The following is a 57,019-nucleotide window of genomic DNA, read 5'->3' as shown; positions in this document are numbered from 1 at the left end:
AAGAAGCGCTTGATCTCGCCGATGATGGTCGGCATCGCGAACGTCGGGAACTCGACGCCCCGGCTGAGTTCGAAGCGGTCGATCGCCTTGATCAGGCCGATGGTGCCGACCTGGATGATGTCCTCCATCGGCTCGCTGCGCGTGCGGAACCGGGAGGCGGCGAACTTGACCAGGGCGAGGTTCAGCTCGACGAGGGTGTTGCGTACGTAGGAGTACTCGGAGGTGCCCTCGTCAAGGGACTCCAGCCGGGCGAAGAGCGTCTTCGACAGGGCCCTGGCATCCAGCGGCCCCACCTCGCGGTAGGGCGGGATCTCGGGAAGCCCTTCGAGTCCGGTCACCTCTTCGAGGCCGCGGTGGTCTTCGGTACTGCGGGTGTCACTGCCACTGCTGGTGATGCTGGTGCGCGGGCCGTCCAGGACGGCCGCAGCAGGGGAGTCTGATTCGGTCAGTCCCTGAGGACATGCCGACGTCGCGTTGTGGGTACGCGATGCGTCGAGCCGGGGTGACATGGTCTCCTCCATCGTTCTCGGCATATGGCTGCCGATGCCCATACGTGTTCCTGCGGTGAAGCGGCGCCTCCAAAGCCGGTCGTGTTTTCGGGTGTCCCCCTACCCTTACCCGGTCCTCGTGGGTCGTTACAAGCTTCAATTGCCCGTATATGTCCGGTTTGTTGAGGTCTTCGGCTACCGCGTGGCGCACGAAACGCGTACTGTTCGAGGAACGTCAGTGGCGGCTGCAACGCATGTGCGGGCGCGCTGATACAGACTGTGACGAGGCGAAGAGGGACGGGCATGGACCGCGGGACGGTCGGCAGTGCGAACCGGGGTCGGCTTCAGGTCGAGACCCGGACCGAGGGGGCCAGCGAGATCGTGACGCCGGTGGGTGAGCTCGACCACCACACGGCGGATCTGCTGCGTGAGCCCTTGGAGCGCGCGGTCGAGCAAGGGCGTGCGCGCCTGGTGGTCGACTGCTCACGACTCGAATTCTGTGATTCCACCGGGCTCAATGTGCTGCTCGGTGCACGCCTCAAGGCGGAGGCGGCCGGGGGAGGGGTCCATTTGGCCGGCATGCTGCCGGTGGTGGCACGGGTCTTCGAGATCACCGGGGCCGAGGCGGTATTCACCGTCCACGGCTCCCTCGAAGAGGCCCTGGAAGCCTGATCGTGAGGCGTTCCGGCGCCCCGGGTGACCCTTGTGTCGCCCGCGTTACGCGATCAGCGTAGGCGGCGTGGGTGTTGTCACGATTTGGCCGGGCAGGAGACTCCCCGGCGAGTCATGGAAGACCTGCACGTCTCGCGTACGGATACCTGGATCGGTGTCCGTATCAGTATGCGTTTCTGTATCTGTTCGATGGCGACATGGTGAATCGGTGAGGTGAAGCGCTGATGAGCACCACCCGGCAGCATCCGCCGGGCGACCTCGGCCGCGAGCCGGAGGGCGCGGGCGTGGGTGCACGCGCTGACGCGGATTGCGCTGACGCGCAATCCGGCGTTCCCTCCGCCGCACACGGGGAGCCCACGGATCGGCGGTGGCGCACGCTGCCGCTGCGACACGTCAGCGGCATCGTGCCGACCGCCCGCGATTTCGCCCGTCAGGCGCTCCATGACTGGGGCTGGCTCCCCGCGGCGACCGCCGACCGCCGGGCCGCCGCGGAGGACGTCCTGCTGGTCGTCTCCGAGCTGGTCACCAACGCGTGCCTGCACGCGGGCGGTCCCGAAGAGCTGCGCATCGCCTGCACGGCGAAGGCGCTGCGGGTGGAGGTCGCCGACGGCGGCGCGGGGCAGCCCGCGCCCCGTACACCGCACCGGGCGGGACGGCCCGGCGGCCACGGTATTTTCATCGTGCAGCGGCTCTGCCTGGACTGGGGAGTCGTACGGGTGCCGGGCGAACCCGGCAAGACCGTCTGGGCGGAGCTGGCCGCCCCGGCCTAGCCCGCCGCGGGTTTCCCCCGCCCTGACCCGGCCCGTGACCCATGGGCCGCACCCCCTCGAAGAGCGCGCCGGATCGGCGCGCTCTTTGTCTTCCCTCCGCAGGGCCCCGGGCGTACCTTGAGCGCCCAATCTGATGTGTCGTCAGTTAATGGTGCCGCGGCGAAGCGGTGCGTCGGCGACTCCCGGCATGAGGGGAACTCGAGGTGTCGTACCAGAAGCGAACAGCTCTCGCGCTGGCGTCAGGGCTGGCGGGCGCGGCGGTGCTGCTGGCCGCGCCCGCCGCCCACGCGACGGTCGTCGACGTCAACTACCAGTGCAAGACCCCGATCGGGGACAAGGCCGCCGTCTCGCCGATCGACATCAAGAGCGTCAGGAGCGGCAGCGGATACAAGCTCACCATGTCCTTCCAGAAGGGCGTCTCCTCCAGCCCGGTGGAACTGGGCAAGGGGGCGATGAACCCCAGCGCGGTGATCAAGGTGGGCGGCGCCGACCCGGGACAGGTCAAGGTCTCCGGCCCGGCCAACGCCGCGGCCATTCCCGCCAACAGCCCCATCAAGATCAGCGACCTGTCGGGGACGTACACCCCGCAGAAGAGCGGCAAGGTCGACTTCACCGCCGGGGTCCTCACGATCAAGGCGCTCGGTACGACGACGACCTGCACCCCGGCGAACCACCCGGGCCCCTCCCTGTCCCTGGACGTCACCGCGGCGGGCGGTGGGGCGGGCACGCCGGACAGCGACGCATCGCTGCCCAAGACCGGCCCGATGGACTCCGCGGTGGCGCTCGGCACCCTCGGCGGCACGGTCCTGCTGACCGGCGCGGCCGGTGTGCTGTGGCTGACCAGGCGCGGGCAGCGGGCCACGGGCTGACCCGCCGCGCGACACGCCGCCGCCGTCACGCACCAGGGAGCCGCCCATGCCGCCGTTGACCGGTCACGCCACCCGCCCCGCGCCGGCGCCCGTCGCCCGAACGCCGTCCGCCGCACGGCGTCCGGCCCGTGCCCTGCCGCTGCTCGCCGCCATGTGGTGCATTCTCGCCCTGGCGTTGCCGGCCGGTGCCACCGAGCACCCGACCGGGCCCGCCTGGACGGTGCGGCCGGCGGCGAACGGCCCCGCACGGGGTGAGGGAAGACCGTCCTTCTACCTGGAGGGCCTGCCCGGCAGCGTCCTTCAGGACCGGCTCTCGGTCACCAACCCGGGGCCGGAGCCGGTCACCGTACGGCTGCGCGGTGCCGACGCGTACCGAGCCGGCGACGGCGGCTTCGCGGTACGCGGCGCGCACGGCTCGACCGGGACCGGAGCCTGGGTGCGGACGGCGAGCAGTGAGGTGACGGTGCCCGGCCGGACCAGGGCCGACGTGCCCGTCTCCTTCACCGTGCCCCAGGACGCGCTCCCCGGTGACCACCCCGGCGCGATCGTCGCCGAGAGCGGGGGCCGCTCGGTGGGCGTACGGGTCCAGCTGCGGGTCGGCGGCCCGACGCTGGCCGCCCTCACCGTGGAGGACGTGACGGTGTCCGGCGGAGCCCTCCACTACACGCTGGTCAACCGGGGCAACGCGGCCCTCGTGCCCCGCCTGTCCGTCAGCGCGGACGGGGTGTTCGGGCCCCTGCTGCGGCGCGATGCCCGCACCCTGCCGGTGGAACTGCCGCCCGGGCAGCGGACGCGGCTCACCGAGCCGTGGCGCGACGCACCCGCCCTCGACTCCGTCACCGTACGGCTGCGTGTCACGGCGGCGGGCGGCGCGCACGCGGAGGCGACCGCCTCGGCGGTCTTCGTGCCCCGGGCGCCGGTGACCGGCGGCGCGCTGCTGCTCCTCGGCGCCGTCGCCGCGGGTGTGTACGGACTCCGGCGACGGCGGCGCGCCCGGCCCGGCCCACGCGACGAGGGGGCCGCACCGGCCCCGGACCCTCAACAGCGAACCGATGAGAGGCACTTGGTGAAGACGGGGGCGGAATCGTGACTGGACGGACCGGACCGGCGGCACTCCGGAGCGGCGGCCGCGGGCGGGCGGCCGTGCTGCTCGCCGTCCTGCTGACCGCGCTCCTGCCCGCCCTGCTGCTGACCGCGCCCGGGGCAGAGGCCGGGGGCCGCAGCGCGGCAGCCCCGGAACCGGTGGTCACGCTCTCGAAGAAGCAGGCGGGCAAGGGCGGCGAGATCACCGTCATGGGCAAGGGCTGGCGGCCCGACACCCTGCTCATGATGCTGATCTGCGGACAGTCCACCCCCGCGCGCGGGGTGATCGGCGGAACCAACTCCTGTGCCAACGCGGACGGCCGCGCCGTCACCACCGACAAGAAGGGCGCCTTCGCCAAGAAGCTGCCGGTCGCCGAGCCGCCCGTGCCGTGCCCCTGCGTGGTCCACGTCGCCACGGTCACCGGAGAACAGGCCGTCGCCGACGCCGTGTTCGTGGTCGCCGGCCACCCGGTGGCCGCACTGCCGAAGCAGACGGGCGACGGGAGGCTCGCCGTCCTCGCGGCCACCCGGCTGGAAGGCGACAGCGGGCTCCTGACCTGGTTCGGCGCCCCGCCCTCCCGCCGGCTCGTGTTCACCGTCGGCAACCTGGGCTCCGCGCCGGTCAAGGATCCGGTCTTCCAGGTCGGCACCGCGCACGGCGTATTCGCCGCCCAGTGGGAGGAACGGCAGTGGCGCGGGACCGTCGAGCCCGGCCGCAAGGCGCGTGTCGAACTGCCCGTCGAGCTGACGGCGGGCGCCCACGGCGACTACCAGATCTCACTGAAGTACGGCACGAAGGTGCTGGCCGAGCAGCCGTGGGGGGTCGGCCGTCCCTGGGGCGTCACGCTCTTCTGGATCCTGCTCTGCCTCGTCGTGCCCGCCGCCGTGTTCCGCATCGGCATGGCGGTCGTCGACAAGGCACGGCCGCGCCCCGGCCACGCGGCGGGCCGGCGGACGCAGCGCCCCTCCCCGCGCGCCGGCGTGACCGTGCGGCTCCCGAAGCTGCGGCGCGCACCGGCGCAAGCCGCCGGCCCCGCACCGCCGGCGAGCACCACCACGGCCGCGCTGCCGTGGTTCACCCCTGATTCCGCACCGTCAGAGCACAGACCGACGACGAAGGGACATTCGTGAGTACGCAACGCAGGACGGTCGCGGCGGGAGTCGCGATGATGATCGGCGGGGCGGGCATGCTGCTGGCCGCGACTCCGGCCCAGGCCGCCGAGATCTCGTACAAGACGGAGTGCATACCCCCGGCCATCTCCGGACTGCCGCCCGTCCAGGGCACCACCAAGGTCCAGCTGACCGCGCCCGCCGAGGCGAAGGTCGGGGACACCGTCGAGGTCGTGTGGAAGACGATCCAGGGCGCGTCCGACAACCCCGATGTCCTCGACCTCGAGAAGGACACCATCAAGCCGACCGGCGTCATCAAGCTGGGCGGAGCCGCCGGCGGTGACCTGAAGATGGAGGGGCCGCGGCAGAACCCGGCGATCCCCAAGAAGAGCCCGATGGTCGTGTCGGACATGAAGGGCTCGCTGAAGCTGGAGAAGGCGGGTGATCTGACGCTGACGCCGGACTCGTACAACCTCAACGTCTCCAAGCCGATCTCCACGGACACCAAGTGCACCCCGAAGGAGACGGTCCGGCCGGGCGCGACGATCAAGGTCACGGACGGCGGCGGAGGAACCGCCGGCGGCACGACGGCGGGCGGCACGACAGCCGGCGGGACGACCGCGGGCGGCACCACCAGCGGCGGCACGACGGCCGGCGGCACGACGGCCGGCGGTACGACCTCCGGCGGTGGCACGAGCGCCGGTGGCACGAGCGCCGGCGGTACCACCGGGGGCTCCGGCGGTGCCACGGACTTCCCGGGCAAGGAAGTCGCGGTGAACTTCGCCTGCAAGTCGCCCGGCCCCTCCTCCATCGCCTCCAAGGTGACGATCAACGCCAAGAAGAACGGCGGTGGTTACGCGCTGACGGTCAAGACCGCCAAGGGCGTGATGAACAGCCCGGCCGACCTGCCCGCGGGGGCGCTCAAGCCGTCCATGCAGGTCGTCGTCGGCGGCGCCGACAAGGGCTCCGTCAGCGTCACCGGGCCGGGGAACCCCGAGCCCCTGAAGACGGGCAAGCCGGTCGACCTGCCCGACATGACCGGCACCTACAAGCCGGGCGCCTCCGGCAAGTCCACCCTCACCCCCGGCACCCTGACGATCGACGTCACCCTGGGCGGGGCGAAGATCAACATCCCGTGCGCAGTGAAGGGGGCCACGAAGGCGTCGCTCGAACTCGACACCACCGCTCAGGAGGGCGGGGCGTCCGGCGGCGACGGCACGGCCTCCGCGGGAGCGACGGCCGGCGGCACGGCGTCCGGCGGCGGGCTCGCGGCCACCGGGGCCGAGGACGACGGCGCCCTGCGGGCCCTCGGCCTGGTCGCCGGCACGGCGATCCTGCTGGGCGGAGCCGTGTTCACGTTCACCCCGTGGCGCCGGCTGCGCTCGGGCCGGTGAGCTGAGCTCCGTACGGCTTACGGAAGGGGCTGCCGCGCCGGTGGGCCGAAGCCCGTGCGGCTTACGGAAGAGGCTGCCGCGCCGGTGGCCCGGGGGCCGGTGGGCCGATGCCCGTACGGCACACGAAAGGGGCCGCCGCACCGTTCCCACGGTGCGGCGGCCCCTTCCTCGTAGGGCGCGGGATCAGTTCACGTCGCCCATGTGCTGCGTGACCTTCTTGCGGTACATCCAGATGCCGACACCGGCTATGACCGCGAGGACCGCCTCGAAGGCGACGGCCCCCGTGGTGTTCAGGTCGACCCCGAGCTGCGGGGACGTGAGGAGACCCGTCACGGAGTCGCCCGCGGTGACCGCCAGGAACCAGACACCCATCATCTGGGAGCTGTACTTCGCCGGGGCCATCTTCGTGGTGACCGACAGCCCGACCGGGGAGAGGCAGAGTTCGGCGACGGTCTGGATGAAGTAGATCGCCACCAGCCACATCGGGCTGACCCTGCCGCCGTTGGCGGCGGTGTCGATCAGCGGGATCAGGAAGACGACGAACGAGATGCCGATCAGCACGAGGCTGGAGGCGAACTTGACGGCGGTGCTCGGCTCCTTGCCGCGCTTGTTCAGCCACAGCCAGCCCGAGGCGACCACGGGCGCGATCGCCATGATGAAGACCGGGTTCAGCGACTGGTACCAGGACGTCGGGAAGTCGAACCCGAGCAGGCTGTTCGTCGTCGAGTTCTCACCGAAGATCGACAGGGTCGAGCCGTTCTGGTCGTAGATCATCCAGAAGACGGCGGCGACCACGAAGAACCAGATGTAGCCCGAGAGCTTGGACTGCTCGGTGTGCGTCAGCTCCTTGTCGCGCTTCATGCGGACCAGGACGGCGACCGGGATGACCAGTCCGGCGATGGTGATCGGCAGCAGCGCCCAGTCGGCGAAGTTCCCGGTGATCGCGAGCAGGCTGTAGAACACGGCCGCGATGATCAGCCAGACCAGGCCCTTGCGCAGGACCGAGCGCTTCTCCTGCTCCGTCGCCGGGGTGGAGACGATGTCGCTCTCCTGGCTCAGGTGGCGCGAGCCGAGCATGAACTGGGCGAGGCCCAGGGCCATGCCGATCGCGGCGAGCGCGAAGCCGAAGTGCCAGTTGACGTTCTCGCCGACGGTGCCGATGGTCAGCGGGGCGAGGAAGGCGCCGAGGTTGATGCCGATGTAGAAGAGCGTGAAGCCACCGTCGCGGCGCGGATCCTCCGGGCCCTTGTAGAGGTGGCCGACCATCGTGGAGATGTTCGCCTTCAGCAGGCCGGAGCCGAGCGCGACGAGTACGAGACCCGCGAAGAAGGTCGCCGAGTTGGGCACGGCAAGCGTGATGTGGCCGAGGATGACGACGGCGCCGCCGATGGCGACCGTCTTGCGCGGCCCCCAGAAGCGGTCGGCCATCCAGCCACCGGGCATGGCGAGCAGGTAGACCATCGCCATGTAGACGGAGTAGATCGCCGTCGCCGTGGTGGCGCTCATGTGCATGCCGCCGGGCGCGATCAGGTACAGCGGGAGCAGTGCCTTCATGCCGTAGAAGCTGTAGCGCTCCCACATCTCGGTCATGAAGAGCGTGGCCAGGCCGCGGGGGTGGCCGAAGAAGGTCTTCTCGCCACCCGCGGTGCTCGCCGGGTCCTTCGTCAGGCTGGACGCCATGATCGATCCTTGCTTGCTCGGGACGCGTCGCTCGTGAGCGGTACGCGCCCGGTGGGGGGAGGCCGGCACCGACGCGGGTACGCCCACCGCGTCGGGATCCACACCCGGAGCGCCTTCATCGGCGTCCCGGGCCCGGCCCACAGGTCATTCACTGACATATCCGGACTGGCGGGTACCAGCCCTGCACATGAGAAAGGACCTCGGCGCTCATAGCTGCCCAAAGGTCCTTGAGTAGTGCAACAGGCGTTGAAACACCATACGACACGACAGAGGAGGATATGGAAGTACTTGAGAGATGGATCACAGGCTCAGCTGCAACCACACTCCCACATTCGAAGGTCTGGACATAAACGGATCGCGAACCCGCAGGGCTTCCGGATCACCTCACCCTGCGTCGCCCGCGCGGACTACCATCACTGCATGACCCGTGTACTGCTCGCCGAGGACGACGCATCCATCTCGGAGCCGCTGGCCCGCGCCCTGCGTCGGGAGGGTTACGAGGTCGAGGTCCGCGAAGACGGCCCGACCGCTCTCGACGCCGGCCTCCAGGGCGGCATCGACCTGGTCGTGCTCGACCTGGGCCTGCCCGGGATGGACGGTCTCGAGGTCGCCCGCCGGCTGCGCGCCGAGGGCCACACCGTGCCCGTGCTGGTGCTCACCGCCCGCGCCGACGAGGTGGACACGGTCGTCGGCCTCGACGCCGGCGCCGACGACTACGTCACCAAGCCCTTCCGGCTCGCCGAGCTCCTGGCCCGGGTCCGGGCCCTGCTGCGCCGCGGCGCCACCGAGCCCGCCCCGCAGCCCGCCACCCACGGCGTCAGGATCGACGTCGAGTCGCACCGGGCGTGGATGGGAGACGAGGAACTCCAGCTCACGGCCAAGGAATTCGACCTGCTCAGGGTCCTGGTCAGGGACGCGGGCCGGGTCGTCACACGTGACCAGCTGATGCGCGAGGTCTGGGACACCACGTGGTGGTCGTCGACCAAGACCCTCGACATGCACATCTCCTGGCTCCGCAAGAAGCTCGGCGACGACGCCGCCAACCCCCGCTACATCGCCACCGTCCGGGGCGTCGGCTTCCGCTTCGAGAAGAGCTGACGTACAGATCCAGTCATGCGCCGACGCCTGATCAACTCCACCCTCGCCGTGGTGCTCGTGGTGATCGCCGTCTTCGGCGTCTCCCTCGTCATCGTCGAGACCCGCACCATCAGCAGCAGCGCCCAGGAGAGCGTCGACTCCGAGGCGCTGCGACTGATCAGCGTCATCGAGAGCAGGCTGCTGGGCGCCGAGCGGATCAACCCCGGCGTGCTCGCCGAACAGATCGACGACTCCCGCTACGCCCTGGTCAAGATGCCCGGCCGCGCCCCCATCGAGGTCGGCGACCGCCCCAGCGGCAGCGTGATCAGTGCCACGGAGGAGGGCGAGCACGGCGAGCGGGTCACCGTCGAGGAGTCCCGCTCCTCCGTCACCCGCGAGGTGGGCCGCACCCTGATGATCATCGGCGCGGTGGCGCTGCTGGCCATCGTCTCCGCCGTGCTCCTCGCCGTACGCCAGGCCAACAAGCTCGCCTCACCCCTCACCGACCTCGCCGAGACCGCGGAGCGCCTGGGGTCGGGCGACCCGCGCCCGCGCCACAAGCGGTACGGGGTGCCGGAGCTGGACCGGGTCGCCGACGTCCTGGACGCCTCCGCCGAACGCATCGCCCGGATGCTCACCGCGGAGCGCCGGCTCGCCGCCGACGCCTCCCACCAGCTGCGCACACCGCTCACCGCGCTCTCCATGCGGATCGAGGAGATCTCCGTCACCGACGACCCCGAGACGGTGAAGGAGGAGGCGAACATCGCCCTCACCCAGGTCGAGCGCCTCACGGACGTCGTCCAGCGGCTGCTGACCAACGCCCGGGACCCGCGGACCGGCTCCGCCGTCGTCTTCGACCTCGACGAGATCGTCAAGCAGCAGATCGAGGAATGGCGCCCGGCCTACCGGGGCGAGGGCCGGGCCGTGGTCCGCTCCGGCAAGAAGGGACTGCGGGCCGTCGGCACCCCGGGCGCGGTCGCCCAGGTGCTCGCCGCGCTGATCGAGAACTCACTCATGCACGGCGGCGGCACGGTCGCGCTGCGCACCCGGGTCACGGGGAACCAAGCCGTCATCGAGGTCACGGACGAGGGCCCGGGGGTCCCCGCCGACCTCGGGGCGCGGATCTTCGAGCGGACCATCAGCGGCCGCAACTCCACCGGCATCGGCCTCGCCGTGGCCCGCGACCTCGCGGAAGCCGACGGGGGCCGCCTCGAACTGCTCCAGCAGCAGCCGCCCGTCTTCGCGCTGTTCCTCAGCCAGGTGGCGCTGAACCGGGAAGAGGGAGACGAACCGGAACGCCCGGTGAGGTGACCGGCTAGCGCCGGGCCGGATCCGCCTGGACCCGCACCGCGGGCGCCGGAGCGGGTACGGACACGGCACCCGCCTGCGCGATGTCCTGCGCGCTCACGACGACGTCTTCCTCGGACAGCGCCTCTTTGTCAGGCAGCGCCCGGAAGACCCACGTCCGGTAGGACCAGAAGCGGAACATCGTCGCGATGCCGATGCCGAGGATCTTGAAGACATTGCTCTGGACCGGGCTGTTCCAGCCGAAGCCGTACGTCGCCACGTACAGGACACCGGTCTCGATGACCGCGCCCACCGCGCTGAACAGCAGGAACAGCGTCAGCTCCCGGGTCCGGCCGCTCTTGTCGCGGTCCCGGTACGTCCAGTAGCGGAATCCCACGTAGTTGAAGAGGATCGCGACGAACGTCGCCAGCAGGCCGGCCCGCACCGTCGGGATGTCCGTGTAGCGCCACAGCAGGTTGGATACGGCGATATTGACGACCAGGCCGACCGCGCCGACCACGCCGAACTTGGCGACCTCCCGGGCCAGCAGATCCAGCCGGGTCCGCAGTGCGCCCCGTTCGCTCATGGTGATCGCTCAGCCCGTCTGTCGGTTCGGCTTCAGGTTCCGTCAACCCAGCCATGCTAACCAGGCGGCTCGCCGGATGCCCGTGCGTGCGGGTACGGCTGTGGCGGTGCCGTGACACCCGGAGCCCCCCGGGCAGGGCGTCGTCGGGAGGCCCCGGACGGTGCGGATACCCTGGAGGAGTGACGTTCCCGGTAGTCGGCATGGTCGGTGGCGGTCAGCTCGCCCGTATGACCCACGAGGCGGGCATCCCCCTCGGCATCAAGTTCAAGCTCCTCAGCGACACCGCTCAGGACTCGGCGGCCCAGGTGGTGGGCGAAGTCGTCGTTGGCGACTATCGCGACCTGGACACGCTGCGTGCCTTCGCGCGCGGCTGTGACGTGATCACCTTCGATCACGAACACGTGCCCACCGAGCACCTGCGGGCCCTGGAGGCGGACGGCATCCCCGTGCGCCCCGGCCCCGACGCGCTGGTGCACGCCCAGGACAAGGGGGTGATGCGCGCGAAGCTCACCGAGATCGGCGCGCCCTGCCCCCGCCACCGCATCGTCGAGGACCCGGCCGACGCCGCGGCCTTCGCCGAGGAGGTGGGCGGCTTCCCGGTCATCCTCAAGACCGTGCGCGGCGGCTACGACGGCAAGGGCGTCTGGGTCGTCCGCTCCGAGGCGGACGCGGCCGACCCCTTCCGGGCCGGAGTCCCGGTCCTCGCCGAGGAGAAGGTCGACTTCGTACGGGAGCTCGCGGCCAACATCGTCCGCTCACCCCACGGCCAGGCCGTCGCCTACCCGGTCGTCGAGTCGATCCAGGTCGACGGCGTCTGCGACACGGTGATCGCCCCGGCCCCCGAGCTGAGCGAGCAGCTCGCCGGTCAGGCCCAGCAGCTCGCCCTGCGCATCGCCGCCGAGCTGGGCGTCGTCGGCCACCTCGCCGTCGAACTCTTCGAGACCCGCGACGGGCACATCCTCGTCAACGAACTGGCGATGCGCCCGCACAACTCCGGGCACTGGACCCAGGACGGCGCGATCACCTCGCAGTTCGCCAACCACGTCCGGGCCGTCCTGGACCTCCCGCTCGGCGACCCGCGCCCGCGCGCCACCTGGACGGTCATGTCCAACGTGCTGGGCGGCGACTTCCCGGACATGTACCAGGCCTACCTGCACTGCATGGCCCGCGACCCGCAGCTCAAGATCCACATGTACGGCAAGGACGTGAAGCCCGGCCGCAAGGTCGGACACGTCAACACCTACGGCGACGACCTGGCGGACGTGCGGGAGCGCGCCCGGCACGCGGCCGACTACCTGCGAGGAACGATCACCGAATGACTTCCCCCGCCTCCACCGCGCCGGTCGTCGGCATCGTCATGGGCTCGGACTCCGACTGGCCCGTCATGGAAGCGGCGGCCAAGGCACTCGACGAGTTCGAGATCCCCTACGAGGTCGACGTCGTCTCCGCCCACCGCATGCCGCGCGAAATGATCGCCTACGGCGAGAACGCCGCGGACCGCGGCCTCCAGGCGATCATCGCCGGCGCGGGCGGCGCCGCCCACCTGCCCGGCATGCTCGCCTCGGTCACCCCGCTGCCCGTCATCGGCGTGCCGGTCCCGCTGAAGTACCTGGACGGCATGGACAGCCTCATGTCCATCGTGCAGATGCCGGCCGGCATCCCCGTCGCCACCGTCTCCATCGCGGGCGCGCGCAACGCCGGCCTGCTGGCCGTCCGCATCCTCGCCGCCCACGACGGCGAGCTGCGGACCCGCATGACGGAGTTCCTCTCGGACCTGAACGACCAGGCCACCGAGAAGGGCAAGCGCCTGCGCAGCAAGGTCGGGAACCCCGACTCGTTCGGCTTCGGAAAGTAGGCACCGTGAACGACCGGCTGGACCAGGCCCGGGAACTCCTCGCCGAGTACCCCGTCGTCGACGGTCACAACGACCTGCCGTGGGCGCTGCGCGAACAGGTCGGCTACGACCTGGACGCACGCGACATCGCCACGGACCAGTCGGCCCACCTGCACACCGACATCCCCCGGCTGCGCGCCGGGGGCGTCGGAGCCCAGTTCTGGTCCGTGTACGTACGGTCCGACATGGCGGGCGACGACGCCGTCAGCGCCACGCTGGAACAGATCGACGCGGTCGCCGAACTGCTGGAGCGCCACCCCGCCGACCTGCGCCGCGCGCTGACCGCCGACGACATGGAGGCGGCCCGCTCCGAGGGCCGGATCGCCTCCCTGATGGGGGCCGAGGGCGGCCACTCCATCCACAACTCGCTGGGCACCCTGCGCGCCCTGCACGCCCTCGGCGTCCGTTACATGACGCTGACCCACAACGACAACATCGCCTGGGCGGACTCGGCGACGGACGCCCCGGGCGTCGGCGGCCTCTCCCCGTTCGGCCACGAGGTCGTACGGGAGATGAACCGCACCGGCATGCTGGTGGACCTCTCGCACGTCGCGGCGACGACGATGCGCGACGCGCTCGCCACCTCGACCGCGCCGGTGATGTTCTCGCACTCCTCGGCGCGGGCGATCTGCGACCACCCGCGCAACATCCCCGACGACGTCCTCGCGCAGCTCCCGGCCAACGGCGGCATCGCCATGGCGACCTTCGTACCGAAGTTCGTCCTGCCCGAGGCGGTCGCCTGGACGAAGGCCGCGGACGAGAACATGCGCGCCCAGGGGCTGCACCACCTGGACACCACCGAGCGCGGGATGAAGGTCCACGCCGCGTTCGAGGCGGCGAACCCGCGCCCGATGGCGACCGTGGCCACGATCGCCGACCACCTCGACCACATGCGCGAGGCCGCCGGGATCGACCACATCGGCATCGGCGGCGACTACGACGGCACCGCGTTCCTCCCGCAGGGCCTGGAGGACGTCGCCGGCTACCCGAACCTGATCGCGGAGCTGCTCGGCCGCGGCTGGTCCACCACCGACCTGGCCAAGCTCACCTGGCGGAACGCGGTACGGGTGCTGCGCGCCGCCGAGGACGTGGCCCGGGACCTGCGCACCCGCCGGGGCCCCTCCCACGCCACGATCGAGCAGCTGGACGGCCCGGCCGCCTGAGCGGACCGGGGCGCCCGGCCGCCGTCCGGCTAACCGGCGCAGAGACAGAACGGGTGCCCCGCCGGATCCGCGTAGACCCGGAAGGTCCGCTCCCGGTCCTCCGCGTCGAGCACCGTCGCACCCAGCGCCAGCACCTCGCGCTCCGCCGCGTCCAGATCCTCCACGGTCAGATCCAGGTGGAACTGCTGCGAGCCGTCCGGACGCGGCCACCGCGGCGGTACGAAGCCCGGTGCGGCCTGGAAGGCGAGCGGCGTGCCGTCGCCCCCCGCCAGGTTCACCCAGCCCTCCTGCTCCTCGACCTTTCCGCCGAGGACCGCGGCGTAGAAACCGGCCAGGGCGAGCGGATCCGGGCAGTCCAGGACGACGGAACCCAGTGCGGCTACAGCCATGTTGCTTCCTCCTCGGGCAGGGGCGGACATGCGGTTACCGTTAAAGCTCCCTAACCGGTAACCGTTACTGCATGCTGCCGCACCGGAGGTAACGTCGCAACCATGAATGAGAGGGAATCCGCGCCCGGCGGGCTCGCGTTGGTCGAAGCCCTGGTCAACACCCTGAACGTCGAGACCGGTGCGGACTTCCTCGACACGGCGGACGGACGCGCCGTTTTCGCCCTCGCCGAGCCGGACGTCCCGGCGGCCCGCGTCCTGCGCGAGGCCCTGCGCACCGCCTGCCTCGCCCACGCGGGCCACCGCCCGGCCGAGGGGGAGGCGGCGTCCGTGCTCGACCGGCTGCTCGCCGAGGCGCCCCTGCGCGTCACCGTGGACGGCGCGGGCGCCGCTTCCCTGTGCCCGGTGGAACAGCCGCCCGGGCTGACGGCCCGGATCGCGGCGGCCGTCGCCGCCGCGTCGGCCGAAGGCACCTGGGCCCGGCTCAAGGCGTGCGAGGCTGCGGACTGCCGCTGGGCGTACTACGACCGCAGCCCGGCGGGGCGCCGCCGCTGGTGCTCGATGTCGGTGTGCGGCGCCCGCGCGAAGATGCGCACCTACCGCGCGAAGCGCGGCTGAGGAGCGGCGGGCCTCAGGCCTTCGGCCGTCCCATCGCCCGGTACGTCCACCCGGCCTCGCGCCACACCACCGGGTCCAGGGCGTTGCGCCCGTCCAGGACGATGCGGCGGCCGGCGACCTCGCCCAGCGCCGCCGGGTCCAGCTCGCGGAACTCGCGCCACTCCGTCAGGTGCAGCACCACGTCCGCGCCGCGCACGGCGTCCAGGGCGGTCTCGGCGTAGCCGAGCGTGGGGAACAGACGCCGGGCGTTGTCCATGCCCTTCGGGTCGAAGACCGTGACCTGGCCGCCCTGGAGGTGGATCTGCCCGGCGACGTTCAGCGCCGGCGAGTCGCGTACGTCGTCCGAGTCCGGCTTGAACGTCGCGCCCAGCACGGCGACCCGCTTGCCGAGGAACGAGTCGCCGCCCACGGCCTCCCGGGCCAGCTCCACCATGTGGCCGCGACGGCGCATGTTGATGGAGTCGACCTCGCGGAGGAAGGTCAGCGCCTGGTCGGCGCCCAGCTCACCGGCGCGTGCCATGAAGGCGCGGATGTCCTTGGGGAGGCAGCCGCCGCCGAAGCCGATGCCCGCCCGCAGGAACTTCTTCCCGATGCGCTCGTCGTGGCCGATCGCCTCGGCCAGCTTCACCACGTCGCCGTCGGCGGCCTCGCAGACCTCCGCCATGGCGTTGATGAACGAGATCTTGGTGGCGAGGAAGGAGTTGGCGGAGGTCTTCACCAGCTCGGCGGTCGGGAAGTCCGTCACCACGAACGGGGACCCCTCCGCGACCGGCCCGGCGTACACCTCGCGCAGCAGCTTCTCGGCGCGCTCGCTCTCGACGCCGACGACGATCCGGTCGGGGTGCAGCGTGTCGGCGACGGCGAAGCCCTCGCGCAGGAACTCCGGGTTCCAGGCCAGCTCGGCCGCCTCGCCGACGGGTGCGAGCTCCACGAGCCGGGCCGCGAGCCGGGCCGCCGAGCCGACCGGCACGGTGGACTTGCCCACGACCAGGGCGGGCCGGGTCAGCAGCGGGGCCAGCGAGTCGAAGGCGCTGTCGACGTAGCTCATGTCACAGGCGTACTCGCCGTGCTTCTGCGGTGTGTTCGTGCAGATGAAGTGCACGTCGCCGAATTCCGCCACCTCTTCCCACGAGGTGGTGAAGCGCAGCCGGCCGGTGGACCCCTCGATGCCCGCGACGTGCTTCTTCAGGATCTCCTCGAGCCCCGGCTCGTACATCGGGACCCGGCCGGCGGACAGCATCTCGATCTTCTCGGGCACGATGTCGAGCCCCAGGACCTCGAAGCCCAGTTCCGCCATGGCCGCGGCGTGGGTGGCGCCGAGATAGCCGGTGCCGATCACAGTGATCCTGAGGGCCATGTAGTGCTCCTGTGAGGTGCGGACAGACGTGCGGTGAACGAGCATAGTCCTGCGCTTGAAACGTCCCATTCCGGCTGTCGTGAAGCTCACGGCCCCCACACGTATGCCTGCGCCGGGGAAGACGCCTAAAATTGGGTTACTTAACGGTAGTTAGCATCTTGGGGAGTGAGCGTCTTGGCGGGTTCGACCGATTTCGACCTGTACCGTCCGGCCGAGGAGCACGAGATGCTCCGTGAGACGGTGCGCGCGCTCGCCGAGGCGAAGATCGCCCCGTTCGCGGCGGCGGTCGACGAGGAGGCCCGCTTCCCGCAGGAGGCGCTGGACGCCCTCACCGCCGCCGACCTGCACGCGGTCCACGTACCGGAGGGGTACGGCGGCGCCGGCGCCGACGCGCTCGCCACGGTCATCGTGATCGAGGAGGTGGCCCGCGCCTGCGTCTCCTCCTCCCTCATCCCCGCCGTGAACAAGCTCGGCTCGCTCCCGGTGATCCTCTCCGGATCCGAGGACCTGAAGAAGAAGTACCTGGGCCCGCTCGCCAAGGGCGACGCGATGTTCTCGTACGCCCTCTCCGAGCCGGACGCGGGCTCGGACGCGGCCGGCATGAAGACGCGGGCCGTGCGCGACGGCGACTTCTGGGTGCTCAACGGCGTGAAGCGCTGGATCACCAACGCGGGCGTCTCCGAGTACTACACGGTCATGGCCGTCACGGACCCGACCAAGCGCTCCAAGGGCATCTCGGCCTTCGTCGTCGAGAAGTCGGACGAGGGCGTCTCCTTCGGCGCCCCGGAGAAGAAGCTCGGCATCAAGGGGTCCCCGACCCGCGAGGTCTACTTCGACAACGTCCGCATCCCCGCCGACCGCATGATCGGCGAGGAGGGCACGGGCTTCGCCACCGCGATGAAGACCCTGGACCACACCCGCATCACGATCGCGGCCCAGGCGCTCGGCGTCGCCCAGGGCGCGCTGGACTACGCCAAGGGCTACGTCCAGGAGCGCAAGCAGTTCGGCAAGCCGATCGGCGACTTCCAGGGCGTCCAGTTCATGCTCGCCGACATGGCCATGAAGCTGGAGGCGGCCCGCCAGCTCACCTACTCGGCCGCCGCCAAGTCCGAGCGCCTCGACGGCGACCTCACGTTCTTCGGCGCCGCGGCGAAGTGCTTCGCCTCCGACGTGGCCATGGAGATCACCACGGACGCGGTCCAGCTCCTCGGCGGCTACGGCTACACCCGCGACTACCCCGTCGAGCGCATGATGCGGGACGCGAAGATCACCCAGATCTACGAGGGCACGAACCAGGTCCAGCGGATCGTCATGGCCCGCAACCTGCCGTAACGGCCGGCAGCACCCGCGCCCCGCGCCCGGACCGCCCCGGGCGCGGGGCGCTGTGCTGCGGCCCGCGCCCCGCGGCCCCTGCTCAGCCCTCCTGCCGGCGCACGATCTCGCTGATCCACACGGGCGCGAAGGGCGACGTGCAGCCCGGCGCCGTCGGGTAGTCCTTCAGGACCTCCAGGCGCTCACCGATGGCGATCGCGCGGGCGCGGTGCGCGGGATGGGTGATCCCGATCTGGGCCAGGCAGTGGTTCATCGCCCACTGCAGGCGATCCGGAGCGTCCTTCATCTCCGCCTCGATGACGTCGAGCAGGCCCGCGAGGTCGAGGCCCTCGGGTTTCTTCGCCACCCGCTCGGTGGTCAGCGCCCAGCCGGCGCTCGCCACCACCGGGTCCGGATCGGCGGACCAGGCCAGGCGCAGGTCTTCGGCGTGCGGGCTCTTCTTCACCACGTAGCTCACGAGCCAGTCGTGCACCTTGGGCGCGCGTGCCTGGCGCAGCATGGCGTCCAGCTCGTCCCGCCCGAACGCCTTCGGGCGGCAGATCAGGATCGCCAGCAGCCTCGCCGCGGTGTCGTTCGTCTCCCAGAGCCGGTACGCGAGTTCCTGCTGCGTCTTCAGCCGCTTCGCGAGGGCGCGCAGCTTGCCGAGGTTCACCCCGTGATCGTCACCGTGCCTCTCGTTCACCGCGCGTGCCTTGGGGTCCTCCAGCGCCGCCAGCTCGGCCATCACCTCGGCCACGGTCGTCCCTGTCACCGGCTCCTCCTGTCCGTCACGTACGTGTGAGCTCCCGTCCCGTCGGCATGGTTCCGGCGGTCCGCCACTGGGCGCCCGCCTGGAATGTAGGCTCCCTCGTCGCGAACCCGAACTAAGGACGAGTCATGGGGAAAGACACCGCCGCACGCCACACGAAGAGGTATTACCTCGCTTTCTGCACGGTGGCCGAAGTAGCCCTGGCCGCCGCCTTGTTCGCCTGGGTCACCTCTCCCGGTGCGCGGCGTCCGGAAGACTTCGGGACCGAGATGCCCGGCGTGTCGTGGGGGCTTCTGCTGGTGACAGCGATCGTGATCACGGCGACAGCGGGAGGACTCACCGTGCTCGCCTCCGCCGTCCCCCCGGCCCTGCGCTGGACGGTCGGACTCGCCGGAGCGGCGTCCGCGGGCGCGCTGGCCCCCGTCGCGCTGCAGCTCATGGTGCGGCCGTCGTCGGCCGCCCTCCTGGTGGCGGTGGGCATGGCCGGCATGGGCGTCTCCATGACGGGAATGGTGCGCGCACGCTTCCTCCGGGAGCCTGCTAACCCAGCCGGCCACTCCGCCTGACGGACTACTCCTGCGCGAGGCCTTCGCCGGCGAAGACTTCGTCGGCGGAGGCGGCGGTGGCGGCGCGGTGGAGCCAGTGGTGCAGGAGCTGGGGGTCCTTGCACGTGCGGATCTGCTCGCGGGTTGCGCCGGTGACGGCGATTCCGCGTGCGTCCAGGAGGAGAAGCAGGCCCTCGGCGCGTCCCTCGGCGCGTCCCTCGGCTCGGCCTTCGTCGCGGATTTCTTCGGACATGAAGGACTTGTAGAAAGAGGTGTCCACGGCCACCAGGTTCCTCCACTGTTGTGCGGCCGGGCGGTTGCCCAGTCCCTGTGCGGTGAGTTCCACGATCGGGTCGGTAATGGTTTCCGAACGTCCCGTCGGGAATCCAGCCCAGTTGCCCTATGTCACCCGCGCGAGTGACGCAGGTCAGGACGGGGCCGGGTCGGGTTGGGCGGGGTTATTTCCCTCAGTTCTTCAGGATCCTTTGAATGGCCCGCTGGCCCTGCGTGTCGAGCACATCGGCTCCACCGCCGTCCCCGGCATCGGGCCAAGCCGGTCTTCGGATCTCCAGGGGAGCGTCGAGGACCTCGGCGTGGCGACCCTGGCCTTCGAACTTCCGCTGACGCGGCTGGGATGTGACGAGAAACTCATGGGCAGTCAGTTTGCGTTCGCCCATGGGGTGTTGTGGCGGGCCTACAGTCCTGCGTGATCACGTCGGTCGGCGTGGCATGAAAGGACGGGCGAGTTGTTCACGTACATACCGGGGCACAGACCCCGGTCGAGCCACAGAAGCGCGCACGTGCCCGAGGGTGCCCGGACACGGCACGCGTGGCGCACCCGCACACGTCCCCGCGCAGCGAACCGATAGGCGGCCCGATGTCAGCGAGCGACGACCGACGGCCGGCGGCGACGGTACGGGATCTCCCGGGACCGCTCGCGAAGCTGCTGTGGCGGCAGCACACCGTCTACCGCGAACGCGGCGGCACCGTGGTGATCCGCGGTGAGGACGCCGGCAGATGGATCAGCCTCACGGCCCACGGGGCCGGGCGGGTGCGCGTCCGGGCCGGCCGGATCCTGGACGGCGGCACCACCGCCCCGGCCCGCGCCGAGACCACCGTTCCCCTCGACGGCGACATCACCCGTCTCGCCGCGTGCTGTCGCGGCCTGCTGGCCGAAACGGCCGACGTCAGGGCGGGGCGGCCGGCAGCGCCCCGGTCGTCGGCGGCCCGGCCGGGGCGTCGTCCTCGGAGGGGCAGACGCCTGCGGGTCGCGACAGCGCTGGTATGCGTCGCCCTCGTCGGTGGGGCCCTCGTCGCCGCGGGGCTGGTCTGAACGGTCCCGGCAACCGCATGCACGGTCTGCAGGGACGGCCCCCGGGTACCGCAGCCCCGCGGCCCGCAGCCCCGTACCGGCGCCCCGGGGCGCTCCGCGCCGGAGCGGTCCCGCCGGATCCGGCCCGGTGGCGTACCTTCCCTGTCCATGACGGACATCGACGAGCTGACCGGGCTGTTCGAGGCGCTGGGGGCGGAGGACGCCTCGGGCTGGGCCGAGTCGGAGGCCGAGGAGAACATCCCTCAGCTGGCCCGGTACAGGTTCCTGCGCATGGCGTGGCAGGACATCGACGCGTGGAGTGCGGCGGCGCCCGACTGGGTCGAGGCCTATCGGAAGGACGGCCGGGCGGGCGGGGCCGTGGAGCGGGCGCTGCGGCTCGGGCTGACGCCCGGCGAACTGGGGGAGATAGCCCGCGAGGTCGCGAAGGAGACCGCGTTCGGTCTCCTCTACGGGCTGGCCGATCCGGCGGACGGCGATCTTCCTCCCGCGACCGAGGAGCGGTTGCCCGGCTGGTGCCTGGCCGAACTGTCGCCGGAGGGCATGCCGACGGGCCGCATCCTGGACGCGCTCTACGAGGACCTGGACGAGACGGAGCCGCAGGGCCCGGCCGGAGGTGTGACGTGACCGCGTTCGACGTGAGCGAGCGGCGGATCTGGGACGGGCGGGCCGAGAGCTACGCCCGCACTTTCGCCCGCCTCTGCGCCCATACGGTCCCCGCCCTGCTGGACGCCGCAGCCGTCGTCGCCGGCACGCGGCTGCTGGACGTGGGCTGCGGCAGCGGCAGTGTGACCGTGGCCGCCGTCGGGCGCGGTGCGGTCGTACGGGCCGTCGACGCCGAACCCGGCATGGTCGGGGCCACCCGGCGGGCGGCGCCCGGCGTCGAGGTGCGGACCGGCTCCCTGCCCCAGCTCCCTTACCCCGACGGCGAGTTCGATGCCGTCGTGGCCAACTTCGTGCTCAACCACGTCGGCCGCCCGCTGGACGCCCTGGTCGAACTGCGCCGGATCACCCGCCCCGGCGGCCGGGTCGCCGTGACCGTCTGGCAGGTGCCGAACGCCCCCGGCCAGGCACTGATCGGCCGTGCGGCGCGGGCCGCCGGCCTGACCCGGCCCGACTGGCTGGCCAGGGTCGACGAGGAACACGACTTCCCGCGCACCCCCCAAGGGCTGCGGGCACTGCTGACGGCCGCCGGACTCGGTGACGTACGGAGTGGATCAGTGGCCTGGGACCACCGGGTCGACCCGGACGACTGGTGGGCCGGGCCCGCGTCCGGTGTCGCCGCGATCGGGCAGCTGGTCAACAGCCGGGGGCCGGAAGGGGTGGCTGCGGCGAAGCGGGAGTACGACGTGCTGTGCGAGGAGTTCGCCGTGGAGGACGGGCTGTTGGCGCTGCCGCACGTAGCGGTGCTGGCGCAGGGCAGCGCGTAGGGGGCGGGGCGGGTGTGGGCCCCAGGGCCGCGTTGACTCCGCCGGCCGCTCGGGCGGCGCGAGATTCCCGCCACGACGCGCACCGGCCCAGGCGCCTGCTCGAGCGATCCGCACTCCGCCCCGGCACCGGCCCCTCAGGGCCCGCGCCGGGGCGGAGTGTGGTGCGGCCGGCCGGTGTGCCGGTGCTCGCAGGCCTCAGTTGGCGGAAACCGTGACCTTCTCGTCGTTGTTGAGCTGCTCGACCAGCTGCTTGACCTTCGTCTTGTCCCAGAGGAGGTTGCCGCCCGTTGAGCCGGATATCGGCATGTTCATCGACGTTCCGTCACCGCCCGTGACGCCCTTCATGGCGAAGAACATCTGGCCCAGCTCCCAGAGCGACATGTCCTTGTCCACGACGAGGGTGTCGAGGCCGGCGCCCATCGTCGGGTACAGCTTGAACGGGTTGAGGATCGTCGACGGCGTCGCCGTCTGGCTCGCCAGCGCCGCGAGGAACTTCTGCTGGTTCTTCGTACGGTCCAGGTCGGAGGTGAAGGCGTGCCGGGTCCGGACGAACGCGAGGGCCTGCTGGCCGTCGAGCGTCTGCTTGCCGGCCTGGAAGTCGGCGCCGGAGTACTTGTCCTTGAACGCCTTGGGGATGTCCAGCTCCACGCCGCCGATCGCGTCCACGATCTTGGCGAAGCCGCCGAAGCCGATCTCGACGTAGTGGTCGATGTGCAGGCCCGTGTTGAACTCGACGGTACGGACGAGGAGCTCGGGCCCGTCCTCCGCGTACGCCGCGTTCAGCTTCGTCGTGCGGCCCTTGCCCTCGAACCTCTTGCCCGATTCGGAGCCGACGAACGAGGGGATCTCGACGTTCGAGTCACGGGGCAGGGAGACCAGCGTCGGGCCGTTGGAGCCGTCGTGCAGGATCATCATCGAGTCGGTCCGCTTGCCCTCGGCGGAGCCCGTGTGGAGCCTCTTCTTGTCCTCGGACGTCATGCCCTCGCGGCTGTCGGAGCCGACGATCAGGTAGTTCGTGCCGTCGCCGGCCTTCGGGCGCTCGATGACCTTGGAGAGGTCGACCTCGCGCTTCAGCTTCGAGTCGGCCCAGAAGTACGTGCCGATGGAGACGGCGAGCACCGCGACCACCAGGACCAGTGCGCCGATCTTGATCCGGCGGCGCCAGTCCGGCGCTGCCGCCGGGCGCCCCTGGACGTATCCGGCGTCGCCGCGTCCGCCGCCGTGACCGCCGCCACGCCCGCCGCCCCCGCCGCCGTAGACCTGGCCGGTGTTGTAGCCGCTGTCGTACTCAGGGGTGCCCTCGTAACCGCCGGGCTGCTGCGGCACCGGCCGCTGCCTCGGCGGCGCGGGGCGCTGCTGGGGCGGGGCGGGACGGCGCTGGACGTGCGGCATCGAGCGGGCGCTCTCGGGCCGGTCGCTCGCGCTGCCCTGCCCGTAGCGGTTGCCGCCGCGGTCGTTGTCGGTCCAGCCCTCGGGCCAATCGTTCATACGATCCAGTGTGCAGGTCCGGGCCACCGCTCTTACAGGGGGTGAGGGAAATCGGGCCAGGGCTGTTGCGAAGCTGATGCATTGCGACGCGCTCCGAGCCCCCGCACGAGGTCCCCGACCCCCCGCATAAGGTGGAGGGCATGACAGATCAGGCCCCGCGCCCGGAGAGCGACATTCCGGGCAAGCCCACCGCAGCCTCCCGGACGACCCTCAGCCACATCATGACCGGCAGCGACACCAATCTGCTGGGTACGGTGCACGGCGGCGTGATCATGAAGCTGGTCGACGACGCGGCGGGCGCGGTGGCCGGCCGGCACTCCGGCGGCCCCGCGGTGACGGCCTCGATGGACGAGATGGTCTTCCTGGAGCCGGTCCGCGTCGGTGACCTGGTTCACGTCCGCGCCCAGGTGAACTGGACCGGCCGCTCCTCGATGGAGGTCGGCGTCCGGGTCATGGCCGAGCGGTGGAACGAGTCGACCCCGGCCCAGCAGGTCGGCAGCGCGTACCTGGTGTTCGCGGCGGTCGACGCGGACGGCAGGCCGCGCCGGGTGCCGCCCGTGATCCCGGAGACGGAGCGCGACAACCGGCGCTACCAGGAGGCGCAGATCCGGCGCACCCACCGGCTGGCCCGGCGTCGCGCGATCAAGGAACTGCGCGACAAGCGCGCGGCCGACGGCATCGAGGACTGAGGGGCCGCGGCCCCCGTTCCCTCACGGGCAGACCACCTCGTCGCCCTTCACCGCGCCGAAGCTGCCCGGATCCGGCTCCTCGGCCTCGACCCGCGCCACCGCGCGGTAGTCCGCGCCCGCGGTCACCTTCATCGTGGCGCCCAGCCCCTCGACGGGGTGCAGCTCGGCCCCCGGCAGCGCCGCCCCCAGGGACTTCGCGGACCGGTCCCAGCGCGGGTCGTACGTGACCAGGGTGCGTGCGAGGTCCCGCTGCGGCGCGCTGAGCGGGGCGCGGGTGGTGGCGAAGCCGGTGGCCCGCAGTGCGGCGTCGACCGTGGAGCCGAGGCCGTCCTTGGAGGTCCCGTTGTAGACCTGGACCCGGATCTGCTGCGGCGGGACGTCGACCTTCTTCGCCGGCGCCTGCTCGGCCCGCGCCACCGTGAGCGGCTTGTCCTCGCGCAGCGCCCGGAACAGCTGCTTCGACTTCTTCGGGTCCCACTTGACCGTCGAGCCGATCCCCTTGACCTGGTGCGCGACGTCGCCCACCGGCACCGACGTGAATTCGGACGAGGCGGCGGAGAAGCCCCGCATGGCCTGGCCGAGGTCCAGCATCTGCTCCGTACCGAAGCCCTTGTCGGCCCGTACCGACTTCACCATCGTCGAGGCGACCTCGCGGAACTTCACCGGGTTCAGCAGCACCCCGCTGCTCGTCGCCTGCTTGATCAGCGAGGCCATGAACTTCTGCTGGCGCTGCATCCGGCCCAGGTCGGCGGCCCCGTCGATGTGCCGGGAGCGTACGTACTGGAGCGCCTGGCCGCCGTTCAGCTCATGGCTGCCGGCCGGGAGATCAAGACCGGTGTAGGTGTCCTTCATCGGCCGGGCGGTGCAGATCTTCACCCCGCCGAGGGTGTCGACCGTCGTCATGAAGCTGGTGAAGTCGATCTCCAGGTAGTGGTCGACCTTGACGCCCGTCATGTGCTCGACGGTCCGCACGGTCAGATTCGGCCCGCCCTCGGCGTAGGCGGCGTTCAGCTTCACCGGGTGGGGCGCGCGTTCCTCGCCCGTCGTCGGGTCCCGGTGTTCGGGGACCTCGGCGTAGCTGTCGCGCGGCAGACTGACGACGCTCGCGCGCTCCTTGTCCGCGGACAGGTGCACCAGCATGACCGTGTCGGTGCAGTGGCAGGGCGCGCCGCCCAGCCGGTACTTCTTCTTCTCGGCCTCGGTGATTTTGTCGCGGCCGTCGGTGCCGACGAGCAGCAGATTCATGCCGTGGCCGCCCGCGGGCCGGTTCTTCATGTCCTTGAACGGGTCGATCCGGTCGATGCCGGATTCCAGACCGGTCACCACGGCGTGGCCGATCCCACCCGCGCCGAGGACCAGCACGGAGAGCGTGGTCGCCACCCGCATGCCCCAGCGCGGTCTCTCGTCCTGCTTCCTGGGCCGTCTGGGCTGCGGGGGAGCGGCGCGGGGCCTCGGCGGACGGGGGGAGCGGTGCGGCGTGGGCACGGGGGGACACCTCCGCGGTGCAAGGGGGACCGTTCGCACGGTAGGCCCATATGATCTGCATCCCGGGGAGCAGGCCTGCGGCGCGCGCCGCTGTCCCCCATTCGCGGTAACGTGGCGGCCGAATAACGCCGCCTGGTGGGGTGCGAGACCCCCGGCGCCCCCGAGGACCCCCCGAGGACCACATGTCTGCCGCGCAGCACCCCGCCGTCTCCGTGATCATGCCGGTGCTCAATGAGGAACGCCATCTGAGGAATTCCGTCCGGCACATCCTGGAGCAGGAGTACGCCGGTGAGATGGAGGTGGTGATCGCGCTCGGCCCGTCCACGGACCGTACGGACGAGATCGCCGCCGAACTGGTAGCGGAGGACCCCCGGGTCCACACCGTGCCGAACCCCACCGGCCGCACCCCCGCCGCGCTCAACGCCGCGATCAAGGCCTCCCGCCATCCCGTGGTCGTGCGCGTCGACGGCCACGGCATGCTCTCGCCGGACTACATCGCGACCGCCGTCCGGCTCCTGGAGGAGACGGGCGCGCAGAACGTCGGCGGCATCATGCACGCCGAGGGCGAGAACGCCTGGGAGGACGCCGTCGCCGCGGCCATGACGTCCAAGATCGGCGTCGGCAACGCCGCCTTCCACACGGGCGGCCAGGCGGGCCCTGCCGAGACCGTGTACCTGGGCGTCTTCCGTCGGGAGGCCCTGGAGAGGGCGGACGGCTACAACGTCGAGTTCATCCGCGCCCAGGACTGGGAGCTGAACTTCCGCATCCGCGAGGCCGGCGGCCTGATCTGGTTCTCGCCCGAACTGCGCGTGCAGTACCGCCCGCGCCCCTCTGTCCGGGCGCTCGCCAAGCAGTACAAGGACTACGGCCGCTGGCGGCACGTCGTCGCCCGCTACCACTCCGGCTCGATCAACCTGCGCTACCTGGCCCCGCCGACCGCCGTCGTCGCGATCGCGGCCGGTCTCGTGGTGGGCGCCGCCGTCACCCCGTGGGCGCTGGTCGTCCCGGCCGGTTACGTCGCGGCCATCGTCGCCGGGTCCCTCCCGGCGGGCAAGGGCCTGTCGCTGAAGGCGCGGGCGCAGATCCCGGTGGCGCTGGCGACCATGCACATGTCGTGGGGCTACGGCTTCCTGACCAGTCCGCGCTCGCTGGCGAGGCGCGTCATCGCCAGCCGCCGCCCGGCGGTGCAGACCGGTTCGCAGCACGTCTGACCGCTCACCGGGAACGTCTGAGGCCGCCCGGGCGCTGTGCCCAGGGCGGCCTCGGACGTGTGGAGCCGGCGACGGTGGATGCGGCCGTCGTACGGTCGGCCCGCTTGTGGCCCAACCGTACGAGGACTGGCGAATGGTGACGGTGGATCAGCCGCAGTGGCGCTTGCGGTGGGCGTAGGCCTGAGCGATGTTGCGGCCGGACGTGTTCCCCATGTCGGCCTCCTCCCGGATGCAGGAGCCGGCCCCCTCCGCCGTCACGGGACCCGCGTACTCGAGAAGGAGCCGCTGTCCTCGTCGGATCCGTAACCCGACCGGAGCGTGAGATCTGCGAACGGTGACGGCCGGGCCCAAAGGCCCGGCCGTCACCCGCGGTGGGAGGGGTCGGCCCTCAGCCGCAGTGGACGCTTTCGTACGCCGTGGTGGCGTGCCCGGCCTCGCCGCCCGTGTAGCTGAGCTCGCCGTAGATGTCGATGCACGCGCCGGGGGCGCTGGCGTACACGGGTCCGGCGTAGGTCTTGTAGTTCTGGCCCACCCCGTCCAGCGTGTAACTGGCGGCGCCGTGCCGCCTGATGCCCGCCTGGATGTGGTTGGCGTTCGAGACGCCGCTGTCGTTCGCCCGGACCGTCAGACAGTTGTAGCCGTTCGAGCTGTTGTAGTACACGTCGATGTACCCCCCGGTCGGGTACGGGTACCAACCGTCCTTGACGGGCCACGACTTGAGGAAGGTGTAGGAGCTGCCGCAGTGATTGACGCGGGACTCGGCGGACGCCCCACCGGCCGAGAGGCCGACGATGCATCCGGCGAGCATGGTGGCCGCGCAGGCCATGGCGGCAGTGCGGGCGCGAAGAGTGATCCCCATGTGTGGTCCCATCGTGGTCGCGAGTTCGGCTGGGTGGCATGGCGGGGTGTCGGTGCTCCGCCGAGGGGGACTCGGCACGTCACGGGCGCGGGTACTCCCGCACGCGCCGTTCCGGGCGGCGATCGAAACCTGCCGCGCCGGGCTCCGGCCGCACGGTCGCACCGTTCGGCGACCATGACGTCACTGTCGTGGCCACGCCAAGATCAGAATATCCGACGGTGATCGGTCAGGCCGGGGATTTAGTGGGGAGGGCCTGAACTGGCCGTAACTAGCGGCCCTCAAGGGGCGGTTGGCAGGGGGGCAGCCGTGCGGCGGATCGGGCGCGCCGCCCGTAGCCGTCCGTTGCGGTGAGCCCCCAGCACCCGCTGCGAGGCAGCGAGGCCCTGAGCCCGGCAGGGCGGCGACGGCGTGGGCGTTCCGGTCCGTCCCCCTGCCCCGTCGTCCAGGACCGGAACGCCCAACGGCGCAGGCCATGGCTCGTCGGGACCGGACCGCCCAACGGGGCAGGCCCGGTCCGTCGGGACCGGAACGCCCTACGGCGCAGGCCATGGCTCGTCGGGACTGGAACGCCCAACGGGGCAGGCCCGGTCCGTCGGGACCGGACCGCCCCACCGCGTCAGCTCTTGTCGCCGTCCCACCGGTAGACGGAGTAGACGTCCATGCACTTGCCCTCGTCGGCGGCGTTCAGGTCATCGGCGCCGGCCGGGAGGTCACCCGCCTCCGCCGTCTTCGGGGCCTTGTACACGGTCCCGTCACGCCAGTCCGCACCGACGACGAGGGTCAGCCCGCCGGCCTCCGCGTCGGCCTTGACGGCCGTCGTCGGCAGACCCAGCGCCTTGGCCACGGACTGCGCGTCGGACTTGCCCTGATCGCCGTCCTCCTGCGGGTACTGCACGACCGTGGTCTTGGCCGGCTCCCCGGTCCGGGCGGCTTCGGCCAGGTCGAAACCCTTGCCGTTCAGGATCTGGGCGACCTCGGTGGCCCGGCCGTCCTTCGCCGCCTGACCGACACCCGTGCCGTTGGCCACCGAGACGGCCAGCGTCTTGGGAGCCGCCGCGGGCGGACCGGCCGGTGTCGCGGAGGGCGAGGCCTTCACCTTCGCCTTGCCGTTCTTGTCGAAGGCGACGTCCTCGCGGAGCATCTGCCACATCTGGTCGGCGGACTTCTCCACCAGCACGAGCCGGTCCTTGTCCTGCGACCACTCGGCCGTCGGGATCGTCGTCATCGTGATGCGGTTGATCGGCACGTTCTTGAGCTGCATCGCCAGGTCGTAGAGCTTCTTCACCGTGCCGATCTCGTCGGAGACCTGGAGGGCCTTGGTGGCCGTCTCGGCGAGGTCCGTCAGCCGGCCCGCGTCCGACCACGCGTTCTGCTTCTTGAGCGTGCGGAGCATCGAGTTCATGTACATGTGCTGGGCCTTGGCACGGTTCTGGTCATTGCCGAACGCGTGCCGGGTGCGCAGCCACTTCAGCGCGTCCTCGCCCATGACCGTGTTGGTCCCCTGGTGCAGCTTGAGGCCGGAGCCCCCGCGGACCATCGGGGTCGACCGGTCCCAGACGCCGGTCTTCACGCACACGTCGACACCGCCGATCACGTCCGCCATCGCCACCACACCGGAGAAGTCGATCATCACCCAGTGGTTGATGTAGACGCCGGTGAGCTTCTCCCAGGTGGTCAGCGTGCAACCCGGACCACCGCGCTGGAGCGACTCGTTGATCGGCTTGTTGTCGGTGGCGGCGTACGTCTGACCGGTCTCGGAGTCCTTGCACTCGGGGATCTCGACGATCGTGTCGCGCGGAATGCTGACCAGCGAGGAGCTCTTCCGGTCCGCCGAGATGTGCAGGAGCATCTGGACGTCGGCCCGCGGTTTGTCACCGATGCTGTCCCGGCTGCCGCCCAGCTTCACGTTCTCCGCGGTGTTGCGGCTGTCGGAGCCGAGCAGCAGGATGTTGATCGGGGTCTCCCCCGCAGCGTTGGGCGCGGCCTTCTTCACGCCGCTCTCACCGCCGCTGCGACCACTGCTGCGGATGTTGCTGTTGAGGTGCTGGTAATAGAGGTATCCGGCGGTGGCCGTCCCCAGTATCAGCAGCGACAGCGTGATCGCGATCCAACGGAACACGCGACGCTTGCGGGACTTCTTGCCCCGCTTGGTCGTTCTGCCGCGCCGGTGGTTCGTGCGGCTGTTGCCGCCGGTGTCAGCCGGACCGCCGTCCCCCTTGCCGGCGCCGGCCTCCTGCGCGCCGCCGTCCCCGTGACCGCCCTCCTCGTACAGGCCGTCGTCCCAGCCGAGTTGACCCGCGTGCCGGACGCGTGGTCGCGTCCCCTCCCCGGGCGTGCTGCTCCGTCCCACCAGGACCCCCCTGCTGTTCAGACTCGCGATATCGCGCGGTGACCCGGTGTCACTTGGCGCACTCTGCCTTGTCGGCACTGGCCTTCGGAATGTCGATCTTCGTCGGCCCTGTGATGGGGGTGCCCGCGCCCTTGAAGTCCGCCCCCAGTGTCAGCACCATCGCCTGCAGGCCCACGGCATCCGTGGTGCCCGGCTTCATCGCCGACGCCGGCAGCCCCATCATGGCGGCGAGCGCCCGGGCCTGGTCCGCCTGGTTCGGGGCGTACGTGAGCGTCGTCTTGGCGATCTTCGCCGGGGCGTTGGCCTTGTTCGTCGACTTCAGGACGCCCTTGTCGTTCTGCAGCCAGGTGACGGTCTGCTGGGCCCCGCCGGGGACCTCGCCACCGTTGTAGACATCGACGCGCACGTCGGCCGCTGCGGCCTTCGTCCCCTTGAGGAGCGCGTCCTGCTTGGTCTTGGCTGCCTCTTTCTGCGCGGCCACCTCGGTCAGCGAGGTGTCCTCCTGCATCATCGAGAGCAACTGCGGCGCCTTCACCGGGTCCAGGACCACCGTGACCGGTGTCGGCTCGTTCGGGTTGTCGATCACCGGCAACGTGACGAACGTGATGTTCTTCGTGTCGATCTTGGTGAGTTCCTTGGCGAGCGAGGTCAGCTTCGGCACCGAGCCGATGGCGGAGTCGACCGTCAGCGCCCTGGTCGCCGAGTCCGCCAGCTTGAACAGCTTCGTCGGGCTCGTCAGCGTGTCGTCCGACTTCATCTGCCGGATCATCGAGCCGATGAACTGCTGCTGGATCTTGATCCGGTCCAGGTCGCTCTTGTTGCCGAAGCTGTGCCGGGTCCGTACGAACGCCAGCGCCTGCTCGCCCTGGATCTTCCGCTCGCCCTGCGGCAGGTCGAGGTGGGAATCGGGGTCCTTGACCGGGTGCGCGAGGCAGATCTTGACGCCGCCGACCGCCGTGGACAGCTCCTTCACCGCGTTGAAGTCGACCATCATGAAGTGGTCGACGGTCAGGCCGGTGATCTGCTTGACGGTGTCCATCGTGCAGCCCGGGTCACGGCCCTCCTGGCCGAGGCTCGTGTTGAAGCGGACGTATTCGGTGCCCGGGATGCTCTTCTCCGAGCCGTCCTCCTGCTTGGCCTTGCAGTCCGGGATGTCGGTCATGAGGTCGCGGGGGATGCTCAGCGCCGTGGCGTTGGTGCGGTCCTTGGACACGTGGAACAGGATGTTGGTGTCCGCGTGGCCGGCACTGCCCTTGTCGCCGTAGCCCTCGTTGCCCTCGCCGGTCCGCTTGTCCGTACCGATGACCAATATGTTGAGGGGCGCGTTGGCCGTGACGACGTCCTTGTTACCGCGGTCGCCGATGTCCACGGTGCTCAGGTTGCCGTTGAAGTGCCGGTACAGCATGTACCCGCCGGCCGAGACGCCGACGAGCAGGAAGGCCATCACGCCGCCCGTCCAGAGCAGCGCCTTCTTGCGGCGGCCCTTGGGGGCCTTGCGCTTGCGGCGGCCCGCGCCGTTCTCGGCGGCAGCGGAAGCCTCCTGGCTGCCGCCCGCCCTGCGCCCGCCCTGACGCGGCACCTCGGCACGCCTCGGCGAACCGTCGCCCGACGTGCCACGACGCCCGCCCGCGCCCTCACGTGAGGCGCCCGCACGCCGGGAGCCGCCGCGGGGAGCCGAGACCCCCGGCGCCCTGTCCGAATCCCCTGCGGAGTGATTCAGTCGCAGTTCGTAGTCGCCGGTATCCGGGTTGAGAACCCATTGGTCTGCGGGATCGATTTCTTCCGCCCGCCCACGGCCTTGTGCATCCACGGTTGTTTGAGTCCTCCGTCGGTGCCACGCGAGGCGCCTTCCCCGATAAGGCGCTCAGTCTTTCGCTCCGGAAGTGTGCGGCCAGGAGGCCGGAAGCACCGGATCGCGTCACACTATCCGTCCCGTTCGGTGTTGAGCGACGGGCGTGACATATTCCACGGCCCTTACAACCGGGCATTCTTCCCATTGCACGCCGAACGTTGTTGTCCGCTTGGTCATTGTTTTACTGCTTGCACAGGTCGGTTGCCGCATTGTTCCCCGAGTAGGTGGGCGTGGGAGTCGGGCCGGATCCGTCGTTGACGTCGACGCTTTTCCCGTCCTCGTCCTTGAGCTGGTCCGCCGGCACGACGGCGACGGGTTCGTCCTCGCGCAACTGCTTGAAGAGCTTGTCCGCAGCGGGTTGCACCAGTTCGTCCCGGTTCCGGTTGGCGGTGTACGGCTTCCGGGGCACGGTCAGGAACTGCACCTTGTCGGTCGGCACGTCGCGCATGCCCCGCACCAGGTCGTAGAGGTCCTTCAGGCTGTCCAGCCCCGGGTCGGTGGTCAGCGCCTTGGTGGCCGCGTCCAGCACCGGGTAGAGCCGGGTGGGATTGAGCAGGACCCCGTTGCTCTGCACCTTGTTCACCAAGGCCCCCAGGAACTGCTGCTGGCGGTCCATCCGCGCGGTGTCGCTGCCGTTGCCGATGGACTTCCGGGCCCGTACGTACCCCAGGGCCTGCTCGCCGTCGAGCTTCTGGCGGCCCGCCGACAGCTTGAGGTGTGCGGCGCTGTCGTCGATCGGTTCCTTGAGGCAGATCTCCACCCCGTCCACCGCGTCGACCATGCTCTTGAAGCCGTTGAAGTCGACGACCATGTGATGGTCGACGCGGATGCCGGTCATCTTCTCGACGGTACGGATGGTGCAGGCCGTGCCGCCGAATTCGAAGGCCCAATTGAACTGGGCGAACTGCGGCTTGCTGACCGTTTTATCCGGCTTGTGGCACTCCGGGATGTGCACCATCAGATCGCGCGGCAAGGACATCGCCGTGGCGCTCTTCCGGTCCGCGGCCAGGTGCAGCAGGATCGTCGTGTCCGAACGCTGGCTGCCGCCGTCGTCGTGGCCGTACTTGCGGTTGTCCCCGGCCCGGCTGTCGGAGCCGATGAGCAGGATGTTCTGTGCGTCGTGGACGACGGCGGAGGGGCGCTCCTTCTCGTAGGCCTTGAGTTCGGCGGCCGCGGAGGTGTCCGTCCGGATGTTGCCGTCCAGCTTCTTGTACAGCCACCAGCCGGCGCCCGCGGCGACGAGCACGGCGAACGAGGCGCCGAGCGCGGTCCAGCGCACCCAGTGACGCTTGCGCTTGACGACGATGTCGAGGGTGGGACCCGCGCCGTTCGGCGCCCGCCCCGGCGTCGGGCCGCTGCCCGACCCGCTGCGCGTCTCACCGCCCGGGCCGCTGCCCAGCCCGCTGCGCGTCTCATCCCCCGGGGCGCCCTCCGACCCGCTGCGCGTCTCACCGCCCGGGGCGCCCTCCGAGTCGCCCTCCGGGCTGCCTTCGGAGCCTTCGCCCTCGGAGACGTGCTCCTCGCCGGGCCCGGCAGTGGGCGATCCCTCCGGCCCCTGGTCCTCGCCCTTGCCCTCGCCCGCACCCGTGTGGTCGGGCGTCCGGTTCCCGCCCGTGGCCGAGTCGTCGGGGTCGGCGGGCGTGCCGGCACTTTCGGTCACGTCTGCGTCCATCCTTCACATGCGGCAGCGCGCTGGGCCGCCGGTCGCAGAAGTAGACGGCTGAACCTCACGCTTGGTTGTGTCCTGGGTGGTCTGTACCGCAGATCATGTACCGGAGTCGGCGCGCAGGCGGGAGGGCTCGGCCCACACTGGGCCGGACGAGTGGCCCTCAGGCCGCTTGTCATACCGCGGGGTTGTCGAGGGTGACCGGCGCACGCCGTCGACGGGCACCCGGGGCGTGGCGGCCGCCGTCAGACGGTCCGCGTGACCCGTTCGCTCTCGACGCGCTGGGCCAGCCCGTCCTCGCCCAGCTGCCCGAGGTGGCGGCACAGGACCACGGAACCCCCGGTGGCGAGCGGCGCGAAGAGCCCGGCGCTGAGCCCGTCCCAGGTGTCGTACGTACGTCCCGACAGCAGCCGCGATCCGGCGTCCAGGCCCAGCGCGGCACCGTCCGCGCGGGCCCGCTCCACCAGCTCCGCCCCGGTGAACGCGGCGCCGTCCACCGTCAGCGCCGGGGCGTCCGGGTCGACGGGGGCGAACGGCGCGAACCGGTCGCCCTGGCCCGGCACCTCCACGGCGTAGTCCGCGAAGCCCTCCGGGGCCTGCGGGAACCTGCCGCCCATCGGGCGCAGCGCCAGCGCGATCCGCTCACCCCGGCAGGCCCGTGCGGCGTCCAGGCTGTCCGGCCCGGAGACGACGAGGTCGGCGGCGGCGGGATCGCCCTGGACATCGGCGACCACGCCGGCCGAGGAGCAGGCCAGCAGCCAGACCGCGGACTGCCAGTGCGCGGGCAGCAGCAGCGCGAGCCGGTCACCGGGTTCGGCGGCGAGGTCGCCCTGCAACAGGTTCGCCGTCTTGGCCACCCAATTGGCGAAGGTGGCCACCGACAGTTCGACGCGCTCTCCGGTGGCGTCGTCGTAGAAAGTGACCATGGGGCGGGCCGGGTCCGCGGCGAGCGCGGAACGCAGCAGGTCGGCGGGGGTGCGGTCGCTGGCGTTCATGCGCAGAAGGGTACGCGGCGGTGCCGGGAGGGACCGGGCGCGGCGGGAGCGGGGTACACCGGTTCGGCAGACGAGGCGTCAATTGCCGGAAAAAGTCCGGGTCGCCGGAGTGGTGCGCTTGTGCCCAGGATCATATGTATGCGTGCCTTCCTTGCATCCTCCATCGGTGTCACCTGTGCGGCGGCTCTCGTGCTGCCGCTCGCCGCGCCCGCGGGCGCCGCCCCCGACACCCCCGTCCACCCGGCCACCGCGGGATCCGTTCCCGCCGAGGCGTCCGTACCGGCCGGAGTGCCCGGTTCGACGCAGTCCCTGGCCCTGAACCCGATGGCCTCCCCTTCCGTACGCGCCACCGGCTCACCCGCCGCACCGGCCGCCGAACAAGGGCTGGCCGAACGCGACGTCCGAAGGTTCTCCCTGGTCGGCGTCGTCTGGGACGACGTGAACGCCGAACTCCACGGCACCGCCCAGGTCCGCACCCGCGCCACCGGCACCGGCCGCTGGTCCGACTGGCAGGACCTGGAGACGCACAACGCCGACCACTCCGCCGACGCCGGGACCGCCGAACGCGAGTCGGGTGCCGCCCATGGCTCCACCGCCCCGCTCTGGGTCGGCGACTCCGACGGCGTCGAGGTCCGGGTGCGCCCCGAGGCCCCCGACTCCCGCGATGCGGCCGAGGCCCCCGTCCCGCTGCCCGCCGGGCTGCACCTCGAACTCGTCGACCCCGGCGAGGACCCAGGGGAGGTCCCCGGCGCGGACGCGGCGGACACCCCCGCCACCGGCGCGGCGGGCGCCGGCCGCGCCACTTCGCCGGGCGCCGTGCTCCCCGCCCTGAGCAGGACCGCGACCGAGGTGGCCGCCGGTCTCGTGCGCGCGGCGAAGCCGTACATCGGGCCCCGGCCGCGCATCATCACGCGCAAGGGCTGGGGCGCCGACGAGAAGCTCCGCGAGAGCGGCTTCGCGTACACGAAGACCGTCAAGGCCGCCTTCATCCACCACAGCGCCACCGGCAACAACTACACGTGCTCCCAGGCGCCCTCGGTCCTGCGCGGCATCTACCGCTACCACGTCAAGAGCAGCGGCTGGCGCGACATCGGCTACAACTTCGCCGTCGACAAGTGCGGAAACATCTACGAGGGCCGCGCCGGAGGCGTGACGAAGGCCGTCATGGGCGCGCACACCCTCGGCTTCAACACCAACACCATGGGCATCGCGGTGCTCGGCACCTTCAGCAAGTCGAACCCGCCCGCCGCCGCCGTCACCGCCGTCTCGAAGCTCACCGCCTGGAAACTCGGCCTGTTCGGAGCCAACCCCAAGGGCAAGGTGACGCTGACCTCGGGCGGCAGCAACAAGTACAAGAAGGGCAAGAAGGTCAAAATGAACGTCATCTCCGGCCACCGGGACGGATTCGCAACCGAATGCCCCGGAGCGCGTCTCTACAAGAAGCTCGGCACGGCCCGGACCGGTTCGGCCCGGCTGCAGGGCCGCTGACGCGAACGGAGCCATGACCAGGCGCCGGCCGTGCCGGAGGCCTGCTGCGGGCTGCTGACCGAAGGACCCCACCCCCGGTCTGCATACACTGGCCAGCCGAAACGAGGCCCGGCCCCAGCAGGAAGCAGAGACAGTGCTGTGACAGAGGCAAAAGAAGCGATCCTCCTGGTCGGCGGCAAGGGAACCCGGCTGCGCCCGCTCACGGTGCACACCCCGAAACCCATGGTCCCGGCAGCGGGCGTCCCCTTCCTCACGCACCAGCTGGCGCGTGCCCGGGCCGCCGGGGTCGAGCACATCGTCCTCGCGACGTCGTACCTGGCGGAGGTCTTCGAGCCGCACTTCGGTGACGGCTCGTCGCTCGGCCTCCACATCGAGTACGTCACCGAACGCGAACCGCTCGGCACCGGCGGCGCCATCCGCAACGTCGCCGAGCGGCTCACCTCCGGCCCGGACGAGCCCGTCCTCATCTTCAACGGCGACATCCTCACCGGCCTCGACATCCGGGCCCTGGTCACCTCCCACGCCGACTCCGGAGCCGACGTCTCCCTCCACCTGACCCGGGTCGAGGACCCGCGCGCCTTCGGCCTTGTGCCGACGGACGGCACCGGCCGGGTCACCGCGTTCCTGGAGAAGCCGCAGACGCCCGAGGAGATCGTCACCGACCAGATCAACGCGGGGGCGTACATCTTCCGCCGGTCGGTCATCGACACCATCCCGGCCGGCCGCCCCGTCTCGGTCGAGCGCGAGACCTTCCCCGGACTGCTCGCCGACGGCGCGCACCTCCAGGGCATGGTCGACTCCACGTACTGGCTTGATCTCGGCACCCCGCAGGCGTTCATCCGGGGCTCCGCCGACCTGGTCCTCGGCCGCGCGCCCTCCCCGGCCGTCCCCGGCCGGTGCGGTGACCGCCTCGTCCTGCCGACCGCCTCCGTCGCCCCCGACGCCAAACTCACCGGCGGTACGGTCATCGGCGCCGACGCCGTCATCGGAGCGGGCGCCAGGATCGAGGGCTCCGCCGTGCTCGCGGGCGCCATCGTCGAACCGGGTGCCGTGATCACGGACTCCCTGGTCGGAGCGGGCGCCAGAATCGGCAGCCGTACGGTGCTCGCGGGCGCGGTCGTCGGCGACGGAGCCAAGGTCGGCGCCGACAACGAACTGCGCGACGGCGTCCGCATCTGGTGCGGGGCCCACCTGCCCGCCGCGTCGGTACGGTTCTCCTCGGACGAATGACCGGACCCGCCACCTTCTCGTCAACTCCCCGAGTGGCCGGAAACAGCCGTACCCTCGACAGGCACCCCCGACTACCGAGGACCTCACCCGTGGCAGGACGATTCGCTCCCCGCAGCACCCCGCGCGCGGCCGTCCCGCACCAGGTGGCGGCGCCCGTACCGGCGCCGCTGACCCGCGACTGGACCCCGCCGGGCCCGCTCGACCTGCGGCTCGTCCTCGGCCCGCTGCGCCGGGGCCCCGCCGATCCCACCTTCCGGATGTCCGCCGACGGCTCCGTCCGCCGGGCCAGCCGCACCCCCGTGGGCCCCGGCACGCTCCATGTCGTCGCCCGTGACGGCCGCATCGAGGCCGCGGCCTGGGGACCCGGCGCGTCCTGGCTGCTGGACCAGCTGCCCACCCTCCTCGGCGAGGCGGACGACCCGGCGGCGTTCACCCCGCGCCACCGCCTGCTCGCCGTGACCCATCACCGCCGCCCCGGGCTGCGGCTGCTGCGCACCGGCCTGGTGATGGAGTCCCTGATCCCGTCGGTCCTGGAGCAGAAGGTCACCACGGACGAGGCGTACCGCGCCTGGCGGCTGCTGGTCCGCACCTACGGAGAACCGGCGCCCGGCCCGCAGGAGTACGGCCTCTACGTCATGCCGGACGCCCGCACCTGGTCGCTGATCCCGTCGTGGGAGTGGCACCGCGCGGGTGTGGACAGCAAGCGCTCGACGACGATCCTGCGTGCGGTCCGGGTGGCCCGCCGCATGGAGGAGGCGGCCGCCATGGAACTGCCCGAGGCCATGACCCGCCTCCAGGCGATCCCCGGCATCGGCCCCTGGACGGCCGCCGAGACCCTGCAACGGGCGAACGGCGCGGCGGACGCGGTCACGGTCGGCGACTACCACCTGCCCGGCATCGTCGGCCACGCGCTGGCCGGCAACAGGAACGCCGACGACGAGGAGATGCTGACCCTGCTCGCCCCGTACGAGGGCCAGCGCCACCGGGCCACCCGCCTCATCCTGCTCTCGGACAACATCCGCCCCCGTCACGCCCCGCGCCTGCAACCCCGCGACATCGCGCGGCTGTAGCGGGCGCGGCCCAGGGGGACTGCCCCGCAGGTCGGCCGGCCGGGCAGAAACCGAGCGGTTCCGCGGTGGGCACGCCCGTCCGGCGACTGAGGAGCGGGGCGCGGGGCAGAGCCCCGAGAAGCCGCGCCGGCGCTGAGGAGCGAGGACGGGCCGCACCGGGCAGCGGGCCCGGCTGCCCGGCGTCCCCTCACCGCACCACGACGAAGTCCTCCGCGTCGCGCCCCACCCGGGCGCCCGGTGCCGCCACCGCACGTCCCACCGCGACCGCCCCCAGCGGATCCCACGAGGCCGGCAACGACAGCACCTCCCGCACGACGTCCCGGCAGAACATCGTCGAGGACACCCACGCCGAGCCGAGCTGCTCGCCGGCCAGCGCGACCAGGAAGTTCTGGATCCCGGCGCCCGCGGCGACCACGAACATCTCGCGCTCCGCCCCGTCCCGCCGCGCGTCCCCGTACGTGTGCGAGCCGTCCATCACCAGACACGGCACCACCAGGTACGGCGCCCGGCGCAGCACATCGCCCCGCCGCACCCGCTTGGCGATCGACTCCTCGCTCCTGCCGTCACGCCGCAGGTCCGCGATCCACGCGTCCCGCATCGCGTCCAGCAGCCGGGTCCGCGACTCCTGCGACTCCAGCAGCACGAACCGCCAGGGCGTCGTGTGGTGGGGCGCCGGGGCCGTCACCGCCGCGGCCACGGCACGCCGCACCGCCCCCGGATCCACCGGCTCGTCGGTGAACTCGCGGACCGTACGCCGCTGGGTCACCGCCTCCCGTACCGCCTCGGACGTCCCCAGCCGGAACATGTCGTCGGCCGCGACCCGCACCATCGCCCGCGCGCCCCCGGCGTCCGCCGGGTCCACGACGTGGCCGAGCCCGCGCACCACCGCCACCGGCAGCCCGTCCGCCTTGCCCTTGACCAGGTCACCGGCGGAGGCCAGCTCGTCCGCCGTGGCGACCACGGTCGCGCTCAGCGGATTGCCGTACGCGTCGCTGCCGCCCCGCAGGTCGTCCAGCACCCGCACCCCGGCCGCGCCGATCGCGACATCGGTCAGCCCGTTGCGCCAGGGCCGCCCGAAGGTGTCCGTGACGACGACGCCGACCTCGACGCCCAGCGTGTCCCGCAGCCCCTCCCTGATCGCCCGCGCCGAGGCGTCCGGGTCCTCGGGCAGCAACAGGACGGTCCCGGCGGGGGTGTTCGACGCGTCGACCCCGGCGGCGGCCATGACGAGGCCCTGCCGGTTCTCCACGATCCGCAGCGTGCCGCGCCTCGCCACCACCCGTACCGTCTCGGCGTCGATCGCCGCCTCCCGGTCGGTGGCCTCGACGATCCGGCCCTCCGCCTTGGAGACGATCTTCGAGGTGACGAGCAGGACGTCACCGTCGGTCAGTCCGGGCTCGGTGGCGGCGATCAGCTTCGCGAGATCGTCCCCGGGCCGCACCTCGGGCAGGCCGGGCAGCGCCCACACCCGGTAGGAGGGCGCGGCGTCCGTGCCGGTGCTCACGCGCGTACCTCCTCGGCGAGGTCCAGTGCCTGCCGCGCCATCTCGGCGGTGGCGGCGACGTCGGTCATCATCAGCGGTACGGAGCGGCAGCGGATGCCCGCGGACTCCACCTCGTCCACGGCTCCCGCGTCCACGGTGTCGACGAGCCAGCCGTCGAGCAGCCCGGAACCGTAGTGCTGGGCGACCGCCGCGGCCGTCGACTCGACGCCCACCGCGGCGAGGACCTTGTCCGCCATCCCGCGCACCGGTGCGTCACCGACGATGGGGGAGAGGCCGACGACCGGCACGCCGGCCTCGGCGATGGCTTCCCGGATACCGGGCACGGCGAGGATGGTGCCGACGGACACGACGGGGTTGGACGGCGGGAAGAGGATGACGTCGGCCCCGGAGATCGCCTCCAGGACGCCCGGAGCGGGCTTGGCCTGCTCGGCGCCTACGGGCACGATCGCCTGCGCCGGGACGGAGGCGCGCAGCTTCACCCAGTACTCCTGGAAGTGGATGGCCCTGCTCTCGCCGTCGACGTCGACCGCCACGTGCGTCTCGACCCGGTCGTCGGACATCGGCAGCAGCCGGACCCCCGGCTTCCAGCGCGCACAGAGCGCCTCGGTGACGGCGCTGAGCGGGTAGCCCGCGCCGAGCATCTGCGTACGGACGATGTGGGTGGCGAAGTCACGGTCGCCGAGCCCGAACCACTCGGGGCCGACGCCGTACGCCGCGAGTTCCTCCTTGACGTGGAAGCTCTCGTCGGTACGGCCCCAGCCCTGCTCCTCGTTGATGCCACCGCCGAGGGTGTACATCACGGTGTCGAGGTCGGGGCAGACCTTGAGGCCGAACAGATGGATGTCGTCACCGGTGTTGCCGATCACCGTGATGTCCGCGTCGGGCGCGGCCTCCTTGAGGCCACGCAGAAAACGAGCACCACCGATACCGCCGGCCAGAACCACAATGCGCATGCAAACAGTCTGTCAGGCGCAGCCTGATCGTTGTCGGGGTGGTGGCGGGCGGGGGGTGAGTCGGGTTGGGGGAGTCGGGGATCGTCAGGCGGTGGCGGGTACCGCGGCGCACTGTGCGGTGTGCATCGGCATGTCGGTGAGGCCCGGGTAGTAGACGTGCAGGCTGACGGCCGGTTCGAGGGAGTCGTTGACCACCTCGTGGACGTAGCCGGGGGCGAAGACGCGCTGCGCACCGGCGCCCAGCGTCTGCTTGCCACGGTTCGCACGCTCGGTCAGCTCGCCGTCCAGCACGGTCAGTACGCCGGAGGAGGGGCCGTGGTCGTGCAGGCCGCTGCCCTGGCCGGGGACCCAGCTGAGCAGCCAGACCTCGTAACCGGGGCCGGTGCGGAGGCGGTGGTACCAGCGGGTGGTGGCGTCGTACCGGACGAGCGGGGCCCACTGGGCGCGGTCGGCGGCGAGGGTGCGGGCGAGCCCGACGAACTCCGCCACCGTGGCGGGGTGCTCCCGGGCGGGGCGCAGGAGGTGCTGGACCTCGAGGAGGTCTCCGGCGATCTGGAGGTCGCTGTCGCTGTTCATGGGTGCGGTGGTTCCTCGGCAGGGGTGCAAGGCGTGCAGTGCGGATGCAGGGGTGTCGCAGGACCGGAGGGACCGGGTGTCCACAGGGGCCGGGAGGCCGCGTGGGAAGGGTCCGGGGGTCCGGAATGAGCCGTGTCGAGCTGGAGCGCGGGGGCTTCAACAGCTGAGACAGCTGGAACAGCAACAGCGGGCCTGAACAGCGCTGCGGAACCCACGGGTGTGGGTGGCGTGCATCGCTGAGGTCACTGGCATGACATCAAGAACAGCCGGAGAATCGCCGACTGTCAACCCAATGCCCGATTTGGGGACAATGTTTCACCTCATCCGGTTACTCCATGCGGAGAAAGGTTTATGCAACCCGGGTGCCGGACAGGTGGCGCATCAACCGCAGCCGCAAACGCGGCCGCACCTCCTGTGACACGACTGTGATCTTGATCGCTTCGGTGATCGAATCGCAACGTGTCCGGGCCTCCGGGAGTTCTTCCCCGTGGTCGGTGAGGGTGCTTTGGGGCCTGTGGCATATGTCAGGTTTTTGGTGATTTGCACACTTTACGCATACGCTTGGTTCCGCAGAGTGAATACCGAGGCCAATAGCAGATCTGAGCTTGACTGGCCCGGAGCTACACACTTGTAATTTCACTCGTGTCGTTCGGCCGATTCGATAACGGCCGCATCACGGGACGCAAGAGACAGACGAGGGGCGCACATGACCGAGCTGTTCCAGCAACTGCTGGTCGAGGACGCGGACGAGGAGCTCGGCTGGCAGGAGCGCGCACTGTGCGCCCAGACCGACCCCGAGTCCTTCTTCCCGGAGAAGGGCGGATCCACCCGCGAGGCCAAGAAGGTCTGTCTCGCGTGTGAAGTCCGGTCCGAATGCCTTGAGTACGCCCTGTCCAAGGACGAGCGGTTCGGCATCTGGGGCGGACTCTCCGAGCGGGAGCGACGGCGCCTCAAGAAGGCCGCGGTCTGACCCGCCCCCCGCGAACACCCCGGCCGCCAGGGCCGGCCGCAAGCGCCGGACCCGAGGAGCGGGCCTGTCCCCGGACCGGCCGTCCATGGCCCGCCGCCTGCACCCTGCCCGCAGGCGGCGGGCCATTGCTGTGCGCGGGCCCGCATCGCCCCCGCGCCCCGGCCCACGGTCCGCACATCCGGCAGCACCCACCCGCGCCCCCGGTGCGCACATCCGGCGTCGCCGCCCCGCGCTTCCGGCCCGCACATCCGGCGTCACCCACATCCGGCGTTACCGCCCGCGCTTCCGGCCCCGTAGGCCCGGCCTGCCCAGCCCACGCACGGGCGGCTCCCGGCCATTCCCCGGCACTCCCGGCCGCATCCGCAGCGAGCGCGCAACCGCATCCGCAGTGAGCGCGCGACCGCTTCCGGAGCGAGCGCCCGGCCGCTTCCACCACCGTGCCGGACCCGGGCGCCGACCGCCCTCCACCGCTGTGCCGCCGCCCTCGTTCAACCGCTCCGCGCCACCCCGGTTATCCGTACCGTTAGTGTGGGGCCCCGTCCGAGACGCGCCAACGACCCGACAGGGCGCGCGTGTACACCGATGCAGCCCCCGGGGGGACGTCCCCCGGACCCGGCCGGAGGGCCCGTACCTCGATGTCCGTGCACAGCCAACCGACGGCGCCTTACGCGGCCGCCGCCGCCCCAGAGTTCCCCCGGCATGTCGTCACCGCCGTGCTCGTCTCCCACGACGGCGCACGCTGGCTGCCCGACGCGCTCGCCGGGCTGCTCGGGCAGGAACGTCCCGTACAGAACGTCGTCGCCGCCGACACCGGCAGCGCCGACGACTCCGCGCGCCTGGTCACCGAGGCGCTCGGCGCCGACCGTGTCCTGCACCTCGCGCGGCGTACGAGCTTCGGCACCGCCGTCGACGAGGCGAGCCGCACCGCCGGCGTCCTCACCCCGGACGACCTGCCGTACCTGAAGCGTCCGAGCGGCTGGGACCCCGTCACCAGGACCTGGCGCGACGACGCCTACGACCTGCCGGACCTGCCGCACGGCGAACCGGTGCAGTGGCTCTGGCTGCTCCACGACGACTGCGCACCCGAACCCGACGCCCTCGCCGAGATGCTGCGCGTCGTCGACAACGACCGGCACGCCGCGATCGTCGGACCCAAGCTCCGCGGCTGGTACGACCGCCGGCAGCTCCTCGAAGTCGGCGTCTCCATCGCCAACAGCGGGCGCCGCTGGACCGGACTGGACCGGCGCGAGCAGGACCAGGGCCAGCACGACCAGGTCCGTACCGTCCTGTCCGTCTCCACCGCCGGCATGCTGATCCGCCGCGACGTCTGGGAGGAGCTCGGCGGCTTCGACCGCAGGCTCCCCCTGATGCGTGACGACGTCGACCTCTGCTGGCGTGCCCACATGGCCGGGCACCGGGTGCTGGTCGCCCCGGACGCCGTCCTGCGGCACGCCGAGGCGTCCGCCCGCGAACGCCGCCCCATCGACTGCGCCGGCCGCTCGGTCTCCAGCCCGCACCGCGTCGACAAGGCCGGCGCCGTCTACACGATGCTGGTCAACGCGTCCGGCAAGCGCCTGCCCTGGGTGATGCTCAGGCTCGTGCTCGGCACGCTGCTGCGCACGCTCGCCTACCTCGTCGGCAAGGTGCCGGGCCAGGCGCTCGACGAGGTCGCCGGACTCCTCGGCACCCTGCTGCGTCCCGGCCGGATCCTGGCGGCCCGGCGCGACCGCGGCAAGGGGACCGTCGACCCGGCCGAGCTGCGCGGGCTCTTTCCCCCGCCCGGCGCCACCGTCCGCGCGACCGTCGAGCAGGTCGCCGGCAACTTCGGCGGCGGCGCGGAGGCCGAGTCCGGCGGCTCGCGGCACGGCGCCGTCGAGTCCGGACCGGGCGGCGACGACGCCGACTTCCTGGAGATCGACCAGTTCGCCCGGCTGAAGCGGGTCGGGCGCAAGCCGGGCCCGGTGCTCTTCGCCGTCCTGCTCCTGGTCTCCCTCGTCGCCTGCCGCAGCCTCCTCGGCGGCGGCGCCCTGGCCGGCGGCGTCCTGCTGCCCGCGCCGGGCGACGTCTCCGACCTCTGGAGCCGCTACGCGGACGGGTGGCACACCGTCGGCACCGGCGGCACGCAGACCGCACCGCCCTACCTGGCGGTGATCTCGGCCCTGTCCGCGCTGTTCCTCGGCTCCACCGGCTTCGCCCTCACCCTGCTGCTGGTCTGCTCGGTCCCGCTCGCCGGACTCACCGCGTACTTCGCCTCCCGCCCGCTGCTCCCCTCGCGGCTGCTGCGGGCCTGGGCGAGCATCGCGTACGCCTTCCTGCCCGCCGCGACCGGCGCCCTGGCGACCGGCCGTCTCGGCACCGCCGTCCTCGCCGTGCTGCTCCCGCTGATCGCGCGCACGGCCGTCTCCGCGCACGGCATGCGGGGCGGCGACAGCCGCGGCAGCTGGCGTGCCACCTGGGCGTACACGCTGCTGCTCACCCTCGCGATGGCGTTCACGCCCATCGTCTGGCCGCTCGCCGTGGTGCTCGGCCTCGGTGTGCTGGCGCTGCGCCGCAACGACATCACGGCCTACGGTCTCCGCTTCCTCGCCGCCGTGGGCACCCCGCTGCTGGTCCTCGCGCCGTGGTCGCTCTCGCTCCTGACGAGCCCCTCGTCGTTCCTGAAGGAAGCGGGGCTGGAGACCGGTTCCGGTTCGGCCTCGGCGCTGGACCTCCTCGGCATCAGCCCCGGCGGGCCCAAGGCGGCCGGCGGCGTCCTGCTGCTCGGCATCGTGCTCGCGGCGCTGGCCGCGCTGCTGCGCGGGGAGCGGCAGTTCGCCGTGCGCGGCGCCTGGGTCGTCGCCCTCGTGGCCCTGGCCTTCTCCGGTCTGGCCAACGGGTCCGGCTGGGCGGGACCCGCCACGCTCGTCTACGGCGCCGCGCTCATCGCCGCCGCCCTGGTCGGCGCGGACGGGGCCCGGGTCCGGGTGGCCGAGCTCAGCTTCGGCTGGCGCCAGCCGGTCGCCGTGCTGATCGCGCTGGCCGCCGGGGTCGCCCCCGTACTGGCCGCCGCCGGCTGGATGATCGGCGGGGCCGCGGGCCCCCTGGAGCGCCGCGACCCGGTGCAGGTGCCCGCGTTCGTCGCCGAGGAGAGCGGCACCCGGGACCAGCCGCGCACCCTGGTGCTCGGCGGTACCTCGCCCAGCTCCGTCGTGTACACCCTGGTCCGTGGGTCGGGCGCGCGGCTGGGCGACGCCGAACTGGCGGCCGCCGGCGGTGGCAACAGCCACCTCGACAAGGTCGTCGCCAACCTGGTCGCGGGCTCCGGCGCCGACCAGGGCAGCCAGCTCAGCGGCTTCGCGATCCGCTACGTCCTCGTCCGGGACGGGGCGCCGAAGCGGATGAGCCGGATCCTCGACGCGACCCCTGGCCTCAGCCGCCTCAGCCAGCTGGACGGCAGCGCGCTGTGGCGGGTGGACCGCCAGGTCGCCCGGATCATGATCATTCCGTCGGCGGCCGGTGCCGAGCAGCTTCCGGTGGGCTCCGGGCCCGTCGACGCGCACACCAAGATCCCGGCGGGCGCCGCGGGCCGCGTGCTGCGGCTCGCCGACGCCGCCGACCCCGGCTGGCAGGCCACCCTCGACGGACGGGCGCTGACCCGCAAGACCGTCGACGGCTGGGCCCAGGGCTTCGAGCTCCCCACCGAGGGCGGCACGCTGGACCTGACGTACGAGGCGCCCTTCACGCACTCCGTGTGGATCTGGATCCAGGTCGCGCTCACCGTGGTCCTGGTGGTCCTGGCCCTGCCGGGACGCCGCCGGGAGATCGACGACGACCTGCCGGAGGAGGGCGAGGCGGTCCCCGCCGAGCCGGTCGCCGGCGAGGGACGCCGGGCCCGCAGGCTGCGTGCGGCCGCGCTGGCGGAGGGCGAGGGCGACGACGGCGAGAGCTTCGACGCCGACGGGGCCGCGGACGCGGGGGAGCGGGCCGAGCACATCCCGGCCCAGCAGACCGGCCCCCAGGCCACCGGGCCGCAGACGCCCGACGCCGACGACGGCCAGGACGTCTTCGTCCCCCAGCAGGCCGATGGCGACACCGGCCGGTACGCGGCGGTGCCGCAGCAGCAGTACGGGGAGTGGGACGCCCAGCAGTACCAGGGCGCCGGCTACCCGCAGTCCGAGGACGGCCGGTATCCGGAGGGCCAGTACCAGGACGGCCGGTATCCGCAGGGGCAGTACCAGGACGGCCAGTACGGCGACGCGCAGCAGCAGGCGCAGCAGCCCGACGGCGCCCCCGGCTACGACCCGTACGGCTACCAGCAGCAGGGCGAGTACACCCCGTACGCCCAGGGCCAGTACGGCGACGCCCCACAGGGCGACAGCGGTCCGTACGACCCCCAGGCCCCGTACGGCAACGCTCCGTACGACGCCGGCCAGTACGAGGCCGGCCGGTACGACGCGGGTCAGTACGGCGCCCAGGGCGCGTACGGCACCCAGGACCCGTACGGCGAGCAGGGCGCGTACGACCCGCAGAACCCCGACGAGAATCCCGACGGGAACCCCGCCCCGGGCCAGAACCCGTGGCCGACCCGTAACGCATCGCGAGGCGAGTCCGAGTGAAGTCCACCAGCCTGTCCCTCATCGCCGGGGCCGTCGCCCTCGCGGCCGTCACCGGATTCGCCGCGGTCACCGCGCCGGACGACGGGGGCACGACGGCGGCGAAGCCGGCCGCACGGCTGCCCGTCGAACGCTCCAGCCTGCTCTGCCCGGCCCCCGGCCTGTCCGACCTCGCCGAGACGCAGTACACCTCCTTCACCCCGGCCGCGAAGAGCGACGACGCGGAGGGGCCGGCCGGTGCGGCCGAGCTCCTGTCGTCCACGGCCGCCAAGGACGACGCGAAGGACGACGGGAAGAGCAAGGACGGCAAGACCGAGAAGGCGGACCCGGACAAGCCGGTCGTCCTCCTCAAGGAGCCCGGCAAGCCGGCCACCGCCGAGGCGTCCGGCGGGGACGCCCCCGCCCTCGTCGGCACCGCCACCGGCCGGCTGGCCCCCGGCTGGACCGTCCAGCAGACCACCACCGTCGAGGCGGGGGACTCCCGCGGCCTGCTCGGGGTCAGCTGCACCGCACCCGACACCGACTTCTGGTTCCCGGCGGCGAGCACGGCGAAGTCCCGCGAGGACTACGTCCACCTCACCAACCCGGACGACACCGCCGCCGTCGCCGACATCGAGCTGTACGGCCCGGAGGGCACGCTCAAGTCCGACGTGGGCGAAGGCATCACGGTGCCCGCCCGGTCCGGTGTCCGCGTCCTCATCTCCACGCTGACCAGCAAGGCCGCGGACGATGTGACCGTCCACGTCACCACGCGGAGCGGACGCGTCGGCGCCGCCGTCCGGGCCGCGGACACGGATTCCGGCAGCGACTGGCTGTCCGCCTCCACCGAGCCGGCGGGCACCCTGGTCCTGCCGGGCATCCCGGCGGACGCGACCTCGGTGCGGCTGGTGGCTTTCGCCCCCGGCGAGGACGACGCCGACCTCACGGTGAAGCTGCTCGGCAAGACGGGCGCGATCTCACCGGCCGGTCACGAGGACCTCCACGTCAAGTCGCGGATGACCGCCGGCGTCGACCTGAAGGACCTGACCAAGGGCGAGCCTGGCTCGCTGCTCCTGACTCCCTCCGAGGACGGCAAGGCCACCCCGGTGGTGGCCGCGCTGCGGGTGGTCCGCGGCAAGGGCGACAAGCAGGAGGTCGGCTACATCCCGGCGACCGCCCCGGTGGGCGCGCAGGCGACCGCCGCCGACAACCGGGCGAAGGGGTCGGTCCTCTCGCTCACCGCCCCCGGCGCCGCCGGCACCGTCAAGGTCACGGCGTCCGCGGGCAGCAAGGGCGGAACCCCGGTCAGCAAGACGTACCAGGTCGCCGCCGGCACGACGGTCGCGGTCACCCCACCCGTACCGGCGGGGCTCAAGGGCACGTATGCCCTGACCGTCGAGACCCAGTCGGGCGGCCCGGTCCACGCCTCCCGCACGCTGACGGTGCCGATGGACGGCATCCCGATGTTCACGGTGCAGACGCTGCCGGACGACCGGGGAACGGTCGAGGTACCGGCCGCCGAGCAGGACCTGTCGGTCCTGGACAACTGACGCGCCGACGGCTGAGGGGCGGGGGACGGCTGCGGCGGCCGTTACGGCCGGGTAGCGGGCGACGGACGGGGGCGCTGCGACGACCGGACCGCGCGGGCGGCGCCCAAAACCGGCCCGTCCGGCGGCCGGGCCCCGCGGCCTCGCCGCACGGCTCCGTCCCGCGGCGGGGCCCCGCGGCGTTGCCGCACGGTTCGGTCTCTACGCCGGGCCCGGTGGCCTCGTCGCACGGTTCGGTCCCGCAGCCCGGTCCGGTGGCCTCGTCGTCTGCCGCGCCCCCGAGCTTCGTCACCCAGCAGCTACGCGGGTGGCGACCGCCTACTCCTGCCCGTAGCGCGGATCGACCGACTCGGGCGAGAGCCCGAGCAGCTCCGCGACCTGCTCGACCACGACCTCGTGCACGAGCAGCGCACGCTCGTCACGACTCTTGGTGCGGATCTCGACGGGGCGCCGGTAGATGACGATCTGCGCGGGCCGCTCCTTCTCCGCGGACAACGCGCTCCCCAGCGGCACGGTCTCCTCCGTGGTCCCCGGCACGTCGAGGACCACGAAGTCGACCTCGGCCAGCTGGGGCCACCGCCGCTCAAGCCGCTCCACCGAGTCCTGCACCAGATCGCGGAAACTGTCCGCCCTGCTGGCGGAGAGCGGCACCTGGGGAGGCGCGACGGGGCCGCGCATGCCGCGGCCGTGTCGGTCTCGGCGCCGTGGTCGGGGCTCGGACGGGTGGGGCGGTACGGGACTGTCCATCACTGACGCAGCGTAACCCTCCGCCGGGCGAGCGGGCCGAGGCCGTCCCGGAGGGAGGTGACCTGTCTGTTCCTGACCGATCCAGCCATGGAACGACCCGCTTCAAGCCCTGCTCCTGATCGCGGATTCCTTGCCGAATGACAGGTTTTGAGCCGAGTGGCGACCGGAATCGTTGCCGTCCCCACGCGCGCACGTTTCCTCCCGCGCAGGTCAGGTGAGTTGCCCGGGAAGCCCCTGTGCCCGACGTCACAGGGCGACACGGTGGGGTGAGCCGGGGGAGAGTCGTCGCAGCCCGCTCAAGAGTGCGGTACCGTCCAACATCGTGAGCCCTGTACGTCGCTGTTCGCGCACCGCGTGCGGCCGCCCTGCCGTCGCGACACTGACGTACGTCTATGCCGACTCGACTGCGGTCCTCGGCCCGCTCGCCACCTACGCCGAGCCCCACTGCTACGACCTCTGTGCCGAGCACAGCGAGCGCCTCACCGCGCCCCGTGGCTGGGAGGTGGTCCGGCTCTCCGATCCGGGCGCGCCCAGCCGGCCCAGCGGTGACGACCTCGAAGCGCTGGCCAATGCCGTACGGGAAGCCGCGCGTCCGCAGGACCGCGGTGACGGGACCAGGGGAGGCGGCCCCCGCACCGCCGACCCGATGGAGGTCGCCCGCAGGGGCCACCTCCGGGTGCTGCGCTCCCCCGACTCCTGAGGGACCGCCTCCGAGTCGTGAGCGGCCACCCGTGAGCGGCGCCGTCACGCGTCACCCGGAGGGCAGGGCGTTTCCGGCCGCCGGGTAGTTTGGCGGTCCGAAGAAACCTCAGGAGGACCGTCCGTGACTCCAGACCTGTCGCAGCTCGTGAAGGCGTACGACGTGCGCGGAGTCGTGCCCGACCAGTGGGACGAGGCGCTGGCCGAGCTGTTCGGGGCGGCGTTCGTCGAGGTGACGGCCGCGGACGCGATCGTCATCGGCCACGACATGCGCCCCACGTCCCCCGCCCTCTCAGGAGCCTTCGCCCGGGGCGCGGCGGCCCGTGGAGCCGACGTCACCCTGATCGGCCTCTGCTCGACCGACCAGCTGTACTACGCGTCGGGGTCGCTGGACCTGCCGGGCGCGATGTTCACGGCCTCGCACAACCCGGCGCAGTACAACGGCATCAAGATGTGCCGGGCCGGAGCGGCCCCGGTCGGCCAGGACACCGGCCTCGCAGAGATCCGCACCCTGGTCGAGAAGTGGTCGGAGACCGGCGCACCGGAGCCGGCCGCCACCCCCGGCACGGTCACCGCACGCGACACCCTCGCCGACTACGCCGCCCATCTGCTGTCCCTGGTCGACCTGGCCGCGATCCGCCCCCTGAAGGTGGTCGTGGACGCGGGCAACGGCATGGGCGGCCACACCGTCCCGACGGTCCTCGCGGGACTGCCGCTGGAACTCGTCCCGATGTACTTCGAGCTGGACGGCACGTTCCCGAACCACGAGGCCAATCCGCTCGACCCGGCGAACATCGTCGACCTCCAGGCCCGGGTGGTGGCCGAGGGAGCCGATCTCGGCCTGGCCTTCGACGGCGACGCGGACCGCTGCTTCGTCGTGGACGAGCGGGGCGCGGGCGTCTCCCCGTCGGCGATCACCGCACTGGTCGCGGCCCGTGAACTGGCCCGCAACGGCGGCCGGGGCACGGTCATCCACAACCTGATCTCCTCCCTCTCGGTCCCGGAGGTCGTACGCGAACACGGCGGCACCCCGGTCCGCACCCGGGTCGGCCACTCCTTCATCAAGGCGGAGATGGCGGCCCACGGCGCGATCTTCGGCGGTGAGCACTCCGCGCACTACTACTTCCGCGACTTCTGGAACGCCGATACGGGCATGCTCGCCGCCCTCCACGTCCTGGCCGCCCTCGGAGGCCAGGAGGGGCCCCTCTCGGCCCTGGTGGCCCAGTACGACCGCTACACCGACTCGGGCGAGATCAACTCCACGGTCGACGACCAGCAGGCCCGCACCGCGGAGGTGAGGGCAGCGTTCGCCACCCGCGAGAACGTGACCACCGACGACCTGGACGGCCTCACGGTCACCTCCCCCCACTGGTGGTTCAACCTCCGCCCTTCCAACACGGAACCCTTGCTGCGCCTGAACGTCGAGGCCGGCGACGAGGAGACGATGACGGCGGTACGCGACGAGGTCCTCTCCCTGATCCGCCGCCGGACCGCCTGACCGTGGCGGGGCACGGAAGACCCGACGCAGCTGGAGCCTCCCGCCCGTCTCGGCTCGGTCGGGGATGCCGCCCCAGCCCTCCGGCCGTTTCAGCCCCGCCGGGGACCCCCAACCCTCCAACCCCGTATCAGCCCCGCCGAGGGCCCACTCCGCCCTTCAGCCCCTCCGGCGTTTGAGGAGCGGAGCCCCGGTTACGGGAAGGGGCGGGCAGGGGACAAGGCACGCCGCGGGCGTCCCACCGACCCCACACCGCTCACCCCACCCGACCCGCCCTCACCCCCGGAGCCCGCACAGGCCACACCCGCACACCATCCGCGCCCGCCCGGGCCGGGCCGCGCCCCCGCCACCCCAGCGGTAGGCTGACCTCGCCCGTTCCACGAGGCACGAACAAAGATCAACTGAACAGCCGAAACGCGCACCGCGCACCAGCACGACGCACGACGCATCAGCACGACGCACGACGCACCGTGCACGCCACGCCCGTCCGCCTGCCCGCCCGAAGGGACCCACCCCATGCCGCTCGAAGCCGGCCTCCTGGAGATCCTGGCCTGCCCGGCCTGCCACTCCCCCCTCGACGACCGGTCGGCGGCCGACAGCCCCGAGCTGATCTGCACCGGCAAGGACTGCGGCCTGGCCTACCCCGTACGGGACGGCATCCCCGTCCTCCTCGTCGACGAGGCCCGCCGCCCCGCGTAACCGGGCCCCACCCCGCACGGTGATCGGCACGTGATCGGAGGACCGTCCCCATGCTCGACGAGTCGTTGCTCGACGCCCCGGAAGCCCTGGCCCGAGCCGACCGCCGCGGTCTGCTCCGTGGCGCCGCCGAGGCCGGGGCCCGGGTGCGTACCGCCGCCCGCCACGCCACGGAGGCCGGGATCACCGCGCTGAACCCGGAGGGCCGCCCGCGCGCCGTCCTGGTCGCGGGCTCCGGCACCGCCGCGACGGGCGTCGCCGACCTGATCGCGGCCCTGGCCGGGGCCTTCGCCCCCGTCACGCGCATCCCCCCGACGGGCGTCGCCCCCGCCCCCGGCGCGCTGCGCTGGACGCTGCCCGGCTGGGCCGGCTCCGTCGACCTGCTCCTCATCGCGACGGCGGACGGCTCCGAACCGGGCCTCGCCCTCCTCGCCGAGCAGGCGTACCGCCGCGGCTGCACTGTCGTGGCGGTCGCCCCCCGCCGGTCCCCGCTGCGTGAGGCGGTCGACGGCGTGCACGGCCTCGTCGTACCGATGGCCTCCGCCCCGCACGGCGAGTACGACGCGGAGACGTCAGCCGCCGGACCCGGCACCCTCTGGGCCCTGTTCACCCCGCTGCTCGCACTGCTCGACCGCGTCGGCCTGGTCACCGCGCCCGCCGAGGCTCTGCAGGGGGTCGCCGACCGCCTGGACCGCACGGCGGAGCGTTGCGGACCGGCGATCGCCACGTACAGCAACCCGGCCAAGACCCTGGCCGCCGAACTCGCGGACAGCCTGCCCCTGGTCTGGACGGAGGGCGAGGCCGCCGGCCCGGTCGGGCGCAGGTTCGCCGCGGTCCTGGCGGAGCTCTCCGGCCGTCCTGCCCTCGCGGCCGAACTCCCCGAGGCGCTCCCCGCCCACGGCGCCCTGCTGGCCGGGGCCTTCGCCGCCGGGGCCGACCCGGACGACTTCTTCCGTGACCGGGTCGAGGAGTCCGAGCCCCTCCACGCCCGGGTCGTCCTGCTCCGCGACCGGCCCACCGGCGGCCTGAGCGCGGCCCCCGCGGCCCGTGAGCTCGCTCTGGGCCACGACACGGCGATCAGCGAGCTGGAACCGGAGGAGGGCAGCAGGCTCGAAGCCCTCGCCGAACTCCTCGCGATCACGGACTTCGCAGCCGTCTACCTGGCCCTCGCCTCGGCAGCCCGGGCCTGAACCGTGTGACCCCGGCCCCGCCCGCCACCACCCGCGGCCTCCGCGCGCGGCCGAGCCCCCCACACCGGCCGCACGTACCAACACCGACACCAACGCCTCGCACGAAGCACGCGCACCACAGAGCACGCACCGCGAAGAACGCGCACCACCCAAAGCACGCGCACCACCCAAAGCACGCGCACCACCCGAAGCGCGCGCATCACACCAAGCACGCACGCATCTCACCAAGCACGAGGAAGAATTCCATGGACCGGCTCTCCAATACCGTGCGCCCGTACGCCTGGGGCTCCACCACCGCCATTCCGAAGCTGCTCGGCGTAGCCCCGACCGGCGAGCCGCAGGCGGAGATGTGGATGGGGGCTCACCCCGGAGCCCCCTCCCGGATAAGCCGTACCGTTGCCGCCCCCGAAACCGCCGGCGCCTCGACCGCCTCCTCGGCCGCGCCCGCCGCACAGGCCCTCACCGACGTCATCGCCGCCGACCCGGCCGGAGAACTCGGTCAGGCAGTCGTCGAGAAGTTCGGCCCCCGGCTGCCCTTCCTCCTCAAGCTGCTCGCCGCCGGGGCCCCGCTCTCGCTCCAGGTCCATCCCGATCTCGCCCAGGCACAGCAGGGTTACGCGGACGAGGAGCGCCGGTCCGTACCGATCGACGCCCCCCACCGCACCTACAAGGACGCCAACCACAAGCCCGAACTGATCTGCGCGCTCACCCCCTTCGACGGCCTGTGCGGCTTCCGCCGGCCCGTCGAGGCGGCCGAGGCGATGGAGGGGCTGGGCGTCGACTCCCTCAAGCCGTACGCCGATCTGCTGCGCGCCCACCCGGAAGAGGCCGCCCTGCGCGAGGTCCTCACCGCGATCCTCACCGCGGACCCGGCGGAGATGGCCGAGACGGTCGCCGCCGCGGCGGCCGCCGCCCAACGGCTCGGCGGCGCCTACGCCCCGTACGCCCGCATCGCCCACCACTTCCCCGGTGACGCCGGGGTCATCGCGGCCATGCTGCTGAACTACGTACAACTCCAGCCCGGCGAGGCCCTGTTCCTCGGGGCCGGCGTGCCGCACGCCTACCTTGACGGCCTCGGCGTCGAAATCATGGCCAACTCGGACAACGTGCTGCGCTGCGGACTGACGCCCAAGCACATCGACGTGCCCGAACTCCTGCGCATCGTCCGCTTCGAGGCGACCGAACCGGGCGTCCTGCGCCCCGAGGCGTCGCCGTCCGGCGAGGAGGTGTACGAGACTCCGGTCGACGAGTTCCGCCTCTCCCGGTTCGACCTCTCCCCGGGCGCGGCCCCCGTGGACCTCACCGCGGCGACGCCCCAGATCCTGCTCTGCACGGCCGGTGCGCCGAGCGCGGGCGACCTCGCTCTCAAGGCGGGCGAATCGGTCTTCGTGCCGGCCGGCGAGAAGGTCGAAGTGTCCGGTACGGGTACGTTGTTCCGGGCCACTGTGGTGGCCTGACGTACCGTCCGCACCAGCGACTGCAACAATGTCCGGCCGTACCGCGGCCGCCGGAGCCGCAGCACCGAAGAAGGGACACCAGGCACCCATGAGTGCGTCAGGCGGAACCAAGGCGATCGTGGCGGCACTCGGCGCCAACCTCGCGATCGCAGTGGCCAAATTCGTGGCGTTCCTGTTCAGTGGCTCGTCATCGATGCTCGCGGAGAGCGTCCACTCGCTGGCCGACTCCGGCAATCAGGGACTGCTGCTGCTCGGCGGCAAGAAGGCCCAGCGCGAGGCCACCCCCCAGCACCCCTTCGGATACGGGCGCGAGCGCTACATCTACGCCTTCCTCGTCTCCATCGTCCTGTTCTCGGTCGGTGGCATGTTCGCGGTGTACGAGGGCTACGAGAAGATCAAGCACCCGCACGCGATCGAGGCCTGGTACTGGCCGGTCGGCGTCCTGGTCTTCGCGATCATCGCCGAGGGCTTCTCCTTCCGTACGGCGATCAAGGAGTCCAACGAGACGCGCGGCTCGCTCTCCTGGACCCAGTTCGTCCGCCGCGCGAAGGCCCCGGAACTCCCCGTCGTGCTGCTGGAGGACTTCGGCGCGCTCATCGGCCTGGTCCTCGCGCTCGCCGGTGTCGGCCTGGCCCTCGGCACCGGCGACGGTGTGTGGGACGGCATCGGCACCCTGTGCATCGGCATCCTGCTGATCGCCATCGCGATCGTCCTGGCGGCCGAGACCAAGTCCCTGCTGCTCGGCGAGGCCGCCGGCACCGACCAGGTCGACAAGATCAAGGCCGCGGTCGTCGACGGCCACACCGTCACCGGCATCATCCACATGCGTACGCTTCACCTCGGCCCGGAGGAACTGCTGGTCGCCGCCAAGATCGCCGTCCAGCACGACGACACCGCCACCGAGGTCGCCCACGCCATCAACGCCGCGGAGTCCCGCATCCGCGAGGCGGTGCCGATCGCGCGGGTGATCTACCTGGAGCCGGACATCTTCAACGAGGCGGCGGCCGCGGCCGGCGTCAACCCGGCCAAACAGCCGGGCGGAGCAACGGCCCAACCTCCGTCCGACGGCACCCCTGACGACGCCCCCGGCACCCCGGCCGACCCGACGGAATCCGGTCACTGACCGCCTCCGACGCGCCGACGAGGCCGCTTCCGGACCTGCTGGACTGGGAGCGGCTGGGCCGTTCGGTGTAGATTCGTCGGCAGTGTCAGACGTCGCTGCTGATGGCGGTCGATCGGTCCGTACGCCGGACCGGCCGAGGGAGAGAGGGCCTCCGACGGACTGCGCTGCGAGCGCCCGGGCATTCGTGTGCCCGCCGCCGCAGAGCCGCCCTACCCACCTCGACCCCATCACGAGGAGCAGCCCGTTATGACGACGGTCGCCAATCGACAGGACTTCAAGGTCGCCGACCTCTCCCTCGCAGCCTTCGGCCGCAAGGAGATCACCCTCGCCGAGCACGAGATGCCCGGCCTGATGTCGATCCGCAAGGAGTACGCCGCCACGCAGCCGCTGGCCGGCGCCCGCATCACCGGTTCGCTGCACATGACCGTGCAGACGGCCGTGCTGATCGAGACCCTGGTCGCCCTCGGCGCCGAGGTCCGCTGGGCCTCCTGCAACATCTTCTCCACCCAGGACCACGCTGCGGCGGCGATCGCGGTAGGCCCGAACGGCACCCCGGAAGCCCCCGCCGGCGTCCCGGTCTTCGCCTGGAAGGGCGAGTCGCTGGAGGAGTACTGGTGGTGCACGGAGCAGGCGCTGACCTGGCCGAACACCCCCACCGGCGGTCCGAACATGATCCTCGACGACGGTGGTGACGCCACCCTCCTCGTCCACAAGGGCGTGGAGTTCGAGAAGGCCGGCGCTGCCCCGGACCCGTCGACGGCGGACAGCGAGGAGTACGCGCACATCCTCACGCTGCTGAACCGCACCCTCGGCGAGGCCCCGCAGAAGTGGACGCAGCTGGCCTCCGAGATCCGTGGCGTCACGGAGGAGACCACGACCGGTGTGCACCGGCTGTACGAGATGCACCGCGACGGCACCCTCCTGTTCCCGGCGATCAACGTCAACGACGCCGTCACCAAGTCGAAGTTCGACAACAAGTACGGCTGCCGCCACTCGCTGATCGACGGCATCAACCGGGCCACCGACGTCCTGATCGGCGGCAAGACCGCCCTGGTCTGCGGCTACGGCGATGTCGGCAAGGGCTGCGCGGAGTCCCTGCGCGGCCAGGGCGCCCGGGTGATCATCACCGAGATCGACCCGATCTGCGCCCTGCAGGCGGCGATGGACGGGTACCAGGTCGCCACCCTCGACGACGTCGTCGAGCAGGTCGACATCTTCGTGACGACGACCGGCAACAAGGACATCATCATGGCGTCCGACATGGCCAGGATGAAGCACCAGGCGATCGT

At 71.8% G+C, this 57,019-nt stretch carries 51 protein-coding genes (1 of these 51 cut by a window edge); 33 read left to right on the top strand and 18 right to left on the bottom strand.

The features are described 5' to 3' along the window. A protein-coding gene (locus ABZ454_RS35290; protein WP_359543599.1) for an RNA polymerase sigma factor SigF crosses the window boundary here: on the bottom strand, window positions 1–509 show its 5' portion. It extends 475 nt beyond the left edge of the window; only the first 509 of its 984 coding nucleotides appear in the window; it begins with the start codon at window positions 507–509; its stop codon lies off the left edge, out of view. 282 nt (window positions 510–791) lie between these two features. On the opposite strand from ABZ454_RS35290, the gene ABZ454_RS35285 reads away from it, so the two are divergent. The 6 genes from ABZ454_RS35285 (at window position 792) to ABZ454_RS35260 (ending at window position 6,386) form a co-directional block, all read left to right on the top strand. After that, on the top strand, window positions 792–1,160 hold the full coding sequence (locus ABZ454_RS35285) for an STAS domain-containing protein (protein WP_356320006.1): 369 nt from the start codon (window positions 792–794) through the stop codon (window positions 1,158–1,160). Window positions 1,161–1,384: 224 nt separating this feature from the next. Further along, window positions 1,385–1,930 (top strand): ATP-binding protein, encoded by a 546-nt coding sequence (locus ABZ454_RS35280; protein WP_359543589.1) that lies wholly within the window; start codon window positions 1,385–1,387, stop codon window positions 1,928–1,930. A 203-nt stretch (window positions 1,931–2,133) separates the two neighbouring features. Beyond that, entirely contained in the window at window positions 2,134–2,799 is a 666-nt protein-coding gene (locus ABZ454_RS35275; protein WP_359543588.1) for an LPXTG cell wall anchor domain-containing protein, read from the top strand. A 151-nt stretch (window positions 2,800–2,950) separates the two neighbouring features. Continuing rightward, window positions 2,951–3,889, top strand: a complete 939-nt coding sequence (locus ABZ454_RS35270; RefSeq protein WP_359543598.1) for a hypothetical protein — start codon at window positions 2,951–2,953, stop codon at window positions 3,887–3,889. Between the two features lie 53 nt (window positions 3,890–3,942). Then, a complete protein-coding gene (locus tag ABZ454_RS35265; protein WP_359543597.1) occupies window positions 3,943–5,013 on the top strand; it encodes a hypothetical protein in 1,071 nt (356 codons plus the stop codon). Between the two features lie 35 nt (window positions 5,014–5,048). Then, entirely contained in the window at window positions 5,049–6,386 is a 1,338-nt protein-coding gene (locus ABZ454_RS35260) for a hypothetical protein (protein WP_359543596.1), read from the top strand. Window positions 6,387–6,569: 183 nt separating this feature from the next. Here ABZ454_RS35260 and ABZ454_RS35255 read toward each other — a convergent pair whose 3' ends face one another. After that, complete coding sequence (locus tag ABZ454_RS35255; protein ID WP_359543587.1) at window positions 6,570–8,066, bottom strand: oligopeptide:H+ symporter; 1,497 nt, start codon at window positions 8,064–8,066, stop codon at window positions 6,570–6,572. A 420-nt stretch (window positions 8,067–8,486) separates the two neighbouring features. On the opposite strand from ABZ454_RS35255, the gene ABZ454_RS35250 reads away from it, so the two are divergent. Together ABZ454_RS35250 and ABZ454_RS35245 are read left to right on the top strand one after the other, a co-directional pair. Continuing rightward, a complete protein-coding gene (locus ABZ454_RS35250) occupies window positions 8,487–9,164 on the top strand; it encodes a response regulator transcription factor (RefSeq protein ID WP_018524728.1) in 678 nt (225 codons plus the stop codon). 15 nt (window positions 9,165–9,179) lie between these two features. Next, window positions 9,180–10,454: an ATP-binding protein gene (locus tag ABZ454_RS35245; RefSeq protein WP_356320013.1), complete on the top strand. Its 1,275-nt coding sequence runs from the start codon at window positions 9,180–9,182 to the stop codon at window positions 10,452–10,454. 4 nt (window positions 10,455–10,458) lie between these two features. Here the strand turns inward: ABZ454_RS35245 and ABZ454_RS35240 are convergent, their stop codons facing one another. Then, window positions 10,459–11,016, bottom strand: coding sequence for a GtrA family protein (locus ABZ454_RS35240; protein ID WP_356320015.1), 558 nt, complete (start codon window positions 11,014–11,016; stop codon window positions 10,459–10,461). A gap of 179 nt (window positions 11,017–11,195) precedes the next feature. Here ABZ454_RS35240 and ABZ454_RS35235 point away from each other — a divergent pair, with 179 nt between their 5' ends. The 3 genes from ABZ454_RS35235 to ABZ454_RS35225 are packed head-to-tail and all read left to right on the top strand — an operon-like array spanning window position 11,196 to window position 14,073. Next, window positions 11,196–12,335 (top strand): 5-(carboxyamino)imidazole ribonucleotide synthase, encoded by a 1,140-nt coding sequence (locus ABZ454_RS35235; protein WP_356320016.1) that lies wholly within the window; start codon window positions 11,196–11,198, stop codon window positions 12,333–12,335. Continuing rightward, window positions 12,332–12,871: a 5-(carboxyamino)imidazole ribonucleotide mutase gene (purE, locus tag ABZ454_RS35230; protein WP_356320018.1), complete on the top strand. Its 540-nt coding sequence runs from the start codon at window positions 12,332–12,334 to the stop codon at window positions 12,869–12,871. The genes ABZ454_RS35235 and purE overlap by 4 nt, the downstream gene beginning before the upstream one ends. A 5-nt stretch (window positions 12,872–12,876) precedes the next feature. Then, complete coding sequence (locus ABZ454_RS35225) at window positions 12,877–14,073, top strand: dipeptidase (protein WP_359543586.1); 1,197 nt, start codon at window positions 12,877–12,879, stop codon at window positions 14,071–14,073. A gap of 29 nt (window positions 14,074–14,102) precedes the next feature. On the opposite strand, the gene ABZ454_RS35220 is transcribed toward ABZ454_RS35225, so the two are convergent. Then, complete coding sequence (locus tag ABZ454_RS35220; RefSeq protein WP_359543585.1) at window positions 14,103–14,462, bottom strand: VOC family protein; 360 nt, start codon at window positions 14,460–14,462, stop codon at window positions 14,103–14,105. Window positions 14,463–14,564: 102 nt separating this feature from the next. On the opposite strand from ABZ454_RS35220, the gene ABZ454_RS35215 reads away from it, so the two are divergent. Then, window positions 14,565–15,077 (top strand): CGNR zinc finger domain-containing protein, encoded by a 513-nt coding sequence (locus ABZ454_RS35215; RefSeq protein WP_359543584.1) that lies wholly within the window; start codon window positions 14,565–14,567, stop codon window positions 15,075–15,077. A 13-nt stretch (window positions 15,078–15,090) separates the two neighbouring features. Here ABZ454_RS35215 and ABZ454_RS35210 read toward each other — a convergent pair whose 3' ends face one another. After that, entirely contained in the window at window positions 15,091–16,434 is a 1,344-nt protein-coding gene (locus ABZ454_RS35210; RefSeq protein WP_359543583.1) for a UDP-glucose/GDP-mannose dehydrogenase family protein, read from the bottom strand. Window positions 16,435–16,608: 174 nt separating this feature from the next. On the opposite strand from ABZ454_RS35210, the gene ABZ454_RS35205 reads away from it, so the two are divergent. Then, a complete protein-coding gene (locus tag ABZ454_RS35205) occupies window positions 16,609–17,766 on the top strand; it encodes an acyl-CoA dehydrogenase family protein (RefSeq protein ID WP_359543595.1) in 1,158 nt (385 codons plus the stop codon). Window positions 17,767–17,848: 82 nt separating this feature from the next. Here ABZ454_RS35205 and ABZ454_RS35200 read toward each other — a convergent pair whose 3' ends face one another. After that, window positions 17,849–18,490: a DNA alkylation repair protein gene (locus ABZ454_RS35200; RefSeq protein ID WP_359543594.1), complete on the bottom strand. Its 642-nt coding sequence runs from the start codon at window positions 18,488–18,490 to the stop codon at window positions 17,849–17,851. A gap of 152 nt (window positions 18,491–18,642) precedes the next feature. Between ABZ454_RS35200 and ABZ454_RS35195 the strand changes: the two genes are divergently transcribed. Then, window positions 18,643–19,080, top strand: coding sequence for a hypothetical protein (locus ABZ454_RS35195; RefSeq protein ID WP_359543582.1), 438 nt, complete (start codon window positions 18,643–18,645; stop codon window positions 19,078–19,080). Between the two features lie 4 nt (window positions 19,081–19,084). Here ABZ454_RS35195 and ABZ454_RS35190 read toward each other — a convergent pair whose 3' ends face one another. Beyond that, complete coding sequence (locus ABZ454_RS35190; RefSeq protein WP_359543581.1) at window positions 19,085–19,405, bottom strand: hypothetical protein; 321 nt, start codon at window positions 19,403–19,405, stop codon at window positions 19,085–19,087. A 13-nt stretch (window positions 19,406–19,418) separates the two neighbouring features. Between ABZ454_RS35190 and ABZ454_RS35185 the strand changes: the two genes are divergently transcribed. The 4 genes from ABZ454_RS35185 (at window position 19,419) to ABZ454_RS35170 (ending at window position 21,819) form a co-directional block, all read left to right on the top strand. Next, window positions 19,419–19,769: a hypothetical protein gene (locus ABZ454_RS35185; RefSeq protein WP_359543580.1), complete on the top strand. Its 351-nt coding sequence runs from the start codon at window positions 19,419–19,421 to the stop codon at window positions 19,767–19,769. A gap of 167 nt (window positions 19,770–19,936) precedes the next feature. Beyond that, window positions 19,937–20,392 (top strand): hypothetical protein, encoded by a 456-nt coding sequence (locus ABZ454_RS35180; RefSeq protein WP_359543579.1) that lies wholly within the window; start codon window positions 19,937–19,939, stop codon window positions 20,390–20,392. Between the two features lie 147 nt (window positions 20,393–20,539). Next, window positions 20,540–21,016: a hypothetical protein gene (locus ABZ454_RS35175; RefSeq protein WP_356320032.1), complete on the top strand. Its 477-nt coding sequence runs from the start codon at window positions 20,540–20,542 to the stop codon at window positions 21,014–21,016. Next, window positions 21,013–21,819: a methyltransferase domain-containing protein gene (locus ABZ454_RS35170; protein ID WP_359543578.1), complete on the top strand. Its 807-nt coding sequence runs from the start codon at window positions 21,013–21,015 to the stop codon at window positions 21,817–21,819. The genes ABZ454_RS35175 and ABZ454_RS35170 overlap by 4 nt, the downstream gene beginning before the upstream one ends. Window positions 21,820–22,014: 195 nt before the next feature. Here the strand turns inward: ABZ454_RS35170 and ABZ454_RS35165 are convergent, their stop codons facing one another. Continuing rightward, the gene (locus ABZ454_RS35165; RefSeq protein ID WP_359543577.1) at window positions 22,015–23,307 is read right to left on the bottom strand and encodes an LCP family protein; all 1,293 of its coding nucleotides are present in this window, start codon (window positions 23,305–23,307) and stop codon (window positions 22,015–22,017) included. 140 nt (window positions 23,308–23,447) lie between these two features. Between ABZ454_RS35165 and ABZ454_RS35160 the strand changes: the two genes are divergently transcribed. Beyond that, complete coding sequence (locus tag ABZ454_RS35160) at window positions 23,448–23,996, top strand: acyl-CoA thioesterase (RefSeq protein WP_356320037.1); 549 nt, start codon at window positions 23,448–23,450, stop codon at window positions 23,994–23,996. A 21-nt stretch (window positions 23,997–24,017) separates the two neighbouring features. Here ABZ454_RS35160 and ABZ454_RS35155 read toward each other — a convergent pair whose 3' ends face one another. After that, window positions 24,018–25,382: an LCP family protein gene (locus ABZ454_RS35155; protein WP_359543576.1), complete on the bottom strand. Its 1,365-nt coding sequence runs from the start codon at window positions 25,380–25,382 to the stop codon at window positions 24,018–24,020. Between the two features lie 281 nt (window positions 25,383–25,663). On the opposite strand from ABZ454_RS35155, the gene ABZ454_RS35150 reads away from it, so the two are divergent. Beyond that, complete coding sequence (locus ABZ454_RS35150) at window positions 25,664–26,692, top strand: glycosyltransferase family 2 protein (protein WP_359543575.1); 1,029 nt, start codon at window positions 25,664–25,666, stop codon at window positions 26,690–26,692. A 388-nt stretch (window positions 26,693–27,080) separates the two neighbouring features. Here the strand turns inward: ABZ454_RS35150 and ABZ454_RS35145 are convergent, their stop codons facing one another. From ABZ454_RS35145 to ABZ454_RS35125, 5 genes are all read right to left on the bottom strand, one after another. After that, on the bottom strand, window positions 27,081–27,551 hold the full coding sequence (locus ABZ454_RS35145) for a hypothetical protein (protein ID WP_356320042.1): 471 nt from the start codon (window positions 27,549–27,551) through the stop codon (window positions 27,081–27,083). Between the two features lie 616 nt (window positions 27,552–28,167). Further along, the gene (locus tag ABZ454_RS35140; protein ID WP_359543593.1) at window positions 28,168–29,670 is read right to left on the bottom strand and encodes an LCP family protein; all 1,503 of its coding nucleotides are present in this window, start codon (window positions 29,668–29,670) and stop codon (window positions 28,168–28,170) included. A 280-nt stretch (window positions 29,671–29,950) separates the two neighbouring features. After that, on the bottom strand, window positions 29,951–31,711 hold the full coding sequence (locus ABZ454_RS35135) for an LCP family protein (protein ID WP_359543574.1): 1,761 nt from the start codon (window positions 31,709–31,711) through the stop codon (window positions 29,951–29,953). A 223-nt stretch (window positions 31,712–31,934) separates the two neighbouring features. Next, window positions 31,935–33,425 (bottom strand): LCP family protein, encoded by a 1,491-nt coding sequence (locus tag ABZ454_RS35130; RefSeq protein ID WP_359543573.1) that lies wholly within the window; start codon window positions 33,423–33,425, stop codon window positions 31,935–31,937. A 239-nt stretch (window positions 33,426–33,664) separates the two neighbouring features. Further along, the gene (locus ABZ454_RS35125; protein ID WP_359543572.1) at window positions 33,665–34,414 is read right to left on the bottom strand and encodes a TIGR03089 family protein; all 750 of its coding nucleotides are present in this window, start codon (window positions 34,412–34,414) and stop codon (window positions 33,665–33,667) included. A 138-nt stretch (window positions 34,415–34,552) separates the two neighbouring features. Here ABZ454_RS35125 and ABZ454_RS35120 point away from each other — a divergent pair, with 138 nt between their 5' ends. From ABZ454_RS35120 to ABZ454_RS35110, 3 genes are all read left to right on the top strand, one after another. Then, a complete protein-coding gene (locus ABZ454_RS35120; RefSeq protein WP_359543571.1) occupies window positions 34,553–35,902 on the top strand; it encodes an N-acetylmuramoyl-L-alanine amidase in 1,350 nt (449 codons plus the stop codon). A 138-nt stretch (window positions 35,903–36,040) separates the two neighbouring features. After that, a complete protein-coding gene (locus ABZ454_RS35115; RefSeq protein ID WP_359543570.1) occupies window positions 36,041–37,132 on the top strand; it encodes an NDP-sugar synthase in 1,092 nt (363 codons plus the stop codon). Between the two features lie 89 nt (window positions 37,133–37,221). Next, window positions 37,222–38,202, top strand: coding sequence for a DNA-3-methyladenine glycosylase 2 family protein (locus tag ABZ454_RS35110; protein ID WP_359543569.1), 981 nt, complete (start codon window positions 37,222–37,224; stop codon window positions 38,200–38,202). A 187-nt stretch (window positions 38,203–38,389) separates the two neighbouring features. On the opposite strand, the gene ABZ454_RS35105 is transcribed toward ABZ454_RS35110, so the two are convergent. The 3 genes from ABZ454_RS35105 to ABZ454_RS35095 all read right to left on the bottom strand — a co-directional run bounded on the left by ABZ454_RS35105 (window position 38,390) and on the right by ABZ454_RS35095 (window position 41,235). Then, the gene (locus tag ABZ454_RS35105) at window positions 38,390–39,706 is read right to left on the bottom strand and encodes a coenzyme F420-0:L-glutamate ligase (protein ID WP_359543568.1); all 1,317 of its coding nucleotides are present in this window, start codon (window positions 39,704–39,706) and stop codon (window positions 38,390–38,392) included. Continuing rightward, on the bottom strand, window positions 39,703–40,659 hold the full coding sequence (gene cofD / locus ABZ454_RS35100) for a 2-phospho-L-lactate transferase (protein ID WP_359543567.1): 957 nt from the start codon (window positions 40,657–40,659) through the stop codon (window positions 39,703–39,705). Before cofD ends, ABZ454_RS35105 begins: the two co-directional genes overlap by 4 nt. A gap of 84 nt (window positions 40,660–40,743) precedes the next feature. Beyond that, complete coding sequence (locus ABZ454_RS35095; protein ID WP_359543566.1) at window positions 40,744–41,235, bottom strand: cysteine dioxygenase family protein; 492 nt, start codon at window positions 41,233–41,235, stop codon at window positions 40,744–40,746. Window positions 41,236–41,941: 706 nt separating this feature from the next. Here ABZ454_RS35095 and ABZ454_RS35090 point away from each other — a divergent pair. The 3 genes from ABZ454_RS35090 (at window position 41,942) to ABZ454_RS35080 (ending at window position 48,326) form a co-directional block, all read left to right on the top strand. Then, the gene (locus ABZ454_RS35090; protein ID WP_018103995.1) at window positions 41,942–42,205 is read left to right on the top strand and encodes a WhiB family transcriptional regulator; all 264 of its coding nucleotides are present in this window, start codon (window positions 41,942–41,944) and stop codon (window positions 42,203–42,205) included. 635 nt (window positions 42,206–42,840) lie between these two features. After that, window positions 42,841–46,800, top strand: coding sequence for a glycosyltransferase (locus ABZ454_RS35085; protein WP_359543565.1), 3,960 nt, complete (start codon window positions 42,841–42,843; stop codon window positions 46,798–46,800). After that, window positions 46,797–48,326: a DUF5719 family protein gene (locus ABZ454_RS35080; RefSeq protein WP_359543564.1), complete on the top strand. Its 1,530-nt coding sequence runs from the start codon at window positions 46,797–46,799 to the stop codon at window positions 48,324–48,326. Before ABZ454_RS35085 ends, ABZ454_RS35080 begins: the two co-directional genes overlap by 4 nt. 315 nt (window positions 48,327–48,641) lie before the next feature. Here ABZ454_RS35080 and ABZ454_RS35075 read toward each other — a convergent pair whose 3' ends face one another. After that, a complete protein-coding gene (locus tag ABZ454_RS35075) occupies window positions 48,642–49,070 on the bottom strand; it encodes a metallopeptidase family protein (RefSeq protein WP_356320062.1) in 429 nt (142 codons plus the stop codon). Window positions 49,071–49,392: 322 nt separating this feature from the next. Here ABZ454_RS35075 and ABZ454_RS35070 point away from each other — a divergent pair, with 322 nt between their 5' ends. From ABZ454_RS35070 to ABZ454_RS35040, 7 genes are all read left to right on the top strand, one after another. After that, window positions 49,393–49,770, top strand: coding sequence for a DUF3499 domain-containing protein (locus ABZ454_RS35070; RefSeq protein WP_356320063.1), 378 nt, complete (start codon window positions 49,393–49,395; stop codon window positions 49,768–49,770). A gap of 123 nt (window positions 49,771–49,893) precedes the next feature. After that, window positions 49,894–51,267, top strand: a complete 1,374-nt coding sequence (locus ABZ454_RS35065; RefSeq protein ID WP_359543563.1) for a phosphomannomutase/phosphoglucomutase — start codon at window positions 49,894–49,896, stop codon at window positions 51,265–51,267. A 513-nt stretch (window positions 51,268–51,780) separates the two neighbouring features. After that, window positions 51,781–51,963 carry a Trm112 family protein gene (locus tag ABZ454_RS35060; protein WP_328894320.1) on the top strand — a complete coding sequence of 61 codons (183 nt, stop codon included), beginning with the start codon at window positions 51,781–51,783 and terminating at the stop codon, window positions 51,961–51,963. 50 nt (window positions 51,964–52,013) lie between these two features. Continuing rightward, window positions 52,014–53,150, top strand: coding sequence for an SIS domain-containing protein (locus ABZ454_RS35055; RefSeq protein WP_356320066.1), 1,137 nt, complete (start codon window positions 52,014–52,016; stop codon window positions 53,148–53,150). 245 nt (window positions 53,151–53,395) lie between these two features. Then, a complete protein-coding gene (manA, locus tag ABZ454_RS35050; protein WP_359543562.1) occupies window positions 53,396–54,607 on the top strand; it encodes a mannose-6-phosphate isomerase, class I in 1,212 nt (403 codons plus the stop codon). 88 nt (window positions 54,608–54,695) lie between these two features. Beyond that, a complete protein-coding gene (locus ABZ454_RS35045; protein WP_356320069.1) occupies window positions 54,696–55,730 on the top strand; it encodes a cation diffusion facilitator family transporter in 1,035 nt (344 codons plus the stop codon). Window positions 55,731–55,976: 246 nt separating this feature from the next. Beyond that, window positions 55,977–57,019, top strand: a 1,043-nt coding sequence (locus ABZ454_RS35040) for an adenosylhomocysteinase (RefSeq protein ID WP_359543561.1), incomplete at its 3' end; no start/stop codon positions are given.

Source organism: Streptomyces sp. NPDC005803 (assembly GCF_040630435.1).
In the GTDB taxonomy this organism is placed as follows: domain Bacteria; phylum Actinomycetota; class Actinomycetes; order Streptomycetales; family Streptomycetaceae; genus Streptomyces.
Note: the sequence above shows the minus strand (reverse complement) of the source record. Positions and strands in the feature narration are given on the sequence as shown.

Bases quoted from the DNA above. Each gene is read 5' to 3' on its own strand.
- ABZ454_RS35285 (WP_356320006.1), top strand. From the start codon at position 792: ATGGACCGCGGGACGGTCGGCAGTGCGAACCGGGGTCGGCTTCAGGTC.
- ABZ454_RS35280 (WP_359543589.1), top strand. From the start codon at position 1,385: ATGAGCACCACCCGGCAGCATCCGCCGGGCGACCTCGGCCGCGAGCCG.
- ABZ454_RS35270 (WP_359543598.1), top strand. From the start codon at position 2,951: ATGTGGTGCATTCTCGCCCTGGCGTTGCCGGCCGGTGCCACCGAGCAC.
- ABZ454_RS35260 (WP_359543596.1), top strand. From the start codon at position 5,049: ATGATGATCGGCGGGGCGGGCATGCTGCTGGCCGCGACTCCGGCCCAG.
- ABZ454_RS35255 (WP_359543587.1), bottom strand. From the start codon at position 8,066: ATGGCGTCCAGCCTGACGAAGGACCCGGCGAGCACCGCGGGTGGCGAG.
- ABZ454_RS35250 (WP_018524728.1), top strand. From the start codon at position 8,487: ATGACCCGTGTACTGCTCGCCGAGGACGACGCATCCATCTCGGAGCCG.
- ABZ454_RS35245 (WP_356320013.1), top strand. From the start codon at position 9,180: ATGCGCCGACGCCTGATCAACTCCACCCTCGCCGTGGTGCTCGTGGTG.
- ABZ454_RS35240 (WP_356320015.1), bottom strand. From the start codon at position 11,016: ATGAGCGAACGGGGCGCACTGCGGACCCGGCTGGATCTGCTGGCCCGG.
- purE (WP_356320018.1), top strand. From the start codon at position 12,332: ATGACTTCCCCCGCCTCCACCGCGCCGGTCGTCGGCATCGTCATGGGC.
- ABZ454_RS35220 (WP_359543585.1), bottom strand. From the start codon at position 14,462: ATGGCTGTAGCCGCACTGGGTTCCGTCGTCCTGGACTGCCCGGATCCG.
- ABZ454_RS35215 (WP_359543584.1), top strand. From the start codon at position 14,565: ATGAATGAGAGGGAATCCGCGCCCGGCGGGCTCGCGTTGGTCGAAGCC.
- ABZ454_RS35210 (WP_359543583.1), bottom strand. From the start codon at position 16,434: ATGGCCCTCAGGATCACTGTGATCGGCACCGGCTATCTCGGCGCCACC.
- ABZ454_RS35200 (WP_359543594.1), bottom strand. From the start codon at position 18,490: ATGGCCGAGCTGGCGGCGCTGGAGGACCCCAAGGCACGCGCGGTGAAC.
- ABZ454_RS35195 (WP_359543582.1), top strand. From the start codon at position 18,643: ATGGGGAAAGACACCGCCGCACGCCACACGAAGAGGTATTACCTCGCT.
- ABZ454_RS35185 (WP_359543580.1), top strand. From the start codon at position 19,419: ATGGTTTCCGAACGTCCCGTCGGGAATCCAGCCCAGTTGCCCTATGTC.
- ABZ454_RS35180 (WP_359543579.1), top strand. From the start codon at position 19,937: ATGTCAGCGAGCGACGACCGACGGCCGGCGGCGACGGTACGGGATCTC.
- ABZ454_RS35175 (WP_356320032.1), top strand. From the start codon at position 20,540: ATGACGGACATCGACGAGCTGACCGGGCTGTTCGAGGCGCTGGGGGCG.
- ABZ454_RS35165 (WP_359543577.1), bottom strand. From the start codon at position 23,307: ATGAACGATTGGCCCGAGGGCTGGACCGACAACGACCGCGGCGGCAAC.
- ABZ454_RS35160 (WP_356320037.1), top strand. From the start codon at position 23,448: ATGACAGATCAGGCCCCGCGCCCGGAGAGCGACATTCCGGGCAAGCCC.
- ABZ454_RS35155 (WP_359543576.1), bottom strand. From the start codon at position 25,382: ATGCGGGTGGCGACCACGCTCTCCGTGCTGGTCCTCGGCGCGGGTGGG.
- ABZ454_RS35150 (WP_359543575.1), top strand. From the start codon at position 25,664: ATGTCTGCCGCGCAGCACCCCGCCGTCTCCGTGATCATGCCGGTGCTC.
- ABZ454_RS35145 (WP_356320042.1), bottom strand. From the start codon at position 27,551: ATGGGGATCACTCTTCGCGCCCGCACTGCCGCCATGGCCTGCGCGGCC.
- ABZ454_RS35130 (WP_359543573.1), bottom strand. From the start codon at position 33,425: ATGGACGCAGACGTGACCGAAAGTGCCGGCACGCCCGCCGACCCCGAC.
- ABZ454_RS35125 (WP_359543572.1), bottom strand. From the start codon at position 34,414: ATGAACGCCAGCGACCGCACCCCCGCCGACCTGCTGCGTTCCGCGCTC.
- ABZ454_RS35120 (WP_359543571.1), top strand. From the start codon at position 34,553: ATGCGTGCCTTCCTTGCATCCTCCATCGGTGTCACCTGTGCGGCGGCT.
- cofD (WP_359543567.1), bottom strand. From the start codon at position 40,659: ATGCGCATTGTGGTTCTGGCCGGCGGTATCGGTGGTGCTCGTTTTCTG.
- ABZ454_RS35095 (WP_359543566.1), bottom strand. From the start codon at position 41,235: ATGAACAGCGACAGCGACCTCCAGATCGCCGGAGACCTCCTCGAGGTC.
- ABZ454_RS35090 (WP_018103995.1), top strand. From the start codon at position 41,942: ATGACCGAGCTGTTCCAGCAACTGCTGGTCGAGGACGCGGACGAGGAG.
- ABZ454_RS35085 (WP_359543565.1), top strand. From the start codon at position 42,841: ATGTCCGTGCACAGCCAACCGACGGCGCCTTACGCGGCCGCCGCCGCC.
- ABZ454_RS35075 (WP_356320062.1), bottom strand. From the start codon at position 49,070: ATGGACAGTCCCGTACCGCCCCACCCGTCCGAGCCCCGACCACGGCGC.
- ABZ454_RS35060 (WP_328894320.1), top strand. From the start codon at position 51,781: ATGCCGCTCGAAGCCGGCCTCCTGGAGATCCTGGCCTGCCCGGCCTGC.
- ABZ454_RS35055 (WP_356320066.1), top strand. From the start codon at position 52,014: ATGCTCGACGAGTCGTTGCTCGACGCCCCGGAAGCCCTGGCCCGAGCC.
- manA (WP_359543562.1), top strand. From the start codon at position 53,396: ATGGACCGGCTCTCCAATACCGTGCGCCCGTACGCCTGGGGCTCCACC.
- ABZ454_RS35045 (WP_356320069.1), top strand. From the start codon at position 54,696: ATGAGTGCGTCAGGCGGAACCAAGGCGATCGTGGCGGCACTCGGCGCC.